Consider the following 56,209-nt stretch of genomic DNA (forward strand, 5'->3'; position numbering starts at 1 on the left):
GGGCAGGGGCGGGCGGGCAGGGGCGGGCGGGCTCCGGAGGGGGCAGTAGGCTGCCGTCATGCAGGCCACCGCATACACGTACGACGCCGAGAGCCGCAGCGGACAGGTGCTCCTGGACGACGGCACGCCGGTGCCCTTCGACGCCGGGGCGTTCGACGCGGGGGGTCTGCGGCTGCTGCGCCCGGGCCAGCGGGTGCGGATCGAGACCGAGGGTGAGGGCAGCGGCCTGCGGATCACGCTGGTGACGCTGCAGACCTTCTGACCTCGCCGGACGCGGCCGGGCCTCCGTGAGCGGGCGAACGGCCGCCGCACATGCCGCGGGCCGGGCTCCCTCGGGAGTCCGGCCCGGCGCGTGAGTACCCGGTCGCCTACTTGCTGCGGGCGGTCTTCTTGGCGGCGGTCTTGCGGGCGGTCGACTTCTTGGCCGGGGCCTTCTTCGCCGTCGCCTTCTTGGCCGGGGCCTTCTTGGCCGCGGTCTTCTTCGCGGCACCCGCCGCGGTGGTCTTCTTGGCGGCGGGCGTCGCCTTCTTCGCCGCGGCCGTCGTCTTCTTGGCGGTGGTCTTCTTCGCGGCACCCGCCGCCGTGGTCTTCTTGGCGGCGGCCTTCTTCGCGGCGCCCGTCGTCTTCTTGGCGGCGGCCTTCTTGCCCACCGCCTTGGCGATGGTGGCGGGCGGCCCGGACAGGCTGCCCTTGGGGGCCTTCTTCACCGCGATGTCGTTCTTCGGCAGCTTCTTCGAGCCGCTCACCAGGTCCTTGAAGCCCTGACCGGCCCGGAAGCGGGGAACGGAGGTCTTCTTGACCCGCACCCGCTCACCCGTCTGCGGGTTGCGGGCGTAGCGGGCGGGGCGGTCCACCTTCTCGAAGGACCCGAAGCCGGTGACCGAGACCCGGTCTCCCGCGACGACCGCGCGGACGATGGCGTCCAGTACCGCGTCGACGGCGTCGGCGGCCTGCTGCCGGCCACCCATCTTGTCGGCAATCGCTTCTACGAGCTGCGCCTTGTTCACGTCTTCCCCTTCGGAGACCTGGCCGGAACGAAAGTGTTCAAGCTTTTTCGCACGTTAGGCAGATATATACCGCAAATCAAACACGAAACGGGCTAATCACCCTTGTGCCGCAACGGACTCGGCGGTCTCGGGCTGTTCAGCCTTCCCCGCCGGGGATTCGGCCCTCGTCGAGGTCCGCGGTGAACCGCTCCAGACGCCTGGTCGCACCGGCGAGATCGTGCTTGGCCGCGGCCGTAATGACCAGCAGCTTCCGGGTCAGCGCCATCCGTACGCCCTCCGGGACTTGCAGTGCGCGCACCCTTCGGTGCGCTTCCTTGAGTTGGGCCGCGACCGCCGTATAGAGCTCGAGTTGGCCGTCGTTGTCCATGCACAGATTGTGCCATCTGGGGCGAGTTGTCGCCTGCGCAGGGGGCAACTGCCGCCGTCGGCGGGGTTTCCGGCCCGCTCGCCGACCGAGGACACGGCCCTCACGTACCCCGGCAACAACCGTCCTAACGTGGGAAGTTGGCGCGTGGCACGGCGGCGCGCCGAAAGGGGAGGGCCCGGAAACGGCTGTACCCCCGATCGTGGCGATCGGGGGTACAGCGGCGTCCGGCGTGGCCGAAACTCGACGTCCAGGTCAGACCGGGAGGGTCCGCGGCTTGAAGGAAGGACGCTTCGCCTCGTAGGCGGCGATCTCGTCCTCGTTCTGCAGGGTGATCGAGATGTCGTCCAGGCCGTTCAGCAGCCGCCAGCGGGAGTTCTCGTCCAGCTCGAAGGAGGCGGTGATCCCCTCGGCGCGCACCTCACGCGCCTGGAGGTCCACCGTGATCTCGGCAGTCGGGTCCTTCTCGGTCAGCTCCCACAGCGCGTCCACGGTCTGCTGCTCCAGGACCACCGTGAGCAGGCCGTTCTTCAGCGAGTTGCCCCGGAAGATGTCGGCGAAGCGGGAGGAGATCACGGTCTTGAAGCCGTAGTTCTGCAGCGCCCAGACGGCGTGCTCGCGGGAGGACCCGGTGCCGAAGTCGGGGCCGGCGACCAGGACGGTGGCGCCCTGCCGCTCGGGGCGGTTGAGCACGAACTCGGGGTCCTTGCGCCAGGCCTCGAACAGCCCGTCCTCGAAGCCGTCCCGGGTGACCTTCTTGAGCCAGTGGGCGGGGATGATCTGGTCGGTGTCGACGTTGCTGCGGCGCAGCGGGACGGCCCGGCCGGTGTGCGTGGTGAATGCTTCCATGACTGATCAGACTCCAGCGGGCGTGGGGACGTCGGCGTCGGACAGGTCGGCCGGGGAGGCCAGGTGACCGAGGACCGCGGTCGCGGCGGCGACCTGCGGCGACACCAGGTGCGTACGGCCGCCCTTGCCCTGCCTGCCCTCGAAGTTGCGGTTGGAGGTGGAGGCGGAGCGCTCGCCCGGGGCCAGCTGGTCCGGGTTCATGCCCAGGCACATGGAACAGCCCGCGTGCCGCCACTCGGCGCCGGCCTCCTTGAAGACCACGTCCAGACCTTCGGAGACGGCCTGGAGGCCCACCCGGGCAGAACCCGGCACGACCAGCATGCGTACGCCCTCGGCGACTTTGCGGCCCCGCACGATGCCGGCGGCGGCGCGCAGGTCCTCGATGCGGCCGTTGGTGCAAGAGCCTACGAAGACGGTGTCCACCTTGATGGAGCGCAGCGGCTGACCGGCGTCCAACCCCATGTACTCCAGGGCCTTTTCGGCGGCCAGCCGCTCCGAGGCGTCTTCGTACGAAGCCGGGTCGGGGACCCGCGCCGAAAGCGGTGCGCCCTGGCCGGGGTTGGTGCCCCAGGTGACGAACGGGGACAGCTCGGCGGCGTCGATGACCACCTCGGCGTCGAACTCGGCGTCGTCGTCCGTGCGCAGCGTCTTCCAGTACGCGACCGCCGCGTCCCAGTCCTCGCCCTCGGGGGCGTGCGGGCGGCCCTTCAGGTAGGCGAAGGTCGTCTCGTCGGGGGCGATCATGCCCGCGCGGGCGCCGGCCTCGATCGACATGTTGCAGATGGTCATCCGGGCCTCCATCGAGAGCTTCTCGATGGCGGAGCCGCGGTACTCCAGGATGTAGCCCTGGCCGCCCCCGGTGCCGATCTTCGCGATGATCGCCAGGATCAGGTCCTTGGCGGTGACGCCCTCGGGCAGTTCGCCGTCGACGGTGATCGCCATGGTCTTCGGGCGGGCCAGCGGCAGCGTCTGGGTGGCCAGCACGTGCTCGACCTGGGACGTTCCGATGCCGAACGCCAGCGCGCCGAACGCGCCGTGCGTGGAGGTGTGCGAGTCGCCGCAGACGACGGTGGTGCCGGGCTGGGTCAGGCCCAGCTGGGGGCCGACCACGTGCACGACGCCCTGCTCGACGTCGCCCAGCGGGTGCAGGCGGACACCGAAGTCGGCGCAGTTCTTGCGCAGCGTCTCCAGCTGGGCGCGGGAGACCGGGTCCGCGATGGGCTTGTCGATGTCGAGGGTGGGGGTGTTGTGGTCCTCGGTGGCGATGGTCAGGTCGAGCCGGCGCACGCCGCGCCCGCTCTTGCGGAGGCCGTCGAAGGCCTGGGGGCTGGTCACCTCGTGCAGCAGGTGCAGATCGATGAAGAGGAGGTCGGGCTCGCCCTCGGCGCGCCGGACGACGTGGTCGTCCCAGACCTTCTCCGCGAGTGTCCTACCCATCGCTTTCCCTCCGGCCGGACGCACGGGGCGCCGGCCCAACTAGATCTTGGGGTGGCGGCACCCGCGTCCCCCCTCAAGGGCAGCCGCCGCCGGGCCCGCCGGTCCACGGGCCGCTGTGTCTTCCAGGGTGGCGCGTTCCACGGAAAATTGAACTTGCGTTTCACAGAGTGAGACGCGAGTATCGTTTCATGGACAACAGTAGCGGCGTCGGCGTCCTGGACAAGGCAGCCCTTGTCCTGAGCGCCCTGGAGTCCGGTCCGGCCACCCTCGCGGGTCTGGTCGCGGCGACCGGACTGGCACGACCCACGGCCCACCGGCTGGCCGTGGCCCTGGAGCACCACCGCATGGTCGCGCGCGACATGCAGGGCCGTTTCATTCTCGGCCCCCGCCTCGCGGAACTGGCCGCCGCGGCGGGTGAGGACCGTCTCCTCGCCACGGCCGGTCCGGTGCTCACCCACCTCCGTGACGTCACGGGCGAGAGCGCGCAGCTCTACCGCCGCCAGGGCGAGATGCGCATCTGCGTGGCGGCGGCGGAGCGGCTGTCCGGCCTGCGGGACACGGTCCCGGTCGGTTCGACGCTCACCATGAAGGCGGGTTCGTCGGCCCAGGTGCTGATGGCCTGGGAGGAGCCGGAGCGGCTGCACCGCGGCCTGCAGGGGGCCCGCTTCACGGCGACGGCCCTGTCGGGCGTGCGGCGCCGGGGCTGGGCCCAGTCGATCGGTGAGCGCGAGCCGGGCGTCGCGTCCGTCTCCGCGCCGGTGCGCGGCCCGTCGAACCGCGTGGTGGCCGCCGTGTCCGTCTCCGGCCCCATCGAGCGCCTGTCGCGCCACCCCGGCCGGATGCACGCCCAGGCCGTCATCGACGCCGCCGCCCGCCTCTCCGAGGCGCTGCGCCGCTCCGGCTGACCCCGTCCGCCCCGCGTCCGCACGCAAGGGCCGGCCCCGACGCCGCGGCCGGCACTTCTGCGGACGCCGTACGTTCCTTGCCCCGTCCACCCCTCCCGGCCCGAGCCCGGTCTGCCCCCGCCGCCGCCTTCCCGCGGCAGCGGGGGCAGACGTGGCTGTGGTGGCCTGCGTGGCCAGTGTGTCCGGCGTGGTGACCGGCAGGCGGTGCTCCGGCAGAGCCGCAGCACCGCCCGAGCCGTCCCGGCGATGAGGTCCGCCGTGCCGCACCGGTGAGATCCCCGGCGGCCCCGCCGTCGGGGCCGGCCATGACTCCCCCTCACTCCGCGCAGCCGTCGGGACCGGCCACGGCTCCCCCGGCCGACCGTCACCGTTCCGCCCGGCGCCGCCCCCCCCCTCTTGCGGCCCGCCTCACGCCATCCGCAGGCGCTCCCCCGCCCGTTCTCCCTTGCGGCCCACCGGGACGACCTCCGTGGCCCGGGCCAGGCCGTACGGGGGCATGTTGACGTAGACGGCCTCGTGCGAGCCGGCCGGGACGACGTACGTCTCGTGCCAGAAGCCGACCTTGCCCCTGCCCTCGCGCAGCCTGTGGTTGAAGGCGGCCCAGGCGGGACGGTGACTGCGGTCGGGGGCGGCGGCGTAGGCGAGGAGCTTCTCCTTCGACTCCCAGTACTGCACCAGGTACGTCTCCCGCGGCCCGGCCAGCAGGGTCTTCACGCCGAGCAGTCCGCTGTTCTCGTCCTCCTTCAGTTCCCGGATCATCGGAGCCATGGCCCGGGCCACCGGCCACCAACTGCGCACTGCGGTGAAGTCGTTGATCCTCATCCCGATGAGGAAGACCACCACCCCGCTCCCGCTCGCCGCGGTCATCCGCCCCTCGATCGGCTTGTCGCTCATGAGCGATTCCCCTCTCCCCTCGGCCGACCTACTGGATAGCCGCGCTATCCATGATTGGATCGTGCCACTCTCCAACGAACGAGGCAAGCGGGAAAGGCCACGGCACGGAATGCGACTGGCGGAGCTGAGCGCACGCAGCGGGGTGTCCCGGGCGACGATCAAGTACTACCTGCGGGAAGGGCTGCTGCACCCCGGCCGCCGGGTCACGGCCACGGAGGCGGAGTACGACGAGGAGCACCTGCGACGCCTGCGGCTGGTGCGTGCCCTGATCCAGGTGGGGCGGATCCCCGTGAAATCGGCGCGCGAGGTGCTCGCCGCGCTGGCGGACGAGGACCTGGACCGCAACCAGCGCCTCGGCACCGCCGTGTGGGCCCTGCCGCACGGCCCGGCGCCCGACGAGAGCGACCCGGCCACCGGGGCGGCCCGGCGGACCGCGGGCGAACTCCTGCGGCGGATGGGCTGGTCGTCGTACGGCGAGACGGACGGCGGGGCGCCGCCCGCACCGGCGTACGCGATGCTGGTCACCGCGATCACCACGCTCTCCCGGCTCGGCTACCCCTGCGCCACCGACGACTTGGAGCCCTACGCCCGGGCGATGGAGCGGATCGCGGCCACCGACTTGGACCTGGTGGAGCGGTACGGGACGCCCGACGAGCAGGTCGAGGCGGCGGTGGCGCTGACCGTGCTGTACGAGCCGGTGCTGCTCAGCCTGCGCCGGCTGGCGGAGTCCGAGGAGTCGCGCCGCCGGTTCGACGGCAGGTGATCCGGGTCCGGACACGCCGAAGGGCCCTCCCGAGGGAGGGCCCTTCTCGCGTCTTGTACCCCCGACCGGATTCGAACCGGCGCTACCGCCTTGAGAGGGCGGCGTGCTAGGCCGCTACACAACGGGGGCGTGGACACTGCAAGCGTTCAATACTGCACCGCCGCAGGTCCGAGCTGGTCTACCTGGACTCGAACCAAGACTAACTGAACCAGAATCAGTCGTGCTGCCAATTACACCATAGACCAATGATGGTTTAGACCAGTCAGTACCCCCGACCGGATTCGAACCGGCGCTACCGCCTTGAGAGGGCGGCGTGCTAGGCCGCTACACAACGGGGGCCCTAGCGATCCTGCATCGAAGTCAGTGGGAGCTACCCTGGCTGTCCTCGCGGGAAGGATCTGTACCCCCGACCGGATTCGAACCGGCGCTACTGCCTTGAGAGGGCAGCGTGCTAGGCCGCTACACAACGGGGGCTTTGCGGATGAGATCCGCTGGTGCAGACTGAAGCGTCTGCGAGCTGGCCTACCTGGACTCGAACCAAGACTAACTGAACCAGAATCAGTCGTGCTGCCAATTACACCATAGGCCACTGGAACGCAAGCCCCTACGGGGTTTTTGTTCTAGTACTGCGCCCTCGGGTTTCCGGCCTTCCGGCCCGCTCCCCGCGGCGCAGGAAGAACATTACCTGAAGGTGGACGGGGCTCCAAAACGAGTATCGGCGCCGAGCAGCGCGGGCAGTTCGGAGAGGGACGCGATCCGGCGCGGTCCGGCGGGCGGGTCGAGCGTCACACGGGACCCGCCGCGGTCGATCCACACCGACAGCAACCCGGCGTCGGCGGCTCCGCGTCCGTCGATCTCCGGGTGGTCACCGACGTACGCCACCTCGTGCGGGGGCAGGCGCAGGACGTCGCAGGCCGCGAGGAAGGCGCCGGCCTCGGGCTTGGAGACGCCCAGCTCGGCGGCGCACAGGACGGCCTCGAAACGGTCGCGCACGCCGAGGGCGCGCAGTTTGCGGTCCTGGACGACGAGGCTGGAGTTGGACAGCACCGCGTGCCGGTGGCTCGCGGCCAGGGCGTCGAGGACGGGCAGCACGTCCGGGAAGAGCGCCCAGGCGGCCTCGTAGTGCGCCACGTACCGGTCGAACCAGGCGTCGGCCTCGGCGTCCGTGAGGTCCAGGCCCAGGAAGACGCGGGTGCGGTCGCGCCGCTGTGTGACGAAGTCGACCTCGCCGGCGGCGAAGCGGGCCCACTGCCGGTCGGTGATCTCCCGCCACCGCACCAGGGCCTCCTCCGCGGAGCCGTACCCGGCGAGCAGGCCCTCGGCCACCAGGTGGGCGCGCATGCCCGCGCGGTCCGCGCTCGTGTAGTCGAAGAGGGTGTCGTCCACGTCCCAGACCACCGCGCGAATGCTCATGATCCGACGGTAACGCCGGGGGGCCGCCCGCGTCCGCCGGAACGGGCAAGGGCGGCGCGCCCGCGTCCGCCGGGACGGCGAAGCGGCGGCGCCCGGAGGTCCGGGTGCCGCCCCTTGCTCGTGCCGGGGCCCGCCGGGCCCTGTCGTCGGATTCCCGCCTGCCCGCGACGCCTGGCACACCCTCCCGCCGCACCGGACGAGAGCCCGGGCACGCCCAGTACGAGGACTTCCGCCCGGCGCACCGGGAGCACGCACCGGACGCCGCCGCAGGGCCGCCCTGCGGGCGACGACGGGAAGGTGACGCCAGGACCTAGGCCGCGAGCCTCGCCAGTGCCGCGTCGATCCTGGCCAGCGTCTTCTCCTGGCCCAGGACCTCCAGGGACTCGAAGAGCGGCAGGCCGACCGTGCGGCCGGTGACGGCGACGCGGACCGGCGCCTGCGCCTTGCCGAGCTTGAGGCCGTGCGCCTCACCTGCGGCCAGGACGGCCTCCTTCAGGGAGTCCGGGGACGTCCAGTCGGCCGCCCGGAGCTTCTCGCGGGCCGTGCGCAGGAGCGCGTCGCTGCCCTCCTTCATCGCCTTCGCCCAGCTCGCCTCGTCGAAGACCGGCTCGGGCAGGAAGAGGAAGTCGACGTTGTCGGTGATCTCGGAGAGCACCTTCAGGCGGGTCTGCGCGTGCGGAGCGATGGCCTGCCACTTGGCCTGGTCGAAGTCCTCGGGCGCCCAGGGGGCGAAGGGGGCCGTCAGCCAGGGCGCGCAGCGCTCGGTGAAGTCCTTCACGTCGAGCAGGCGGATGTGGTCGGCGTTGATCGCCTCGCACTTCTTGAGGTCGAAGCGGGCCGGGTTGGGGTTCACGTCCTTGATGTCGAAGGCCGCGACCATCTCCTCGACCGAGAAGACGTCCTGGTCGGCGGAGAGCGACCAGCCCAGCAGGGAGAGGTAGTTGAGCAGGCCCTCGGGCAGGAAACCGCGCTCGCGGTACAGGTTGAGCGAGGACTGCGGGTCGCGCTTGGAGAGCTTCTTGTTGCCCTCGCCCATGACGTAGGGCAGGTGGCCGAAGGCGGGGATCTCCTTGGCGACGCCCAGCTCGATCAGCGCCTTGTAGAGGGCGATCTGGCGCGGGGTGGAGGAGAGCAGGTCCTCGCCGCGCAGGACGTGGGTGATCTCCATGAGGGCGTCGTCGACCGGGTTGACGAGCGTGTACAGCGGGGCGCCGTTGGCGCGGACGATGCCGTAGTCCGGGACGTTCTCGGGGAGGTAGGTGATCTCGCCGCGCACCAGGTCGTCGAAGGTGATCGTCTCGTCGGGCATGCGGAAGCGGACGATCGGGGCGCGGCCCTCGGCCTCGTACTGCCTGACCTGCTCGGCGCTCAGCTCGCGGCAGTGGCCGTCGTAGCCGGACGGCTTGCCGGCGGCGCGGGCGGCCTCGCGGCGGCTGTCCAGCTCCTCCTGGGAGCAGTAGCAGCGGTAGGCGTGGCCGGCGTCCAGGAGCTTCTGGGCGACGTCCTTGTACAGGTCCATGCGCTGCGACTGGCGGTAGGGCGCGTGCGGGCCGCCGACCTCGGGGCCCTCGTCCCAGTCGAAGCCCAGCCAGCGCATCGAATCCAGCAGCTGCTGGTACGACTCCTCGGAGTCGCGGGCCGCGTCGGTGTCCTCGATGCGGAAGACCAGGGTGCCCTGGTGGTGGCGCGCGAAGGCCCAGTTGAACAGGGCGGTGCGGACCAGGCCCACGTGGGGGTTACCGGTGGGCGAGGGGCAGAAACGGACGCGTACGGGGGAGCCGGATGCGCTAGCCACGCTTGACAACCTTGTTGGTGAGAGTGCCGATGCCTTCGATGGTGACGGCGACCTCGTCGCCGACGCTGAGGGGGCCGACCCCTGCCGGGGTGCCCGTGAGGATCACGTCGCCGGGGAGCAGCGTCATGGCCTCGGAGATGTTGACGATCAGATCCTCGATGGGGTGGATCATCTCGCTGGTGCGGCCCAGTTGCCGCTGCTCGCCGTTGACGGTGAGCTGGATGGTCAGGTCGGCCGCGGCGGCGAGGTCGAGGTCCGTCTCCACCCAGGGGCCGAGCGGGCAGGAGCTGTCGAAGCCCTTGGCCCGGGCCCACTGCTTCTCGCGCCGCTGGACGTCGCGGGCGGTGATGTCGTTGGCGCAGGTGTAGCCGAAGACCACGTCCTTGACGCGGTCGCGCGGGACCTCGCGGCACATGCGGCCGATGACGACGGCCAGCTCGGCCTCGTGGTGCAGTTCCTCGGTGAAGGAGGGGTACTGGATCGGGTCGCCGGGGCCGATCACCGAGGTGGAGGGCTTGAAGAAGGCGAACGGGGCGTCGGGCACCTCGTTGCCGAGTTCGCGGGCGTGCTCGGCGTAGTTGCGACCGAAGGCGACGACCTTGTTGGGCAGCACCGGCGGCAGCAGCCGCACCTTGCTCAGCGGCACCTTGGTGCCGGAGAGCTCGAAGTCCGCGAACGGGATGCCCTTGATGATGTCGAGGACGAGCTGGTCCGGCTGGTCGCCCTCGACCGCGCCGAAGGCGACGTTCCCGTCGATGGAGAACCTGGCGATGCGCACGGGTTGCTTGGCCCCTTGACTGAGCTGGCTGGAGTCTGACGCTCCAGGCTAACGCGGCGGGCGGCCCGCGCCTCGCGCATCGCGGTGCGGCAGGGGCGTACATGACGAAGGGGCGCCCCTTCGTGAGGGGGCGCCCCTGTCCCGCGGTGGCTCTCCGGCGGCGGCGCCGCTTCGCCCGGGGGCCGCCCGGGCGGGGGCGGTCTGCCCGGCGGCCGTGGCGGCGGACGGCTGTTCCGCGGCCGTGGGCGGTCATCCGGCGGCCGTGACCGTTTATTCGGCGGCCGTGGCCGCGACCGGGATCTCCATGAGGACGGTGCGCCGCGGGTTGGCCGTCTGGGCGGGCAGGGAGACGGGGTGTTCCGGCAGCTGAGGCGTCTGCAGCGCTTCGGCGTCCTCCAGGTGCGCCAGCGTGGTGCGCCGGGGGTTGGCTATGGTGCGGAACATCATCGTCGTCTTCACGGTGGTGGCAGACCTTGTCGTGTACAGGCGCCCGGAGGGCCTCGGGACCCCTGCGCGGGCGCGGGTGGGCAGTTGCACGCCTTATGTAAAGCGTCAGGCTAAACGTGCAATTCCCGGCCGAAGACGTGAAGAGACCGTGATCTCCATGTGAGTTTGCTCACGGCACCCTCGACAATCCGGACAATTCCTGGCCGAGGTTCGCCCCGATAAAACGGACATTAACCACCTGAAGCCGTCATTCCGCTCCCGATCATGGCGACTGGGACACCTGTGACGGCTCATCGGCTCGTAGAGATATGTCCGGTATGGGGGAGGTCACTTTCCACATCTCGTAACCCGCTCCTCACGCGCTGTCACAGAGGTCACAGGCTGGCCCACATGCCTTGTTGGAGATCCTGCACTGTGCTGGAATGCCACGGACCGCCGCGGGATCGAGCCGGCGCGCAGGGGGCGCAACGCAGCGCCGAGTGGGCGGCGAGAAGGGGGAACCAGCGCCGGTCACTCACGACCACCGGGGAGCGTTTTCAGGGCGCTTCCCACGACGCCGACACCGCCTTTCCGCTCGCGTGGAAAGGCGCCTGGTCCAGAGGTTGCGACGCTAGTGCAGGGACGTTTCAAGAGGGATGGCAGCGCTTCGGCGGAGCCGGAGCCGCACGGCGGGACTGGCCCCAAGGCCGTCAGTTCCTCGCCCCAGCACGCCCAGAACCAGGGCCCCGCCCCGTCCGGCGACGGCGCCGCGCGCTCTGGCGGCGCAGCCCCTTCGGCCTCGGCGAAGCCGGCAGCGGCCCCGGCGGCCAAGCCCGCCAAGAGCCCGGCCCCCGTCGGCCCCGGCTCCCGCGTGGCCCTGCGCAACTGGCGCATCTCCACCCGCCTGGTGTCGCTGCTCGCGCTCCCCGTGATCGCGGCCACCACCCTCGGTGCGCTGCGCATCAACCAGAACCTGGACGACATCCAGCAGCTCGACAACATGAAGCTGCTGACGGACATGACCAAGCAGGCCACCGAGCTGGCCGCCGCGCTCCAGGAGGAGCGCGACCAGTCCGCCGGCCCGCTGTCGCACCCCTCCAGCGCGAGCGCGATCACCGTCAAGGGCTTCCGGGACAAGACCGACCGGGCCACGGAGAACTTCCTCGCCGCCTCCGAGGAGATCGACAGCGCCAGCAAGGGCGGCAACCTCCAGGGTGTCCGCGAGACGCTCGTCGGCCTCGCCAGCGAGCTGAACCACCTCGGCAGCATCCGCAAGACGGCGTACGCGCACGAGAAGAACTCGACCCAGACCGTCGAGGCCTACCACCGGCTCATCACCGAGCTGCTCAGCCTCTCCCAGGACATGGCCGAGGCGACCAGCAACCCGGAGATGATCCAGCGCACCCGCGCGCTGTCCGCGTTCTCCTCCGCCAAGGAGTACGCCTCCATCCAGCGTGCCGTCATCGCCGCCGCGCTGCCCGCCAACAACACCTCCGCGGCCAACCTCTCCGAGAACGACCGGCTGTACGCGCAGTCGGCGCTCGACAGCCAGACCTCCGAGATCAACAGCTTCCGCAACATCTACGGCGACGGCGCGGAAGAGCTGATCAAGCCCATGGAGGAGGGCAACCCGACCATCCAGTCGGCGGACACCTACGCCAAGCGCGCCCTGGACAGCAGCAGCGGTCTGGACCAGCAGACCAAGCGCTCCTACCGCGACTGGGTGGACGACAGCTCGACGAAGATCGAGCAGATGAAGAAGATCGAGCACACGCTGCTCGAGGAGATGGAACAGAAGGCCCGTGAGCTGCGCAGCGCCACCGAGCGCGACGCCATCATCTCCGGTGCGCTGATCCTCCTCGTCCTCGGTGTGTCGCTGGTCGGCGCCTTCGTCGTGGCCCGCTCCATGATCCGCTCGCTGCGCCGGCTCCAGGACACCGCGACCAAGGTCGCCCAGGACCGTCTGCCCGAGCTGGTCAAGCAGCTGTCCGAGTCCGACCCGCAGGACGTCGACACGTCCGTGGAGTCGGTCGGTGTGCACTCCCGGGACGAGATCGGCCAGGTGGCCGCGGCCTTCGACGAGGTGCACCGCGAGGCGGTCCGCCTCGCCGCCGAGCAGGCCCTGCTGCGGGGCAACGTCAACGCGATGTTCACCAACCTCTCGCGCCGCTCCCAGGGCCTGATCCAGCGCCAGCTCTCGCTCATCTCCGAGCTGGAGTCCCGCGAGGCCGACCCGGACCAGCTGTCCTCGCTGTTCAAGCTCGACCACCTCGCCACCCGTATGCGCCGTAACGGCGAGAACCTCCTCGTCCTCGCGGGCGAGGAGCCGGGCCGGCGCTGGACCCGTCCGGTCCCGCTGGTCGACGTGCTGCGCGCCGCCGCCTCCGAGGTGGAGCAGTACGAGCGCATCGAGCTGGCCTCCGTGCCGACCACCGAGGTCGCCGGCCGCGTCGTCAACGACCTCGTGCACCTGCTCGCCGAGCTGCTGGAGAACGCGACCTCGTTCTCCTCGCCGCAGACCAAGGTCAAGGTCACCGGTCACGCGCTGCCCGACGGCCGCGTCCTGATCGAGATCCACGACACCGGCATCGGCCTCTCCCCCGAGGACCTCGCCGCGATCAACGAGCGGCTCGCCTCGCCGCCCACCGTGGACGTCTCCGTCTCCCGCCGCATGGGCCTCTTCGTGGTCGGCCGGCTCTCCCAGCGGCACGGCATCCGCATCCAGCTGCGTCCGTCGGACTCCGGCGGCACGACGGCGCTGGTCATGCTGCCGGTGGACGTCGCCCAGGGCGGCAAGAAGCCGGCCCCCGGCAAGCCCGGCGGCCCGTCCGCGGGCGGCCCGGCGGCAGCGGCCGCCGCGGCGGGCGCGGCGGCGGCGCGGCGCCAGAACGGCCAGCAGGGCGGTCCGGCCCTCGGCGCGGGCGCGCCGGCGGGCGGCGCGGGCCGGCTCGGTCCTGGTGCCCAGCGCGGCCAGGTCGGTGCCGGCCAGGGTCCGCGGGCCGCGCTGCCCGGCACGGGCGGCCGTCCGGGCGGTCCCGCCGGTCCGGGCGGAGCGCGCGGGCCGCAGGGTCCGGGCCTGCCGCAGCAGGGCCGTCCCCAGCAGGGCCGTCCGGAACCGGCGGGTGCCGGCTTCGGCGGCCGCGCGCCGGGCGGGCCGCAGGGTCCGCAGGCCGCGGGCCCCGGCGCCCCCCAGGGCTTCGGCGACGGACGGCAGGCCTTCGGCGAGGGCCAGCAGCCGGGCGGCGGCCGTGCGGGCTCCGGCGGTCCCCAGGGCTTCGGCGACGGCCGGCAGGGCGAGGGGCGTCCCGGTTCCGGCGACGGCCGGCGCACCGGTGAACAGCAGGGCTTCGCCGACGGCGGCCGGACGGACGTCTTCGGCGGCGGGCGCGGCGGGCTGCCCCCGCGGCGGGCCGAGGGCGGCGAGCAGGGCAGGCAGCCGCAGCTGCCGTCGCGCGGTGGTCCGCGCGCGGAGCTGCCGGGCGGCAACCCGCAGCCGCGGACGCCGAGTTGGGGCAACGAGAACGCGGCAGGTCCGGCCGCTCTCGACACCCCCCGCGGCCACGACGAGGTGGAGCAGGCGCAGACCTCCCGGATGCCGCGCATCGAGGACCACCAGGGTCCGGGTGCCACGGCCGAGATGCCGGTGCTCCCCGGGCCGGACGGCCGTCGGGCTCCCGGCGCGGCGGCCGACCCGGCGGGCTTCGCCCGGTCCGGTTTCGACGCGCGGCGCCCGCAGGCGAACGACCCGCAGTCCACCGGGCAGTTCCCGGCCCCGACGGGGGACGCCGGGCAGAACACGGGTTCGTTCGTCCGCTCGGACATCTTCGGCCAGGCTGCGCCCGCCCCGCACAACCCCGGGCAGCACAACGCGCCGGGCGCGGCACCGGGCAACCCGTCGGACACGGGCCAGTTCGCCGCCCCGCAGGGCTACGACAGCGGCTCCACCGGCCAGTTCCCCGCCGCACAGAGCTACGACAACGGCTCCACCGGGCAGTTCCCGGCCCCACAGGGCTACGACAACGGCTCCACCGGTCAGTTCGCCACCCCGCAGGGCTACGACAACGGCTCCACCGGCCAGTTCGCCGCCCCCCAGGGCTACGACAACGGCTCCACGGGCCAGTTCCCCCAGACCGGTCAGGACGGTGCGGGCCGGCCCTCGCTGCCGGGCCGTCAGGACCCGTCGGCCACGGGCCAGTTCGAGCGTCCCCAGCCGTCCGGCCCGGCCGACTTCGGCGCCCCGCGCCCGCCGGCCCCGCAGCAGCAGCGGCCCGACGAGCAGCGCGGTCAGGGCGACGAGTGGGCGCTGCCGCCGGCCTCGGGCCCGGGCGACGGCCGCACGCCGCTGTACGACACCCTGGAGACCAACTGGTTCCGCGGTGAACAGCAGCAGGCGGGCGCCCAGCCCCCGCAGCCGCAGGCCCCGCAGGCGCCCGCGGCCCCGCAGGCACCTTCCGCCCCCCAGCGTCCCGCAACCTCCGCCTGGCGCAGCTCGCCGAACGACGAACTCGTCCGGCAGGCAGAACGCGTACGGCAGCCGGCCGCGGGCGGCGTCACCACCTCCGGCCTGCCGCGCCGGGTGCCCAGGGCGAACCTCGTCCCGGGCACGGCTCAGCAGCAACAGCACCAGAACGGTCCGCAGGTCTCGCGTTCGCCCGATGAGGTACGCGGCCGGCTGACCAATCTCCGTCGGGGCATCGCACAGGGTCGTCAGGCCGGTACCGGCCAGACGGGCAGCTTCCCGAGCCCCACTCACCAGCAGGAGCGTTAGTTGAGCCCGATGAGCCAGGCGGCACAGAACCTCAACTGGTTGATCACCAACTTCGTGGACAACACCCCCGGGGTGTCCCACACCGTCGTGGTGTCCGCGGACGGACTTCTTCTGGCGATGTCCGAAGGCTTCCCGCGTGACCGCGCCGACCAGCTCGCCGCCGTCGCGTCCGGCCTCACCTCGTTGACCGCCGGGGCGTCCCGGATCTTCGAGGGCGGCAACGTGGCGCAGACGGTCGTGGAGATGGAGCGCGGCTTTCTGTTCCTGATGTCCATCTCGGACGGGTCGTCCCTCGCGGTACTGGCCCACCCTGAGTGCGACATCGGCCTCGTCGGCTACGAGATGGCGCTGCTCGTCGACCGCGCGGGGGCCGTCCTCACGCCTGACCTGCGCGCCGAACTACAGGGCAGTCTGCTCCACTGACCGGCCCCGGCACCACCCGCGTCACCAAATCACCGTCCGGCCGCCACAATCCCCCCACCGGCCCGTCCGACGGCTTGCCCGACCGACTTGCTGTCCCGCCCGGAGGATTCATGACCCCGCCCACCGCCCATCATGATCCGTACGCCGAGCCGTACGGGGACGAGGGCGACCAGCCGCTGGTTCGTCCGTACGCGATGACCGGCGGCCGGACCCGGCCGCGCTACCAGCTCGCCATCGAGGCGCTGATCAGCACCACGGCCGACCCGGCAGCGCTGATGGGACTGCTCCCGGAGCACCAGCGGATCTGCCATCTGTGCCGCGAGGTGAAATCCGTCGCCGAGGTGTCGGCGCTCCTGGCGATGCCGCTGGGTGTGGCGCGGATCCTCGTCGCGGACCTGGCCGAGGCCGGTCTGGTGGCCATCCACCAGCCGGGCGGCGACGAGAACAACGGCGGCGCACCGGATGTGACGCTGCTCGAAAGGGTGCTCAGTGGACTTCGCAAGCTCTGACGGGGGCCGGGCCACCACCTCCGCGAAGATCGTGGTGGCGGGTGGTTTCGGCGTCGGCAAGACGACCTTCGTCGGTGCCGTCTCGGAGATCAACCCGCTGCGCACAGAGGCCGTGATGACGTCCGCCTCGGCGGGCATCGACGACCTCACGCACACCGGGGACAAGACCACCACGACCGTGGCCATGGACTTCGGCCGCATCACGCTCGACCAGGACCTGATCCTGTACCTGTTCGGCACGCCCGGCCAGGACCGGTTCTGGTTCATGTGGGACGACCTGGTGCGCGGTGCGATCGGCGCGGTGGTGCTCGTGGACACCCGGCGCCTGGCCGACTGCTTCCCCGCGGTCGACTACTTCGAGAACAGCGGGCTGCCGTTCGTCATCGCCCTCAACGGCTTCGACGGCCAGCAGCCGTACACACCGGACGAGGTCCGCGAGGCGCTGCAGATCGGGCCCGACGCACCGATCATCACCACCGACGCCCGGCACCGCACGGACGCCAAGTCGGCGCTGATCACGCTCGTCGAGCACGCGCTCATGGCCCGGCTGAGGTAACACCAGGACACATTTCGCATAGCGCCCAAGTCGGCAGGGCTGTACGGCAGTTGCCGTAGACGCACCGGAGCCGGCTGTGTCCTTGGACACGGCCGGCCCCGGTGTTCATAACGTTTCGGCAGAGGAATCGGGTGGCACCGCCACGCGTCGCACACATGTGGTCTCGCTGCGCACATGAGCATCCCGCCATTTGACGCGGCTCGCTCTTTATGACCGTTTTATCTGGGACTTACATCACTTCGAATCGGTGGTTTCCACTGTTTGGAAGAGCGCATGTCGGCGTGCTGGAATGCCTGAACTGCCCCATGGTCGAAGACGTACTCATCGGTGCCCCGGTTCCCTCCGGTCCTGATGTCCGTCCGCGCCGGACGGGGCTCTGAGACACTGCGGCACAACAGTTGGGTGCCGACCGCCGAGAGGTTGTTGGTCGAGTGAGGCGAAGCAAGAGCGGCCCCGAGCCGTCGGCACGGGGCAACTTCACCCCGCCGCAGCGCGGCGCGGCGCCGGCACACGTGCCCGGTTCGGAGCCTGCCGACACTCCCCCGCCGAGCGGCGGGCGCCTCTCCCCGCGCAACTGGCGGGTGCCCACCCGGCTGAACGCGATCCTGCTCATACCCGTGCTGGTCGGCCTCGTCATGGGCGGTTTCCAGGTCAAGAGTTCCATCGACACCTGGCAGGACGCCCAGGACGCCGAGAACACCGCACGCCTGGTACGGGCCTCGCTGACCTACGCCAACGCCCTCTACAACGAGCGCGACACCAGCGCCGCTCCCCTGCTCCAGGGCAAGGGTGCGAACGACTCCGCCGTCGCCCAGGCCCGGCACCTCACCGACCAGGCCGCCGACGCCTTCGACAAGGCCGCCGAGAACATGCCGCACAAGGCCGGCGTGGAGCGCCGGCTGAAGCTGTTCCGGCAGACCGAGCCGCAGCTGCGGTCGCTGCGCGCCGCCGCGTACACCTCCAAGCTGAACGGCGTGCGGACCGAGGAGGGCTACGTCCAGGTCGCGCACCCGCTGATGGAGTTCGCCAACGAGCTGGGCCTGGGCACCGGCAACATCACCTCCTACGGCCGCACGGTCTACGCCATCTCCCTGACCAAGGCGGCCCTGTCGCTGGAACGCTCGATCGGCATGCACCTGCTGATCAAGCCGGGTCCGGACGACGGCAACCTGGCCAGCCAGCGCATCGCCCTGTCCTCCTACGCCTACCTGGAGAACATCGCCGTCGAGGAGTACCTCGGCGGCGGCACCCAGGCGGACGCGGACAAGCTGGACGCGCAGAAGAAGGACATCCAGGCCAGGGCCGCCGAGATGGCGCAGGACGCCAAGGGCAAGGAGCCCGGCTACGTGCCCCCGCCGTCCGACCCGCAGAAGATGGTCACGGCGCTCGCCACGCTGAAGGACACCGGTCCCGCCACCCGCCAGGCGCTGGCCGCCAAGGGTGTCACCGCGCAGAACTGGTGGGCCGTCAACACCCTCAAGTTCGATGCCTACCGCAAGATCGAGTCGGACATGGCCGACACCGCGGTGAACGAGGCCGCCGGCATCGCCGACGACGCCAAGCAGTCGACGTTCATCACCGGTGCCGTCGTCGTCGTCGCCCTGCTCGCCGCCTTCCTCCTGGCCGGCCTGGTGGCCCGCCAGATGAGCCGCTCCATGCGCCGGCTGCGCAACGCCGCCTTCGGCATCGCCGAGCAGCGCCTGCCGATGCTGGTCGACCAGCTCTCCCGCACCGACCCCGGCCGGGTCGACACCCGGGTCGCGCCGATCCCGATCACCTCGACCGACGAGATCGGCGAGGTCGCCCGCGCCTTCGACCAGGTGCACCGCGAGGCCGTCCGGCTCGCCGCCGAGCAGGCCCTGCTGCGGGGCAACATCAACGCCATCTTCACCAACCTCTCGCGCCGCAACCAGTCGCTGATCGAGGGCCAGCTGACCCTGATCACCGACCTGGAGAACAACGAGGCCGACCCGGACCAGCTGGAGAACCTCTTCCGTCTGGACCACCTGGCCACCCGTATGCGCCGCAACGGCGAGAACCTCCTGGTCCTCGCGGGCGAGGAGCCCGGCCGCCGCTGGGACCAGCCGGTCCCGCTGGTCGACGTGCTGCGCGCCGCCTCCTCCGAGGTGGAGCAGTACGAGCGCATCGAGCTGTCCGGTGTCCCGGAGGCGGAGATCCACGGCCGGGCCGTCACCGACCTCGTGCACCTGCTGGCCGAGCTGCTGGAGAACGCCACCACGTTCTCCTCGCCGCAGACCAAGGTCCGCGTCACCGCGACCCGGCTGCCGGACGGCCGGGTCATGGTCGAGATCCACGACAAGGGCATCGGCCTTACCGCCGAGGACTTCGCGGACATCAACCACAAGCTGGCCAACCCGCCCACCGTGGACGTCGCGATCTCCCAGCGCATGGGCCTGTTCGTGGTCGGCCGCCTCGCCGACCGGCACGGCATCCGGGTCCAGCTGCGCCCCTCCGGCGAGCAGGCCGGAACCACCTCCCTGGTCATGCTGCCCGACGCCATCACGCACGGCGGCGGCGGCGAACAGGGCACGGGCGGCGACGAGTTCACCGTGCCGCAGATCATCCCCGAGCAGCAGTTCCAGGGCGAGGACTTCGGCCGCAGCCAGGTCCCGCCGATGCGTACGGCCGCGGAACTCGGCTTCGACGACAGCCGCTACGGCGAGGTGCCCGACGACATCCGGGACCTGGACCCGGTCGGCCGCTCCCTCAAGCGCGAGGAGCGCCGGGCGACCCTGGAGGCCCAGACGCCGGACCAGCCGGCCGCCCCCGGGGCGTCCGCCCACGCCGACGACGCCACCGGCCACCGGCAGGCGTACGACACCGGACAGCAGCAGCAGCCGTACGGCGCCGGGCAGCAGCAGGCCTACGACACGGGACAGCAGCAGCCGTACGACACCGGCGGGACGGTCTTCCCGCCGCAGCAGCCCGGTTACGACCAGCGCACGGCCTACGAGGAGCAGCAGCAGACGGCGTACGAGCCGCAGGGGCAGCCGTCGTACGAGCAGACGTACTACGCGCCGGACGGCGGGGTGCCGCTGGACGGCGGGTACGCCACGGCCGCCGGTTACCCGGATCCCGCCGCCTATGCGGAGCCGGGGCAGCAGGAGCAGGCGGGCGCCGCCGCCGACGCGTACACCGGTTTCCAGGCCCAGCCCTACCAGGACGACTGGCCGCAGCCGGACGGTTATCCGAACAACTACGCGGACCAGTACGCTCCGCAAGCGGAATCCGCGCAGGCCGCTGACGCGCGGGACGCGGAAGCCGTAGGCTTCGACGGACCGGACCCGGCCTCCCCGGCCGGTCACGAGCTGACCGACGCCGGCCTGCCGCGCCGCGGCTCCTCCGCCGGCGGTGCGAACGGCACGGGGCCCGCGCCCCGTCAGACGCCGGACCCGGCCGCCGGCGGCAACGGCGACAGCGGCTGGCGCTCCGCCAACGACGAGCGGTGGCAGCAGGCCTCGCAGCTCAAGAAGCCCAAGGCGGGCGGGGTCACCTCCTCCGGCCTGCCGCGTCGGGTGCCCAAGGCCAACCTGGTCGAGGGCACCGCGGAATCGACCCCGCAGGGCGGCCCACAGGTCTCCCGCGCTCCCGAGGACGTCCGGGGCAGGTTGAGCAACCTGCGCCAGGGCGTACAGCGGGGGCGCAGCGCAGGAAGTGAAAAGAACGGCCAGGCCACAAGGAATGAACACAGTGGTCCTGACAGCACCTACAACCAGGAGCGTTAGTGTGAGCCCGATGAGCCAGGCGGCACAGAACCTGAACTGGTTGATCACCAACTTCGTGGACAACACCCCCGGGGTGTCCCACACCGTGGTGGTCTCCGCCGACGGACTCCTTCTGGCGATGTCCGAAGGCTTCCCCCGCGACCGTGCCGACCAGCTCGCGGCCGTCGCCTCCGGTCTGACCTCGCTGACCGCGGGTGCCTCGCGCATCTTCGAGGGCGGCAGCGTGAACCAGACGGTTGTGGAGATGGAGCGGGGATTCCTCTTCATCATGTCCATCTCCGACGGTTCGTCCCTCGCCGTACTTGCCCACCCGGAAGCGGACATCGGTCTCATCGGGTACGAAATGGCCCTTCTGGTGGACCGCGCGGGCACGGTCCTGACGCCGGACCTGCGCGCCGAACTCCAGGGAAGCCTTCTCAACTGAAAGACAGACGGTGCGTCGCGGCGTCCCGGGGCCGTAAGGTTTCGGGACGCGGCTTCCACTCGGTTGGGTGCCCGGCGCAGTCGGAGGAGGAGTAAGAGTGGCAACACACCCAGGAGGTTCGTCCTCGGGCAACTGGTCGTACGGCCCCGCGCAGGGCCACGGCGACGGCCAGGCGAACCCGTACGCCTACCCCTCCCCCTACCACCAGCAGCCGTACGCCCCGCAGGGCCCCGGCCCTTCGCCGTACGACCAGCCGCCGGCGCCGCGCATCCAGCCGGTGCAGCCGCAGCGACGCACCCCTGAGCCGGCGCCCGCGGCGTCGAACAACCCACTGGTCCGCCCGTACGCCATGACGGGCGGCCGCACCAGGCCCCGGTACCAGCTCGCCATCGAGGCCCTGGTGCACACCACCGCGCAACCGCACCAGATGCAGGGCCAGTTGCCCGAACATCAGCGGATCTGCCATCTGTGCCGCGAGATCAAGTCGGTGGCCGAGATCTCGGCCCTGCTGACGATTCCTCTCGGCGTGGCCAGGATCCTCGTCGCCGACTTGGCGGAGGCGGGCCTGGTCGCCATCCATCAGCCCGGCGGCGACGAGAACGCCGGCGGCCAGCCAGACGTGACACTGCTCGAAAGGGTGCTCAGTGGACTTCGCAAGCTCTAGCGGAGGGCCGGTTTCTCAGAGTCGCTCCACCACCTCCGCGAAGATCGTGGTGGCGGGCGGCTTCGGCGTGGGCAAGACCACGTTCGTCGGCGCCGTCTCGGAGATCAACCCGCTGCGCACAGAGGCCGTCATGACGTCTGCGTCGGCGGGCATCGACGACCTCACCCACACCGGGGACAAGACCACCACCACGGTGGCCATGGACTTCGGCCGCATCACCCTCGACCAGGACCTGATCCTCTACCTGTTCGGCACGCCCGGCCAGGACCGCTTCTGGTTCATGTGGGACGACCTGGTCCGCGGCGCGATCGGCGCCGTCGTGCTGGTCGACACGAGGAGGCTCGCCGACTGCTTCCCCGCCGTCGACTACTTCGAGAACAGCGGGCTGCCGTTCGTCATCGCCCTCAACGGCTTCGACGGCAACCAGCCCTACGGTCCCGACGAGGTCCGCGAGGCCCTGCAGATCGGCCCGGACACCCCGATCATCACGACCGACGCCCGCCACCGCGCGGACGCCAAGTCGACGCTGATCACGCTGGTCGAGCACGCGCTCATGGCCCGGCTGCGGTAGCCGCACCGCGCAGGACGACGACGAAGGGCCCCTCTCCCGGGAGAGGGGCCCTTCGTCGTCGTGCGGGTCAGTGCCAGCTGTGCGGGGCGCGGAAGCCGTTCTCGCGCTCCAGGCGGCGCCAGCCGGCCCGGGGGCGGCCGCGGTGGGCCGGGGCGGTCTCGGCGGGGCGGGCCGCCGCGCGGGCCAGGAGTATGGCCGTCAGGGCGGCGACTTCCTCGGGCTCGGCGTGGCCCTTCTCGACGCGGATGTCAGGCATGTCCATGGGTGTCAGTCTCCGTGGCTGAGGGGTCCGCGGGACGACCGCGGCACGTCCGCCGGGTGACCGGCGGACGTTGCGGTCACTGCGGCGGGTTGCCGTGCTTGCGGGAGGGCAGGTCGGCGTGCTTGGTGTGCAGCATCGCCAGCGAGCGGATGAGGACCTCCCGGGTCTCGGACGGGTCGATGACGTCGTCCACGAGACCGCGCTCGGCGGCGTAGTAGGGGTGCATCAGCTCGGCCTTGTACTCCTTGACCATCTTCTGCCGCATGGCCTCGGGGTCGGGAGCGTCGGCGATCTGGCGGCGGAAGATGACGTTGGCAGCGCCCTCCGCGCCCATCACCGCGATCTCGTTGGTCGGCCAGGCGTACGTGAGGTCCGCGCCGATCGACTGGGAGTCCATCACGATGTACGCACCTCCGTACGCCTTGCGCAGGATCAGCGAGATCCGCGGCACGGTGGCGTTGCAGTACGCGTACAGCAGCTTCGCGCCGTGCCGGATGATCCCGCCGTGCTCCTGGTCGACACCGGGCAGGAACCCCGGCACGTCCAGCAGAGTGACGATCGGAATGTTAAAAGCGTCACACATCTGGACAAAGCGCGCAGCTTTTTCGCTCGCCTCGATGTCGAGGACACCGGCGAGGACCTGCGGCTGGTTGGCGATGATGCCGACGACCTGGCCGTCCATCCGGGCCAGCGCGCAGACGATGTTGCGCGCCCAGCGCTCGTGGACCTCCAGGTACTCGCCGTCGTCGACGATCTCCTCGATCACCTTGGCCATGTCGTACGGCCGGTTGCCGTCGGCCGGGACCAGGTCGAGGAGCACGTCGGAGCGGCGGTCGGCGGGGTCGGAGCACTCCACGCGGGGCGGGTTCTCGCGGTTGTTCTGCGGGAGCAGGGAGAGGAGGTAGCGGACCTCGGCGATGCAGGTCTCCTCGTCGTCGTAGGCGAAGTGGCACACGCCCGACGTCTCGGCGTGCACGTCCGCGCCGCCCAGCCCGTTCTGCGTGATCTCCTCGCCCGTGACGGCCTTGACCACGTCCGGACCGGTGATGAACATCTGCGAGGTCTCACGGACCATGAACACGAAGTCCGTCAGCGCCGGGCTGTAGGCCGCACCGCCCGCGCACGGGCCGAGCATCACGCTGATCTGCGGGATGACGCCCGACGCCTTCGTGTTGCGCTGGAAGATGCCGCCGTACCCGGCCAGTGCCGAGACGCCTTCCTGGATCCGGGCGCCCGCACCGTCGTTCAGCGACACCAGCGGCGCGCCCGCCGCGATCGCCATGTCCATGATCTTGTGGATCTTCGTCGCGTGCGCCTCGCCCAGCGCGCCGCCGAAGATCCGGAAGTCGTGGGCGTACACGAAGACCGTCCGGCCCTCCACCGTGCCCCAGCCGGTGACCACACCGTCGGTGTACGGCTTCTTGGACTCCAGGCCGAAGCCGGACGCCCGGTGCCGGCGCAGCTGCTCGACCTCCTGGAAGGACCCCGCGTCCAGGAGCAGCTCGATCCGCTCCCGCGCCGTCAGCTTGCCCTTCGCGTGCTGCGCCGCGGTCGCCTTCTCGCTCGGCCCCGCCACCGCCTGCGCACGGATCCCGTGCAGCTCGGCGACCCGGCCGCGCGCGTCAGCCGGCTCGCCGGTGGGCTCACCCGTCGTCTCTTCCAAAACGGTCATGTAGCGACCTTACGAAGGACACCAAGGAAAGCGAGCCGTCGACTCCGTACAGTCTCCGGCCCGTTTTCCTGGTACCACTGAACAGAACCTGGGCGCCGTGCAGCCTTTCCGACTGCTCAGAGGGGATCGGCGTTGTAGAGGTCACACAAAGTCAGGGTGCGAGAGCCACCTCACATTCATGGGTGGCACATGCCTTCCCCGGAGTGACACGCAGACCCAGATGGGTGCCTCGCCGGACCACCTCGACGGTGTCGTCGGCCCGCAGCACGCGGTGCACCGGACGGCCCCCGGTGTCCCAGACGATCTCCAGCGGCTCACCGGTGCGCGGCGGCTCGCTCACGCAGAGCGTAGCGGTACCGCCCTGACGGCGGACCAGCACACTGGCGCCGCCCGACGCGGTGAGGGCTCCCACGGTACCGGCCTGCCAGAAGGTGGCGGCGAGCAGGCCGAGCGAGGGCACGGAGACCGCCTGGCGGCCGGCGTCGTTGGCGAGGACCGTCGTCCAGTGCCGGTCGGCGGCGCGCGCGGCGACGGCCCGCCGGGAGGCGCCGGGCATGAGGACGTACGCGCAGGAGGCGCCGTCCGGGTCGGTGCCGTGGTCGATCCAGAGGGTCTGCCAGCGCCTCGTGCGGCGCTCGGGCGAGCTGGTGGTGTTGATGTCGGACCAGGCGCCCGTGCGGTCCTCGCGCAGCGCCTTCAGCTCCGGGCGGCCGGGCCGGGGGCCGTGGCCGGTGGCGGGGAGGACCCAGCCGCCGTGCCCCTCCAGATGGGCCCAGCCGTCCCCGCGGACGAACGCCTGGGTGCCGTCCTCCCCCAGGTTGCGGTTGTCGACGACGGTCTCGACCGGCACGCCGTCGGCGCAGGTGATCCCGGCGGTCAGGCAGATGACGGCGTCGTCGGCGAAGAACCAGGACTTGCGCGCTTCGAGCGTGGAGCCGAGCCCCTTGACGTGCTGTCCGATCGCCGCGTACGTGCCGTCCGTGGTGCCGCCGACCCAGCGGACGCCGGGGCGGGAGGCGCCCCACTCGCCGCCCGCGCGGTCGGCGAGGCGTCTGGTGGAGACGGTGGTGCCGGGCAGCCGGTACCAGTCGACGGTCGGCCAGAACCAGTCCGTGTACTGGTCGGTGGGCTCGCCCGCCGCCCACCACAGGAGCATGCCGGCGCCGGTGTGCCAGCCGCGCGGGTTCTCGCCGTTGCCGCACTCGTAGTAGGTGATGCGGTCGCTGGCCATGGAGAGGCCGGCGGTGAAGCGGGGACGGCGGTGGACGGCGCGGTCCATGGCCGGGAACAGGCGGTGGCCCGGCGGTTCGGGCGCGGCGGCCACGGGCGAGCCGGCGACCGCGTGCAGCCGGGCGAGGTCGGCTACGTCGAACTGGGGGGCGGTGAGGAGGGGGGTGACGGTGTCCCGTTCGATCCAGCCCTTCACGCGGGCGTGCCAGCGCTCGCGTTCGGCCGGGCTCGCGCCCTCGGCGAGCAGGGCGATGGCGGCGATCAGTCCCTGCCCGTGGAAGTGGTCGCTGCGCAGGACGTGCCGGTCGTCGCCGGTGAGGTAACCCCGGCTGATCGCACGGCCGTTGACGCTGTCCATCACGAGTCCGTCGTGGATGAGCGGGGCGTAGGCGCGCTCGACGCTGTCGAGGATGTTCTGCCGGTTCGGGTCGGTGACCTCCCAGGGCGACCCGGCCAGCAGCGCGAAGAGCCGGCCCAGCCCGTCCAGCATGACCTGGCCGTACGTTCCCGAGTAGGCGACGTCGGTGTGCTGGACGAACGACCCGTCGGCGTAGAGCCCGTCGCCGGCGGTGACGTACGGGAAGACGGGCGAGAGGGCGTCGCGGGCCAGGGCGGTCTTCTGCGGGGCCCGGCCGAGGATGCCGCGCAGGGCGACGCTGCGGCACAGGTCGACGCGGTTGGCGCCGGTGGAGGTGCCGGAGTAGTCGCGCAGCACCGCGTCCGGGACGAAGTGGTCCACGGCGGCGCAGGCGGCGGCGAGCTGTGCGGCGGTGAGGTGGTCGTGGAGGGCGGCCGTGATGTCCATGAGCAGGCGCGGGCTGCCGATCTGCCACTCCCACCAGTTGCCGTAGGGCGTGGTGCCGGGGTGGTAGACGGTGGCGGAGAGGTGGTCGAGGCCGCGCAGCACGTCCGCGAGGAGGGCGGGGTCGCCGGTGGACCCGGTGCCGGGCTGGACGAAGGCCCGGGCCATCGTCCACAGCCTGCCGTAGGCGGCCGTGATGCCGGAGGGCGGGTCGAAGGGGAGGCCGGGCCACAGGGAGGCCGGGGCGGGGGCCATGGTGGCCCGGAAGCCGCGGGCCAGCCGGCCGGTCTCGGCGAGCCGGGAGGCGTAGGGCTCGGCGGCGGGGTCGTAGCCGGTGCCGAGGGCGATGGCGAGCCAGCGGGCGCGCAGGGCGTCGAAGGGGTCGTCGGAGGCGCCGGACGCGCCCGGCGTGCCGAGCGCCGCCGCGGGGGCGGTGCCGCCGGCCGCGAGGAGGGCGGCGGTGAGCAGGACCGTGCGGCGGGTGGGTCGTACGAAGGCTCCGGGGGCGGGGGTCCCTTGCTGATGCTTCGTCATGGGGACTGGTTAGCCGCGGGCCGGGCGTCCGTCAACGGTGCCGGACCCCGCGGGCGGTGGCGGCGCGGTGCCGCCGCCACCGCCCGCGGGACGGGCGCGGCCTTCCGGGTCAGCAGCCGCCGCAGTTGTAGTAGAGGACGTCCCAGTGGTTGCCCTCGTCGGCGTAGATGTTGCCGGAGCCGGACTTGTACTGCGGGGCTCCGTCGCCGCGCAGGCCGATGTAGGTGAAGGCGTTCTTGACGTAGCTGGTCACGCAGGTGTTCTTGCCGTAGTCGAGCTTGTACCCGTTCCAGTGGGAGTAGGTGCCCGAGGCGTGGCCGGTCTCGGTGCCGCCCGTGATGTTCAGGGCGCAGCCGCTGGCGCTCTTGAGGGTCTGGGCGCCCTGGGCGGTGGGGAGGTTGAGCTGGTCGAAGGATGTACAGGTCGGGTTGTTGCGGTCCGAGCAGTTGCCGGAGGAGGACCAGGTGATGCCCGACTGGCGGAACATCCCGGTCGCAGTGGCGTGGCTGATCTTGGTGACGGCGAAGGCGTCGGTCGCGGTGCCGACGACGGCGACGCCGGGGGCGACGACGAGGGCGAGGGCGGTGACGACGGCACGGGCCTTGGTGGTCTGCATGTGGGTCCCCTTCCTGCGGTGGGCCGGGCTTGCTGTGCGACGGCTGTGCAGGTGGTGCACGCAGATGGTGCCCGAGGTCTACGCGCGTTCGCCAGAGGGCGGCCGGAGTGACCGTGCGTGAGCCGGAGAACACGCCGCGGATGATGTTGAAAGTTGAACGGAATGGGGCTACTGTCGTCCCTGTTGGTTCTAGTTGAACATTCAACGTCCTCGGCGTTCCCCTTGACGCCGAGCGCACCCCGTCCCCAAGGAGCACGCCATGGGCATCTTCGGCCGCAAGAACGACACCGAGACCACCGCCACCGCGTCCGTCCCGGCCCCCGCCACGGCGCCCGAGACGGCCGCGCTGACCGGCGAGTACACCATCGACCCCGCGCACACCACGCTCGGGTTCGTCGCGCGGCACGCCATGGTCACCAACGTCAAGGGCACCTTCACGGACTTCACGGGCACCCTGCACCTGGACGGCACCGACCCGTCCAGGTCCACGGCCACGCTCGACATCACGATGGACAGCATCGACACCGGCAACGCGGACCGCGACGGGCACCTCAAGAGCGCGGACTTCTTCCGGACCGACGAGTTCCCGACGATGACCTTCCGCTCCACCGCGGCCGAGTCCCTGGGCGGCGACGACTACCGCATCACCGGCGACCTGTCCATCCTCGGCGTCACCAAGCCGATCAGCATCGACCTGGAGTTCAACGGCGCCGCCAAGGACCCCTTCGGCAACGAGCGCGTCGGCTTCGAGGGCAAGGCCGAGATCCTGCGCTCCGAGTGGGGCCTGACCTGGAACGCGGCGCTGGAGACGGGCGGCGTCCTGGTCTCCGACAAGATCAAGCTCAACTTCGACATCTCGGCCATCAAGCAGGGCTGAGCGCTCCCCGGGCACCTTCTCGCGGGGAACCGCGGAGGATCCCGGGCAGGTGACGGAAACTGACGGGAACTTTCCGGCGGGGAACTGTTATCCGGTTCCCCTCCCCCGGTCTCCCAGGCATCGGACATCATCGACCGACGCCGAGGGACAGGGAATTTCTCGTATGAGCACACCGCACCCGGTGGACCCGGCCGCCCTGGTGGCCCTGGTGACCGCCGCCCGCGAGGGCGACCCGGCGGCCCAGGACACCCTGGTCGGCGCGTATCTGCCGCTGGCCTACAACGTCGTGGGCCGGGCGCTGAACGGCTCCGTGGACGTCGACGACGTCGTGCAGGACACCATGCTGCGGGCCCTGGACGGGCTGGACTCCCTGCGGGACCCGGCGAGTTTCCGCTCCTGGCTGGTGGCGATCGCGATGAACCGGGTCCGGGCGCACTGGCAGGACCGGCAGGCCGCCCCGCACGCCGTGGAGGACGCCGGCGAGGTCGCCGACCCGGGCGGCGATTTCGTCGACCTGACCATGGTCCGGCTGCAACTGTCCGGCCAGCGGCAGGAGACGGCGCGGGCCACCCGCTGGCTGGAGCCCGACGACCGGGCGCTGCTGTCGCTGTGGTGGCTGGAGTGCGCCGGGGAGCTGACCCGCGCGGAGGTCGCCGCGGCGCTGCGGCTGTCCCCGCAGCACACGGCGGTGCGCGTCCAGCGGATGAAGGCGCAGCTGGAGGCCGCCCGGGTGGTCGTGCGGGCGCTCGACTCCCGGCCGCGCTGCGCGGAGCTGAACGGTGTCCTGGCGGCGGGCTGGGACGGCCGTCCGTCCGCCCTGTGGCGCAAGCGCATAGCCCGGCACGCGCGTGCGTGCGTGCACTGCGCGGGCCTGTGGAGCGGCCTGATGCCCGCCGAAGGACTGCTGGCCGGACTGGCGCTGGTCCCGGTGCCGGTGGCGCTGCTGTCGCACCTGCGCCCCGGCTTCGACGGCGCGCCGGCCGGCTCCGCTTCCGCGCCCGGCCCGGAGGCGGCCGCCGGCTCCGCCCGGTCCGGCGGCCGGGCCGCCGCCCGGGACGCGGCCCGCCGCCGCCGTCGCGCCCGGCGCCGCACGGCGGGTGCCGTGGCCGTGGCCGTCTGCGCGGCGGGCACGGGCCTGTGGTACTTCGGCGGCGGGCCGTGCACCGGTCCGCACGAGGCGGAGACGGCGGCACGGACCCCGGTCACGCCCGTCACGGACCTCGCCGCCCCCGCCACCAGCCGCGTCCCCGCCGCGTCCCCCTCGGCCACGTCGTCCGCCTCCCCCTCCGCCTCCGCCCCGCCGTCGAAGAGCCCGAGCGCGTCGAAGAGCCCCCGCACGCACCGGAGCACTCCGCCTGCGGCGCCCACGCGGCAGCCCCGGCCGACGCACACCGCCCCCGCCGGCCACCCGGCGCCGCCCGCCCCGGCGGGCACCGTGGCCCAGGTCGTCGCCCTGGTCAACAAGGAGCGCGCGAACGCCGGTTGCGGTCCCCTCACCGAGGACCCGCGGCTCGACGCCGCCGCCCAGGGCCTCTCCGACGACATGGCCGCCCGCGACTTCTTCGACCACACCGACCCCGACGGCAAGGACCCGGGCCGGCGCATCACCGCCGCCGGATACCGCTGGTCCACCTACGGCGAGAACATAGCCAGGGGTCAGCAGACCCCCGCCTCCGTGATGGACTCCTGGATGCACAGCCCCGGCCACCGCGCCAACATCCTCAACTGCTCCTTCAAGAACATCGGCGTCGGCGTCCGCAAGGGCTCCGGCGGACCGTGGTGGACGCAGGACTTCGGCGCGAAGATGTAGGCGGTCAGGCGGGGCTCCGGCCCCCGAACTCGCACCACACGATCTTGCCGGGCGCCCGTCCCTCCACGCCCCACTTGTCGGCGAGCGCGGCCACCAGCAGCAGTCCCCTGCCGTGCTCCGACTCGGCCGACGCCTCCGGATCCCGCACCTGGCCGCCCCCGCTGTCATGCACCTCGACCCGCAGGACGCCGCCCGCGTGCAGCGTGAGGAGCACCGCGAAACCGCGCCCTGGCGGTACACCGTGCAGCAGCGCGTTGGTGGCCAGCTCGCTCACGCAGAGCAGTACGTCCTCGCCGCGTCCGGCCTGCGCCCAGTCGGCCAGTGCGGCGCGCACGAACTCGCGTGCGATCCGCACCGACCTGCGGTCCCTCCGGAAGAACGCCGCGCGTGTGAGGGGGTGTTGGACTTCCACGTTCATGAGGCGAGTGTCACTGTGCGTCACTACAGTGGACCAACGAGTGAGGTCGTACTCCTCATCGCTACGACTCCACTCCGCTCACTTCGCACGCGCACGGGGGAAAGGACCGGCCATGTACTCGGGGAAGAAGAACAGGAAGATCGGGACCTGGCAGGCCGTCGGTTCGCTGGTCGCCCACTACCGCAGGCGGGCACGGATGACCCAGGAGCAGTTCGCCGAGGCGGCCAGCGTCCATGTCGACACGGTGGGGTCGATCGAGCAGGGCCGGCTGGCCCTCCAGCCGGACCGCGCCGAACAGTTCGACGAACTGCTGGACACGGGCGGGGCGTTGGCGGTGCTGGTGGCGCGCCTGCCGGTACGGGACCGGGTGGTGCAGTTCGCGCAGGGTCTGGTGGAGCATGAGCAGGAGGCGGTGAGCATCTTGACGTACGAGACGCAGATGGTGCCCGGACTTCTTCAGACCAGGGAATACTGTCTCGCCGCCTTCGACTCCCGCTACCCGTCGCTGGGAAGCGAAACGGCTGAGCAATGGGTGACCGCCCGCATGGATCGGCAGCTGCTCTGGCGGCGCGAACGACCCCCGGTGGGACACTTCATCATCGAAGAGAGCGTGCTGAAGCGTCAGGTAGGTGGGTCGGATGTCATGCGGGAGCAGTTTCGCCAAATCTTGGAGTACACCAAGCCCGTGCACATGAGCTTCCAGATCATGCCCATGGATCAAATGCCACACGCCGGGCTTGCGGGTCCTATGACGCTACTGGAGACACCGGAACATGAGCGTCTCGCCTACCTGGAAGTGCAGCGCGCCAGTTTCCTTGTCGATGACCCGGACGAGGTCTGCGACTACCACCACAAGTATGGAATGCTGCGGTCACAGGCCCTCTCACCTGACAAAAGTGTGCGTCTCTTGCACGAACTGCTAGGAGAGTCATGAAGACCGCATGGTTCAAGTCCAGCTACAGCAGCAATGAAGGCGGTGCCTGCCTCGAAGCCCACTACGACTGGCACAAGTCAAGCCACAGCAGTAATGAGGGCGGTAACTGCGTAGAGGTCGCCACCCACCCCGCAGCCGTCCACATCCGTGACTCCAAGGCCGCCCCCGTCGGCCCCGTCCTCACCGTCTCCCCCGCAGCCTGGAGTGAGTTCCTTGGCCGAGTCGCCGGCTGACTGGGTCCGCCTCGCCTCGTACCCGAACCTGCCGGGGCGGCCCGGCGCGGGGCCCTTCCTGCTCGGTTGACTGCGCGAGCGCGGCATCGACTGGATGCCGTTCGAGGAGCACGAGGTCAGGATCGACCTCATGTGCCGCAGGGACGAGGACGGGCACTGGCACGGCACGGTCGCGGTGAACGTGCAGGCCCGCGCCCTGTGGCGGCTCGGTCTCCATCCCGATCAGCCGTCCTCGGTGGTGGACGGACCGTCCCCGCCCCGCTGGTGGCACGCCGCCGGTGCGCGGTACGCGGCACGGGGGTCCGTACGGCGCCGTCACGACGAGCGGTGAGAGCGGGGAGAGCGGGCTCAGAACCCGCCCCCGAAGTCCCCGCCCCCTCCCCCGCCGCCTCCGCCGAAGTCCCCTCCGCCGCCGTCGCCGAAGCCGCCGCCGAAATCGCCGGGGTCGAAGTCGGCGCCCGAGACGTCGCCGCCGCCGAAGCCGTTGTCACCGTAGCCGCCGAAGTCGCCGTAGCCGGTGCCGTAGTCCGCCGCGTAGGCCGGTCCGGCCATCATGGTGCCCAGCAGGGTGCCGACGAGGAGGCCGGGGAGGATGCCGCCGCCGAAGTAGCCGCCGGCCCAGGGGCCGTAGGCGGGGCCCGCGTCCCAGTAGGGGCGGCGGCCCTGCGCGGTGTCGACCTCGCGGACCGCCGGGTCGCGGCCGTCGGCCAGCCGGGCGGCGTCGGCGGCGCAGACCGGGACGCGGCGGGTCGCGCCGCCCGGCGGGGTCCAGTCGGCGTCGGTGACCGAGGGGCCGTGGCGGGGGTCGAAGAAGCAGGGCGGGCGGCGCTCGGGCAGCGGGCGGCCCTCACGGCGGGCGGCGAGAAGGGCGAGGGAGAAGCGGCCGTCCTCCAGGGCCTGCGTGACCGCGCGGACGTCCTCGGGCCGCCGGGCGGCGGCCATGGACTGCTTGGCCTGCTCGTAGGCGTCCAGCGCGCGTTCGTAGTCCGCGCGCATGGCGTCGTCCGCACCGGGCTCGGCCGGGTGGAAGTCCAGGCGGTCCAGTTCCTCGCCGAAGGCGGTGATGTCCTCGTCGACGACGACCCGCAGCTTGTCCAGCGCGGCCCGCTGCTCCGCCTCCCGCCGGCGGGAGGAGCGCCGGACCAGGGCGTACGCGCCGATCCCGGCCGCCACCAGGACCGCGGCCCCGGTGATCAGGGCGGTGCCGGACATGCCGGTGGAGCGGCCCTGGGTGCCCCAGGTGGAGGGGGCCGAGCCGTGCATGTTCGCCAGGGCCCGGTCGGTGAAGTCCTTGAGCTGGGTGGCGGCGTTCTCGCCCTGGACACTGGTGACCAGGTTCCGCACGGCGGTGCGCGGCAGGACCCGTGCGTCGGCGCGGGCGTCGAAGCGGTCGCCGAGGCGGACGGCGTAGGCGCCGGTGATGCCGGTGGCCGTGCGCAGGTCGGTGAAGAGGTTCTGGGTGGGGTAGCCGGCCGGGAGGACGGCGATGAACAGGGGCTTGTCGGCGTCCTTGATCGTGCGCGCCAGCGCGTCGGCGTCGGCGGGCGGCAACTGGGCGGACGCGGCCGGGTCGACGTAGACGGGACTCTTGCGCAGGGCCTGGGCGATCGTCGAGACGCCGGTCGCCGCCTCGGCGCGCGGGACGCCGGCCAGCAGGAGGGACAGGGCGGCCAGGACGGCCACGGTCAGTGCTGCCAGCAGTCTGACGGGGGCCCGGGGCGGGGCGACGGCCTTCATATCTCGAAGCTACCTGAAATGAGACAAGCGGGGTGTCCCCGCCGGTGGGGGGCGCCCGTCGCAGCGGGTGCCCCCCACCGTGTTCTCATGCCGCCCGGTAGGCCGCCGTCAGCCGTTCCACCGCCGCGCCGTAGCGGCCGGTGAGCAGCAGGTGGTCGGCGTCGGCGAAGGGCTTGGCCACCGCCGCGCTCATGCCCCGCTCGGCCGCCCTGTGCTGGACGATCAGCCGCGCCCGGGTGACGAGGGCGCGGCCCGCCTGCGCGGCGTGGGCGCGTTCGGCCGCCGCCGCGGCCAGGCCGAGCGCCCGCAGGGCCGCCGTGCCGCCCTCGGGCACGTGTGTCAGCGTGGTCAGGCCCCAGCCGTAGGGGAACTGCGGGTCGTAGGAGGCGTCACCGACGTTGATCGGCACCTGGCCCTCGGACTTCGGCCAGGTCACCGGGAGCTGCCCGGTGAAGGCACGCCTGCCGTAGAGCACGTCCGCGACGCCGTCGCCCTCGGTGCCGGGCAGCCAGGAGGCGACGAGCGCGTCGATCGCGCCGAGCCGGTCACCGATCAGTTCGGGCCGGCCCGAGACGATCAGCACCGCGCATCTCATCGCGGCGCACACCTTGTCCACCGCCGCCTTGTCGGCGGCGGAGAGCTGGAGGTCGTGGCCGTTGCCGACGTCTCCGACGCCCTCGGCGTACGGGGTCTCGCCGACGACGACCACACCGACGTCGTAGCCGCTCGTCGGCGCGGAGGCGTCCTTGGAGTAGGTGACGTTCCCGCCGGCGTTCCGCATGCCCTGGAGAATGGTCGTGCCCTGGGTGTGGGTGCCGGAGGCGCCCTGCCAGGTGATGGTCCAGCCGCCGGTCTGGTTGCCGAGGTCGTCGGCGTCGGACCCGGCGACGTAGACCTTCTGGTCCTTCCTGAGCGGCAGGACGCCGCCGCTGTTCTTCAGCAGGACCTGGGACTCGGCCGCCGCCTGCCGGGCCACCGCCCGGTGCGCCGCGGAGCCGATCCGGGCGGCGCCCGAGGTGTCGGCGTAGGGGTGCTCGAACAGGCCCAGCCGGAACTTCTGCGTGAGGATGCGGGAGACGGCGTCGTCGACGCGCCGCTCGCTGATCCGGCCCGCCTTCACCTCGTCGGCCAGGGTGGTGCTGAACTCCTTGTAGGTGTACGGGACCATCATCATGTCGACACCGGCACCGACCGAGGTGCGCACGTGCGAGGCGTAGTCGCCGGGGAGCTGGTCGATGGCGTTCCAGTCGCTGATGACGAAGCCGCCGAAGCCCATCCGGCCCTTGAGCACGCCGTTGATCATGTCGGCGCGGGCGTGCATCTTCACCGGGCCCTGTCCGTCGCCGGCGATGTCGAGCGAGGAGTAGGAGGGCATGACGGTGCCGATGCCCCGGTCCACGGCGGTCGCGTAGGGCGCGAGGTGGACGGCCTCCAGCTCCTGGCGGGTGACCTTGGTGACGCCCTGGTCGACGGTGTACGTCCCGGTGGTCGAGGAGCCGTACTCCGTGCCGCCGTCGCCGAGGAAGTGCTTGGCGGTGGCCAGCACCTTGTCGGCGCGGTCCAGGTCGCGGCCGTCGGCCCGGCCCTGGAGGCCCTGGACGACCGTCTCCATGGACTCCACCAGGGCCGGGTCCTCGCCGAAGGACTCGTAGGAGCGGCCCCAGCGCTCGTCGCGCGTGACGCACACGCAGGGCGCGAAGTCCCACTGCACGCCGGTGGCGCGCACCTCGGCCGCCGTGACCGCGCCGGTCTTCTCGGCGAGTGCCGGATCGCGGGTGGCGCCGATGCCGATGTTGTGCGGCATGATCGTGGCCCCGGCCAGGTTGTTGTGGCCGTGCACCGCGTCCACGCCGTAGATCAGCGGGATCTGGTAGCGGGTGGCCCGCGCGCGCAGCTGGAAGCCGTCGATCATCTTCGCCCAGGCCTCGGGCGTGTTGGGTTCGGGGACCGAGCCGCCGCCGGAGAGCAGCGAGCCGAGGGCGTAGGAGGCGATGTCGCCGGGCGCGGACATCGCACCGCGCTCGGCCTGGGTCATCTGTCCGGCCTTCTCCGCCAGGGACATCCTGGAGACCAGGTCGGCGACCCGCTTCTGCACCGGCAGGCGGCTGTCCAGGTACGGCAGTCCGTGGGCGTCGACGACGACCTGCGGGGTCTCGGCGGGGGCCTTGGCGCCGGTGACGGTGAGCTTCAGCCCGATCGTCTCGGCCGGTTCGGCCGACCGGTCCTTCAGGGTGGGGACGCGGACCGTGCGGGAGGTGCCGGAGGCGGTGCCCGCGGGGAAGGTGAGGGTGCCGGAGACGGGGGTGTAGTCCTCGCCCGGCCCCGCGGTTCCGCCCGCGGTCGTGTAGGCGACGGTGACCGGCTCTTCGAGGGGGGCGGAGCCGGTGGTGGCGACGGTGACGCGGACGGCCGCGGCGGCGCCCTCCGTCACCGGGTACACGGCCGCGTCCGTGGAGACGGAGGCGCGCAGGGACTGGTCGGCCCGGCCGTACAGCTCCACGCCGTCCAGGGCGAAGCCGCCCTTGACACCGGTGGGCAGTGTCAGGGCGTAGCCCCACATCCGGGTGAGGCCCAGGACGTGGTCGATGCCGCCGACGGGCTGGTAGTCCGTACGGTAGGTGAAGCCGGTGAAGGGCAGTTCGATCTGTTTCCAGCCGGTGAAGTCGTCGGTGAAGGACGTCGTCCACAGCTCGGACGCCTCGCCGCCGGCGCCGCCGTCCTTGATCTCGAAGGGGATCTTCCTGCCCGTGGCGCGGCCCTCCCACCACAGGCGGATGCCCCGGTGGGCGGACCAGTCGTGGGCGGGCAGGTCTGCGGCGAAGTCGTGGGTGAAGCCGCCGTAGCCGCTGATGTCGTAGGTGCCGGCCAGGACCTTGGCGCCCTCGGGGGCGTCGGGGCGCTCCTCCAGCCGGAGCGCGGGCGCGTCGTCGCTGTCACCGCCCCAGGTGAAGATGCCGTCGGCGGGCTGGTTCGCGAAGGGCACCTCGCCCTCGAAGCGGTCGACGGGCACGGGGGCGGGGTCGTCCGCACCGGCGGCGGCACCGGCCGCGCCGAGCGGCAGCAGTGCGGTGAGCAGGGCGGCGGAGGCGAGCAGGGCGGTTCTTCGCATGGACCTTCCCTCGGTATCCGGGCTGTTCCGACACGTCGCTGAACGCTCAACTCAGGGCTTAGATCACAGCGTGAGTTAAAGGGGGTCACCTCATTACGTCAAGGCTTCACGCCACAACCGGTACACAGGCAACGCCCGTACGGAGAACAACCGTTGTCCCTTCGGGTTCTGAACGCGCGGCCCCTTGACGCGGGCCGCGCGCCGTCATTTACTCACCGCTCGCACGGCCCGATCCCCCACTCACGCCCCCACCCCCACCTGACGAAGGGCGGCGCACCCATGGGACGACTTGCGCGCACGACCCGGCTGCTGCTGGCCGGCCTGCTCACCACCGCCGGGCTGACCGCCGGCCTGACCACGCTGGGCGCCCCGCCGGCCCGGGCCGCCGGCGAGCAGGTCTCCGTGTGGCTGACCACCACCGACGACTCCGGCGGCCGGCACGTGGTGCGCGGTCTGGAGCCGCAGGCCCCGTTCGCCTTCCAGTCCGGCACCGGTGGCGGCGGCGAGCACATCGCCGTCGACGAGAACACCCGCTACCAGACCTTCACCGGCGCCGGAGCCTCCTTCACGGACACCGCGGCCTGGCTGATGAACAGCAGCGGGACCCTGTCCCAGACCACCCGGGACACCGTCCTGCGCAAGCTGTTCTCCCCCACGGACGGCATCGGCCTGTCCTTCCTGCGCAACCCGATGGGCGCCTCGGACCTGGCCCGCTTCGGATACACCTACGACGACGTCCCGGCCGGGCAGAGCGATCCGTCGCTGGCCGGGTTCTCGCTGGCGCACGACCTGGCGGACGTGGTGCCGCTGACCCGGCAGGCGCTCGGGCTCAACCCCTCGCTGACGGTGATGGCCTCGCCGTGGACCGCGCCCGCCTGGATGAAGGACAGCGGGCAGCTCAACGGCGGCTGGCTGAAGGCCGAGGACTACGGGGCGTACGCCGCGTACTTCGTGAAGTACCTCCAGGGCTACCGCGACCAGGGCGTCCCCGTCTCCTACGTGACCGCGCAGAACGAACCGACCTGCTGCTCGGGCTACCCGTCGATGAGCTGGAACGCCTCCGGGCTCGCCTACTTCACCAAGAACGAGCTGCTGCCCAGGCTCCAGGCGGCCGGGCTGTCCACCAAGGTCCTGGCGCACGACTGGAACTGGGACAGCTACGGCGCCTACGCCGCGCAGACGGTGGACGACGCGGCGATCCGCTCGCACCCGAACTTCGGCGGCATCGCCTGGCACGGCTACGGCGGCGACGTCAGCGAGCAGACCACCGTGCACGACCGGTACCCGCAGCTCGACGCCTTCGCCACCGAGCACTCCGGCGGCACCTGGATCGCCGACCAGCAGCACGAGGACATGCTGAACATCGTGGACTACACCCGCAACTGGGCGAAGTCGGTGACCAAGTGGTCCCTCGCCGTGGACCAGAACGGGGGCCCGCACAACGGCGGGTGCGGCACGTGCACCGGACTGATCACCGTGCACCGCGGGGACGCACGGTCCGGGCAGGTCGACTACACCGTCGAGTACTACGACATGGGGCACCTGACGAAGTTCGTCCGGCCCGGCGCGCGGCGCATCGCCTCCACCGCGTCCTCGTCGGTGCCCAACGTGGCCTGGCGCAACCCGGACGGCGGCAAGGCGCTGATCGCCTACAACGGCTCCACGAGCGCGCGGACGGTGACCCTCGACTGGGGCGGGCAGCACGCCGCGTACACCCTGCCGGGCCGGACCTCGGCGACCTTCACCTGGTCCGGGACGCAGGCGGGCGGCGGCGACCGGACCGGAGCGTTCACCGGGCTCGCGGGCAAGTGCCTGGACGCGGCGGGCGGTTCGGCGGCGAACGGGACGGCCGTGCAGCTCTACTCGTGCAACGGCTCGGCCGCCCAGCAGTGGACGGCGGGGGCGGACGGCTCGGTGCGGGCGCTCGGCAAGTGCCTGGACGTGACCTCCGGTTCGACGGCGAACGGCGCGAAGGTCCAGCTGTACGACTGCAACGGCACCGGCGCGCAGCAGTGGTCGTACGACGCCTCGTCCGGTGAGGTGGTGAACACCGCCGCCGGCAAGTGCCTGGACGTCACCGACAACTCGGCCGCCGACGGCGCACGCGCGCAGATCTGGTCGTGCACGGGGGCGGCGAACCAGGAGTGGCACCTGGGGTGACGTATCGTCGGGCCACCGTCGTGTCCGACCTGTCACCGGGAGCCCGCATGAGCACAGCCCGCGATCTGCTCTTCGTCACCCTGGACGTGCCCGGTGAGCATCCGGTCGAACAGGGAGACCTCTCGCTCGCCCTGGCCGGCGCCGAGCTGGTCGACCTGCTGGCCGCCGGGGCGGTCCTGCTGACCGAGGGCCGGCTGCGGCCGGGCCCGCCCACCCTGGCGGACGACCCGCTCCTGGACGAGGCGGCGGCCGGTGTGGTGGACCGGGAGCCGTACGAGAGCGTCGAGGACTGGCTGTGGCGGCGCGGGCGCGGGCTGGCGGCGCACTACACCGCCGCGCTGGAGGCGGAGGGGCAGCTCGGCACCGTCCGGCGCCACCGCTGGCTGCCCAGCCGCCCGGTGGACCGGGTGGTGCCGGCCACCGGGGCACCGGACCGGCGGTCGTCCGCCGACCGCTGGGCCGCCCGCGAACCGGTCCTCGCCGCCCTGGCCGCCGCGCTGGGCGTGGCCCCGGACCCGGCCGGCGCCGAGCGGGCCGCCGAGCCCGAGGACGAGAGCGCGGTGACCGTGCTGGCCGCCGTCGGCGACGCCGTCACCGAACTGGAGGGCGTACGCCAGCGGCGGCGCGTGGAGAACGCCGCCTTCGACAACATCTGGCGGGGGCCCTGACCGGCCGGGACGGGGCTTTCGCCCCCGGCCCGGCCCGGACGGAGCGGCCCTACGCCGCCGGTTCCACCCCGGCGCGCAGCAGGCCGTAGGTGTACGCGTCCTCCAGGGCCTGCCAGGAGGCGGCGATGACGTTCTCGGCGACGCCGACCGTGGCCCACTCGCCCTTGCCGTCCGAGGTGGAGATGAGGACCCGGGTGGTGGAGGACGTGCCGTGCCTGCCCTCCAGGATGCGGACCTTGTAGTCGACCAGCTCCAGGGAGCCCAGCTGGGGGTAGATCTTCTCCAGGGCGACGCGCAGGGCGCGGTCGAGGGCGTTGACCGGTCCGTTGCCCTCGGCGGTGGCGACGATGCGCTCCTTCTTGGCCCACAGCTTGACGGTGGCCTCGTTGGCGTGGGTGCCGTCGGGGCGGTCCTCGACGATGGCCCGCCAGGACTCCACGTCGAAGTACTTCAGCGGCCGGCCCTCGGCCTCCGCGCGCAGCAGGAGTTCGAAGCTGGCGTCGGCGGCCTCGTAGGTGTAGCCCTTGAGTTCGCGTTCCTTGACGCGCTCGACGACCCGGCCGACCAGCTCGCGGTCGCCGCCGAGGTCGATGCCGAGTTCCCTGCCCTTCAGCTCGATGGAGGCGCGGCCCGCCATGTCGGAGACCAGCATCCGCATGGTGTTGCCGACCTGCTCGGGGTCGATGTGCTGGTACAGGTCGGGGTCGACCTTGATGGCGGAGGCGTGCAGACCCGCCTTGTGGGCGAAGGCGGACAGGCCGACGTAGGGCTGGTGGGTGGAGGGCGTGAGGTTGACGACCTCGGCGATGGCGTGCGAGATCCGGGTCATCTCGCGCAGCCGGCCCTCGGGGAGCACCTGCTTGCCGTACTTGAGTTCCAGCGCGGCGACGACCGGGAAGAGGTTGGCGTTGCCGACGCGTTCGCCGTACCCGTTGGCCGTGCACTGCACGTGGGTGGCGCCGGCGTCGACGGCGGCCAGGGTGTTGGCGACCGCGCAGCCGGTGTCGTCCTGGGCGTGGATGCCGAGCCGGGCGCCGGTGTCGGCCAGCACGGTGGCGACGACCGCGTGGACCTGGGCGGGGAGCATGCCGCCGTTGGTGTCGCAGAGGATGACGACGTCCGCGCCGGCCTCGGAGGCGGCCCGGACCACGGACTTGGCGTACTCGGGATCGGCGCGGTAGCCGTCGAAGAAGTGCTCGCAGTCGACGAAGACGCGGCGGCCCTTGGAGCGCAGGTGGGAGACGGTGTCGCGGACCATCTCCAGGTTCTCCTCCAGGGTGGTGCGCAGCGCCAGCTCCACGTGCCGGTCGTGGGACTTGGCGACCAGCGTGATCACCTCGGCGCCGGAGTCCAGGAGCGCCTTGACCTGGGGGTCGTCCGCGGCCTTGGTGCCGGCCCGGCGGGTGGCGCCGAAGGCGACCAGCTGGGCGTGGCGGAAGGTGATCTCGTCCTTGGCGCGGGCGAAGAACTCGGTGTCCCGCGGGTTGGCGCCGGGCCAGCCGCCCTCGATGAACCCCACGCCGAAGTCGTCCAGGTGGCGGGCGATGGCCAGCTTGTCGGCGACGGTGAGGTTGATGCCCTCCCGCTGGGCGCCGTCGCGCAGGGTGGTGTCGAAGACGTGGAACGAATCGTCCAGCCGGCTGGTTTCGGACATGTCTCAAGGCTCCTGATGTGGGATCTCGGTCGTACCGGAATAACCGGCTCCACCGTCCCCCCAATCCTCCCGCGCGCCCCGTCCCCGGCTGAAGGTGGGCCGGGAAAACGAAAGACCCCTCGCGGGTGCGAGAGGTCTGCGCGCGGGTCGAGGACGACGGTGGCCGCCCGTACCTGGTCGTACGTGACGGTCACTGCGGACCGGCGCGCCTGCTGCCAATAATCATGGCGAACGAGAGCACGGGAGCAGTCTGGCACAGTCCTGCCCCCGTCCTCACCGATGTCTCAGGATGCGGGCGTCAGCGTGGACGCCCCGGTGTTCTTCACCCGGGTCAGGTCCAGGTCGCGGGTCTCCCGCATGGTGAGGTACACCACCAGGGAGACGGCCGCGCACGCCGCCACGTACCAGAAGAACCCGGACTCGGCCCCGGCCTTCTTGAACCACAGGGCGACGTACTCGGCGGTGCCCCCGAACAGCGCGTTGGCCAGGGCGTACGGCAGGGCCACGCCGAGCGCGCGCACGCCGGTCGGGAACAGCTCGGCCTTCACGCAGGCGTTGATCGAGGTGTAGCCGGTGACCACGACCAGCGCGAGCAGGGACAGGCCGAGCGCCGGCCAGAAGCTGCCCGCGTGCCGCAGCAGCGTCATGATCGGCACGGTCAGGAAGGTCGAGCCGACCGCGAAGGTGATCAGCAGCGGGCGGCGGCCGATCCGGTCGGACAGGCGTCCGGCGAGGGGCTGGAGGCAGGCGAAGACGATCAGCGCGGTGAAGGAGACCAGGGTCGCGGTCCGCTTGGGCAGGCCCGCGGAGTTGGACAGGTACTTGGTGAGGTAGGTGGTGTACGTGTAGTACGCCACCGTGCCGCCCATGGTCAGCGCCATCACCAGCAGCGCCTCCCGCCTGTGCGCCCACAGCGCGCGCAGCGTGCCGCGCTCCTCGCCGCTGTCGTCGGCCTCGTACACCTCGGTCTCCAGCATGCTGCGCCGCAGGTAGAAGATGACGGCGGCGCCGAGCGCGCCCACCACGAACGGGATGCGCCAGCCGTAGCTGTGCAGCGCGTGGTCGGACATGGTCCGCTGGAGCAGGATCTGCAGGCCGAGGCCCACGATCTGGCCCGCGGTCATCGACACGTACTGGAAGCTGGAGGCGAAGCCGCGCCGGCGCGGGTCCGAGGCCTCGGTGAGGTAGGTGGCGCTCGCCGCGTACTCGCCGCCGACCGACAGCCCCTGGAGCAGCCGGGCCAGGAGCAGCACCAGCGCGCCCCCGTAGCCGGCGGCCCCGTAGGTCGGTGCGACGGCGATGAGGACGGCGGAGGCGGACATCAGGGTGACGGTGAGGGTCAGCGCCGCCTTGCGGCCCCGGCGGTCACCGACCCGGCCGAGCAGCCAGCCGCCCACCGGCCGCATGAAGAACCCGACCGCGAAGATGCCCGCGGTGTTCATCATCTGGGCGGTCGGGTTCCCGTGCGGGAAGAACGCCCCGGCGAAGTAGGTGGCGAAACTGGCGTAGACGAACCAGTCGTACCACTCCACCATGTTGCCGGCCGAACCGACCCAGATCTTCTTCCACTGCTCTCGTCCCATGAGCCCTCATTGCCCCGCCGGGACACGGCCGACGCATCGGGCGGAGGCGACCGGCCCGGGAAGACGGGAAGCGGCAGGGGCTTCGGCGGCAGCCGGAGGCGGTGGCGGGAGCGGGTTTGGCGGTCCGGCGAGGCGGTGCGCGCGGGTCTAGCGGTTGAGCGACGCGTCCAGGAATTCGCGCACGTGGCCGAGCACCCGTTCCCGGTCGGTGCCGCGTAGACCGATCGCCACGTGGATGGCGAAGCCGTCGAGGAGGGCGCGCAGCCGGGTGGCGAAGCGGTCGGCGTCGACGGGGCGGAACTCGCCGCGCGAGACGCCCTCGGCCACGAGCGCGGCCAGGTCGCGGTGCCAGGCGCCCTCGATGGCGGCCTGCCGGTCGCGGGCGTCGTCGCCGGCGGTCAGCGAGCGGTTCCAGACCTCCAGCCACAGCGTCCAGTGCGGGTCGCGGTGGCCGTCGGGGACGTACAGGGCGACATAGGCGTCGAGGCGTTCGCGGGCGGGGGCGGCGCGGGCCAGCAGGCGCCCGCGTTCGGCGCCCAGCCGGCTCTCGCTCCACTCCAGGGTGCGCAGCAGCAGTTCGTCCTTGGAGCCGAAGTAGTAGAGCAGATGGCCGCTGCTCATGCCGACCTCGCGGCCGAGCGCCGCCATGGTGAGTTTCTCCAGACCGCGCTCGGCGATCATCTCCATGGCGGCGGCGAGGACCTCCTCGCGGGGCGGCGCGTTCCTGCGGGCCCGTGCCGCACCGGCCATCTGCTGCTCCTGTACCTGTCAGACCTTCGGCTGCTGCTGGGTGACGCAGTGGATGCCACCGCCACCGGAGAAGATCGTACGGGCGTCGACGAGGGTCACCGTCCGCTCGGGGAAGAGGCGGCCGAAGATGTCCGCGGCCGTCTCGTCGCGCGGGTCGTCGAAGCCGCACAGCACGAGACCGTCGTTGCAGAGGTAGTGGTTGATGTAGGAGTAGTCGGCCCAGCGGCCGTCGGCCTCCAGGACGGTGGGCGCGGGCACCTCGACGACCTCCAGGGGACGGCCGTGCGCGTCGGTGGCCGACCGGAGAAGGCCGATGACCTCCTTGGTGACCTCGTGGTCGGGGTGGGCCGGGTCGGGCTGGTGGTGGGCGACGACGACGCCCGGGCGGGCGAAGGCGGCGACGATGTCGACGTGGCCGAGGGTGCCGTAGCCGTGCGGAGGGTAGTCGCCGGTGAGGCCGCGCGGCAGCCAGATCGCCTTCTCGGTGCCGAGGTGAGCGTGGATCTCCGCCTCGACCTGCTCCCTGGTCCAGTGCGGGTTGCGCTCCGGGCCGAGCTGGACGGTCTCGGTCAGCAGGACGGTGCCCTCGCCGTCGACGTGGATCGCACCGCCCTCGTTCACCAGCTTCGAGGCGTACGTCTTCGCGCCCGCGAGGTCCGCGACGTACGCGCCGATCTTCGCGTCGTGCTCCCAGCGGGCCCAGTCCTGGGCGCCCCAGCCGTTGAACGTCCAGTCCACGGCGGCGAGTGAGCCCTTGCCGTCGGTCAGGAAGGTGGGGCCGATGTCGCGCATCCAGGCGTCGTCGAGGTCACGCTCGACGGTGTCGATCCCGTCGCCGAGCAGGGCGCGGGCGTCGGCCGACTGGCCGGGGCCGCACACCACGGTGACCGGTTCGAAGCGCCGGATCGCCCGGGCGACCGACGCCCAGGCGGCGCGGGAGGCGGCCAGCTCCTCGGGGGTGTCGAAGGTCGGGTTGGCGCCCGGCCAGGCCATCCAGGTGCGCTCGTGCGGCGCCCACTCGGCGGGCATGCGGAAGCCGTCGGCGGCGGGGGTGGTCATCTCGCGGATCCTTAGAGGAAGTACAGGCGGTTGAGGGAGACGGAGTCGGCGGGCCCGGAGCGCAGCGGGTCGCCGTCGAGGGTGACCAGGCCGGTGCGCTGGTCGACGTCGACCGCTCCGGTACGGGAGTTGAGCCGCAGGTCGGCGGGGCCGATGCCGCGGGTGCCGCGGACGGCGACCCGGCGCCTGCGGGTGGGCATCGTGTCGTCGCCCCGGTCGAGCGCGGCCTGCGCGACGAACGCCACCGAGATGTCGGCCGGGGTGGCGCCGTGCGCGCCGAACTGCGGTCCCAGGACGAGGGGTTCGCAGGTGTCGGTGGCGGCGTTCGGGTCGCCGGTCACGCCGTACGCCGGGAAGCCGGACTTGAGCACGAGCTGCGGTTTGGCGCCGAAGTACTCCGGGCGCCACAGCACGATGTCGGCCAGCTTGCCCGCCTCGATCGAGCCGACCTCGTGCGAAAGCCCGTGCGCGATGGCGGGGTTGACGGTCAGCTTGGCGATGTAGCGCAGCACGCGGGCGTTGTCGTCGCCGGGGCCGTCCCCCTCGGCCGGGCCCAGCTCGGCCTTCATCTTCCCGGCCATCGCGAACGTACGGCGTACGGTCTCGCCCGCGCGGCCCATGCCCTGCGCGTCGGAGGAGGTGATGCCGATCGCGCCCAGGTCGTGCAGCACGTCCTCGGCGCCCATGGTGCCGGCGCGGATGCGGTCGCGGGCCATGGCGGCGTCGCCGGGCAGGTCGGTCTTCAGGTCGTGGACGGAGACGATCATGCCGTAGTGCTCGGCGACCGCGTCCCGGCCGAAGGGCAGGGTGGGGTTGGTGGAGGAGCCGATGACGTTGGGGACGCCGGCCATCTTCAGCACGTTGGGGACGTGTCCGCCGCCGCAGCCCTCGATGTGGAAGGCGTGGATGGTGCGGCCCTCCAGGACGCGGAGGGTGTCCTCCACCGACAGGCACTCGTTGAGGCCGTCGCTGTGCAGGGCGACCTGGACGTCGTGCTCCTCGGCGACGCGCAGGGCGGTGTCCAGGGCGCGGGTGTGGGCGCCCATGTCCTCGTGCACCTTGAACCCGCAGGCGCCGCCCTCGGCCAGCGCCTCGACCAGGGGGGCCTGGTGCGAGGACGAACCCCGGCCCAGGAAGCCGATGTTGACCGGCCAGGCGTCGAAGGCGTTGAAGGCGTGCCGGAGCGCCCACGGCGAATTGACGCCGACGCCCCACACCGGCCCGAACTCCTGGCCGATGATCGTGGTCACGCCGGAGGCGAGCGAGGCCTCCATGATGCGCGGCGACAGCAGGTGGACATGGGTGTCGACGGCTCCGGCGGTGGCGATCAGGCCCTCGCCGGACACGATGGTGGTCCCGGTGCCGACGACGACGTCGACGCCGTCGAGGGTGTCGGGGTTCCCGGCCCGCCCGACCGCGCTGATCCGGCCCTCGCGGATGCCGATGGACACCTTGCGGATGCCCTGCACCGCGTCGATCACGACGACGTTGCTGATCACGACGTCGCAGGTCTCGCGGACGGCGGCGGCCTTGAGGTGCAGGCCGTCGCGGGCGGTCTTGCCGAACCCGGCGAGGAACTCGTCGCCGTACTTCTGCGCGTCGGACTCCACGCGGACGACGAGACCGGAGTCGCCGAGGCGGATGCGGTCGCCGGCGCGCGGGCCGTGGGTGGCGGCGTAGGCGTGCGGGTCGACGTGGATCGCCCGGCTGACCTCGCGTCCCTTCGAGCGGCTCATCGGGCCTCTCCTTCCGGTGTGTCCCCGGCGGCGGCCCCCAGGTAGCCGCAGGCGGCGGCCCTGCGCAGCGCCTCCTGCTTCGCGCCAGGCGCGTCCAGCGGCCCGTCGACGAGTCCGGCGAAGCCGATCGCGATGCGTTCGCCGCCGATCGGCACGAGACCGACCTCGGCGCTCTCCCCCGGTCCGAACCGCACCGACGAGCCGGCGGGCACCGCCAGGTGCGTGCCGTAGGCGGCGGCCCGGTCGAAGTCGAGACGCGGGTTGGCCTCGAAGAAGTGGAAGTGGGAGGTGACGGAGACGGGGACGGCCGCCGTGTTGGTGACCGTGAGCCGCAGGGCGGGCCCGGGGTCGGCGTGCCGCGGGCCGGGCAGCAGCGCGCCCGGGCCCTCCTCGCCCAGGGAGCCGCCGGCGAGGGGTTCGGTGACGATCGCGAGCCGTGACCCGTCGTCGAAGACGGCCTCCACGTGGACCTCCGTGACCACGTCGGCGACGCCCGGCAGGACGTCGTCCGGGCCGAGCACCGTACGGGCGCGCTCGATCGCCTCGGCGAGCCGGGCGCCGTCGCGGGCGGCCTCGCACACCGTGTCGGCGATCAGCGCGGTGGCCTCCGGCACGTTGAGCCGCAGGCCGCGGGACCTGCGGGCGCGGGCCAGCTCGGCGGCGCTGAAGAGCAGCAGCCGGTCACGCTCGGTGGGGGTCAGTCTCACGCGGCGGCACCTCCTTGGCTTCCTGAGTTTAGAACGACACTCTAAACAGCAGTGACAAGGAAGGGGAAGGCATGGGGGGTGTGCGACCGCGTCACATTTGGAGCAACACTCAAACCAGGACGCGGGGGACGCGCGAGGAGTACGGGGAGGAACGCGGGAGGAAGCCGTCAGGAACGCACGAAGGCCGCCGCGGACGCGGTGTCCGCGGCGGCCTTCCGTGGGAGGCGGGTGCGATCAGGACCTGTCCGGTGGAACAGGCCCCCGACGCCGGTCAGGCGCCGTGAGTTCCCGGGGCCTCGACCGGCCTGACGAGGGCTGGCTAGCCGAGCCGGTGCATCCAGCCGTGCTTGTCCTCGGTGACGCCCCGCTGGATGTCGAGCAGGGCCTGGCGCAGCCGCATGGTGACCTCGCCGGGCTCGCCGCCCGACTGCTGCCACTGGGCGTTCGCACGCTTGACCGTGCCCACGGGGGTGATCACGGCGGCCGTGCCGCAGGCGAAGACCTCGGTCAGCGTGCCGTTCTCGGAGTCGCGCTGCCACTGGTCGACGGAGACCCGGGCCTCCTCGGCCTGGTAGCCGAGGTCACGGGCGACGGTGAGGAGCGAGTCGCGGGTGACGCCCTCCAGGATCGAGCCGCTGAGCGTGGGCGTGACGATCTTGTCGCCGTACACGAAGTACAGGTTCATGCCGCCCAGTTCCTCGACCCACTTGTGCTCCACGGCGTCGAGGTAGCAGACCTGGTCGCAGCCCTCGGCGGCGGCCTCGGCCTGGGCGAGCAGGGAGGCCGCGTAGTTGCCGCCGGTCTTGGCGTCGCCCATGCCGCCGGGGACGGCGCGGACGCGGTCCTCGGAGGCCCAGATGGAGACGGGCTTGACCCCGCCGGGGAAGTACGCCCCCGCCGGGGAGGCGATCACGAGGAACAGGTACTCGTTGGCCGGCTTGACGCCGAGACCGACCTCGGTGGCGATCATGAACGGGCGCAGGTACAGGGACTCCTCGCCGCCGTGCGCCGGCACCCAGTCCTTGTCCTGCCGGACCAGCACGTCACAGGCCTCGATGAAGGTCTCGACGGGCAGCTCGGGCATGGCGAGCCGGCGCGCGGAGGCCTGGAAACGCCGGGCGTTCTTCTCCGGGCGGAAGGTGGCGACCGAGCCGTCGGGCTGGCGGTAGGCCTTCAGGCCCTCGAAGATCTCCTGGGCGTAGTGCAGGACGGTCGTGGCCGGGTCCATGGGGATCGGCGCGTACGGAACGAGCTGACCGTCGTGCCAGCCCCGGCCCTCGGTCCACCTGATCGTCACCATGTGGTCGGTGAAGTGGCGGCCGAACCCCGGGTTGGCCAGGAGCGCGTCGCGCTCGGCGGCGGAGAGCGGGTTGGCCGAGGGCTTGAGCTCGATCGTGGGCGTCGTCATGAGTGAGTGTCCTTCACCGAGTTGTCGTGACGGGCCGCGCTCACGCCCGCACGGCCCGTGGCCGGTGCTGGGACGTCCGAGCATTCCCTCATGTCGCGGCTCCGCGTTCGATTATCGCGCGGGCGCCGCGGCGGGCGGAAACGGGGTGAATGCGGCCCGGGTCCTTCCGGTGGCGCTCCTTCTCCCGCGGAGATCCACCGGAAGGGCCCCAGGGTTCGATGGTGGCACCCGGCGGCGGACAGGGGGAAGCCGCCGGGCGCGGTGTGCGACCCGACGGCTTCGAAGAGATCCGAGCGGCCTGGGGGTCAGCCGGCTACTCGTACGGCGAGCGCGTCGCCGATCTCGGCGGTGGTGCGCTCGGGCAGCGCGCCGCGCTCCGCGAGGTCGGCGGAGACGGCGTCCTCGATCCGGGTCGCCTCGGCGTCGTAGCCGAGGTGGCGCAGGAGCAGGGCGACGGAGAGCACGGTGGCCGTGGGGTCGGCCTTGCCCTGGCCCGCGATGTCCGGGGCCGAGCCGTGCACCGGCTCGAACATGGACGGGAACTCGCGGCTCGGGTTGATGTTCCCCGAGGCCGCGACGCCGATGCCGCCGGAGACGGCCGCGGCGAGGTCGGTGATGATGTCGCCGAAGAGGTTGTCGGTGACGATGACGTCGAACCGCTCGGGCTGGGTGACCAGGTAGATGGTCGCCGCGTCGACGTGGATGTACTCGGTGGTGACCTCGGGGTACTCCTCGGCCACCTGGTTGAAGATGTTCGTCCACAGGTGACCGGCGAAGGTCAGCACGTTGTTCTTGTGGACGAGCGTGAGCTTCTTGCGGGGGCGGGCCTGGGCGCGGGCGAAGGCGTCACGGACGACGCGCTCGACACCGTAGGCCGTGTTGACGGAGACCTCGGTGGCGACCTCGTGCGCGGTGCCCTTGCGGATCGTGCCGCCGTTGCCGGTGTACGGGCCTTCGGTGCCCTCGCGGACGACGACGAAGTCGATCCGCGGCTCGCCCGCGAGCGGGGTGGCGACACCCGGGAGCAGCTTGCTCGGGCGCAGGTTGACGTGGTGGTCGAAGGCGAAGCGGAGCTTGAGCAGGAAGCCGCGCTCCAGGACACCGGAGGGCACCGACGGGTCACCGATCGCGCCCAGCAGGATCGCGTCGTGACCCTTGAGGGCGTCGAGGTCGGCGTCGGTGAGGGTCTCACCGGTGGCGTGGTAGCGCCGGGCGCCGAAGTCGTACTCCTCGGTCTCCAGCTTCACATCCTGCGGGAGGGCGGCGGCCAGGACCTTCAGCCCCTCGGCCACCACTTCCTGGCCGATGCCGTCACCGGGGATCACTGCGAGATCGATGCTGCGAGACATGTCGGCACCCTACCCCTCGTCCCGAGAGATGACATGGAGTGTCCGGTATCTGGACACAGGCGGGTGGCTCAGTGGCCGGTCTCGCCGCCGTTGTCGCGGCGGTCCAGAGCGCGCTGGAGAGCCGCGGCGGCGTTCTTGCGGTCGGACTCGGCCGTACGGGAGGCGTGGCGGACTCGGAGGCGGACGGTCGTCTCGGCCATGGGGATCGACTCCTTCGTGACACACGGCAGCGGCGCACGGATGCGGCGCACCGGCAGAGGGATACGAGAGGCCGGAGTGGGCGGGGAGCGGGGCCGCAGGGGTGTCCTGCCAGGGGCCCGGCTCACGGCCGCCATTCGCTGGATCAGCGAGACGTTCGGCTCCTACAAAACTAGGCCAGGACCGCGCCCCTGTCTGCACAATTACTCGGACTTCCTACTATCTGAGACGGTGAACCCGGCCGTACGGCTGACGCGGGCCTGCCACACGCCCGTGACCTGGGGAGATTCCCGCAAGGCCGCGCACGGCGCCTTCAGGTGACGTCGCCGTCCCGCCAGTCGAAGACCAGTTCGGCACCGGGGTCGGCCGCGGCGGCGCGGGGCCAGACGTAGGTGGACCCCTCCTCCCCGGGCAGCCGGACCACGCCGTCCGGGCCGAGCGCGCACACCGGTCCGGGCCAGGGCCGCCAGCCCCGGGCCGCGTAGAGCCGGGCGCCGGCCTCGCTCGCCGAGAGGGCGCCGAGATCGTAGGCGCGGGCCAGGACCTGCTCCAGGGCGTCCATGACGAGCGTCCCGAGACCGGTGCGCCGGACGTCCTCGCGGACGGCGACGGCCTCCACGTACCCGGTGCGCAGCCAGCGTCCGCGCAGCCGGACCCGCCGCATGACGACCGAGCCGTGCGCGGCGAGGCCGTGCTCGTCGTGCACCAGGGCGTGCATGCCGCCCAGGGAGTGGTCCCAGTCGTGGTCGCTGAAGTCGCCGTCGAAGGCGTCGTCCAGGAGCGTGCGGACGGCGCGGAGTTCGGCGGGGGTGAGCCCGGCGGTGTGGACGGTGCGTATCGCGGCTGTCATCGGGCCAGTATCCCGGCCCCCGGCGGGCGGCGGTCCGGCATTCCGGTCCCCGGCGGGCGGCGGGCCGGGCCCGGATCGCCCACACGGCTGATCGTCCGCGCGGCAGGCGGCATCGGGGCGCGGCGGGGGAACGGTGAGGTCATGAACGACACGGCCAAGGCACTGCTGGAGGGCGGCCCGCAGGACCTGCCCGAGAGGATCGTCCCGGTCACCGCGCCCGGGGAGGACGTGAAGATCGAGCTGCGCAACGGCTACGAGCACTTCCGGCCGACCTCGCGCCACGCGGACACCCCGGAGGGCAGGCTCCCGGTGTACGAGTGGTGGGAGCGGACGGAACTGCCCGGCTAGCGGCGCACGGCCGGCCGGAGCGGGCCGGCCGGCGCGGCGGCGGGCATGCGAACGGGCCGGGTCCTCGGCGGACCCGGCCCGTTGCGCGCGGGCGTCAGCCCATGTGCGGGTAGGTGTAGTCGGTCGGCGCGACCAGGGCCTCCTTGATGGCGCGGGTCAGCGTCCAGCGCATCAGGTTCTGCGGGGCACCGGCCTTGTCGTTGGTGCCGGAGGCGCGGCCGCCGCCGAAGGGCTGCTGGCCGACCACGGCGCCGGTCGACTTGTCGTTGATGTAGAAGTTGCCGGCCGCGTAGCGCAGCTTCTCCATCGTGTACGCCGCCGCCGCACGGTCGCCCGCGATGACCGAGCCGGTCAGGGCGTAGTCGGAGACCGACTCCATCTGGGTCAGCATCTCGTCGTACTTGTCGTCCTCGTAGACGTGCACGGCGAGGATCGGGCCGAAGTACTCGGTGGTGAACACCTCGTTCTCCGGGTCGGTGCACTCGATGACGGTGGGACGCACGAAGTAGCCGACCGAGTCGTCGTAGGAGCCGCCCGCCACGATCGTGCAGCTCGGGTCCGCCTCGGCCCGGTCGATGGCGGCCTTGTTCTTGGCGAAGGACCGCGCGTCGATGACCGCGCCGATGAAGTTCGACAGGTCGGTGACGTCACCCATGGTGATGCCGTCGACCTCCGCCGCGAACTCCTCCTTGAAGCCGTCGTTCCAGATCGACGCCGGGATGTACGCGCGGGAGGTGGCCGAGCACTTCTGGCCCTGGTACTCGAAGGCACCGCGGGTCAGGGCGGTCTTCAGCACCGCGCGGTCGGCGCTCGGGTGGGCGACGACGAAGTCCTTGCCGCCGGTCTCGCCGACCAGGCGCGGGTAGGAGCGGTACTTCTCGATGTTGTTGCCGACCGTCTTCCACAGGTGCTGGAAGGTCTTGGTCGAGCCGGTGAAGTGGATGCCGGCCAGGTCGCGGTGGTTCAGGGCCACCTCGGAGACCTCCAGGCCGTCACCGGTGAGGAGGTTGATGACGCCCTTGGGCAGGCCCGCCTCCTCCAGCAGCTTCATGAGCAGGACGGCGGCGTGCGTCTGGGTGGGGGACGGCTTCCAGATCACCACGTTGCCCATGAGGGCCGGCGCGGTGGGCAGGTTGGCCGCGATCGCCGAGAAGTTGAACGGCGTGATCGCGTAGACGAAGCCCTCCAGCGGGCGGTGGTCCAGGCGGTTCCACACGCCCGGCGCGTTGGCCGGGGGCTGCTCGGCCAGGATCTGGCGGGCGTAGTGGACGTTGAAGCGCCAGAAGTCGACCAGCTCGCAGGGGCTGTCGATCTCGGCCTGCTGCGCGGTCTTGGACTGGCCGAGCATGGTGGAGGCGGCGATGGTCTCGCGCCGGGGGCCGGCCAGCAGCTCGGCGGCGCGCAGGATGATCGCCGCGCGGTCGTCGAAGGACATCGCGCGCCAGGCGGGGGCGGCGGCCAGGGCGGCGTCGATCGCGTCCTGGGCGTCCTGCCGGGTGGCGTTGCGGTACGTACCGAGGACGGCCTTGTGGTTGTGCGGCTGCACGACCTCGAAGGCGTCGCCGCCGCCCATCCGCTTCTCGCCGCCGATGGTGCACGGCAGGTCGACCGGGTTCTCGGCCAGCTCCTTGAGCCTGGCCTCCAGACGGGCCCGCTCGGGCGAACCGGGGGCGTAGCCGCGCACCGGCTCGTTGACGGGGGTGGGGACCTGGGTCACAGCGTCCATGGGTTCCGTAACTCCTTGACTTGAGCGGTGTTTCGAGCTGTGGAGCGGGCTCGCTCAGCCCTTGCTGACCATCGAGCGGACGAAGAAGCGCAGGTTGGCCGGCTTCTCGGCGAGACGGCGCATGAAGTAGCCGTACCAGTCGGTGCCGTAGGCGGTGTAGACGCGCATGCGGTGGCCCTCGGCGGCCAGCCGCAGGTGCTCGTCGCCGCGGATGCCGTACAGCATCTGGAACTCGTACTCGTCGAGCTTGCGGCCGGCCGTGCGGGCCAGCTCCTGCGCGATGGAGATGAGGCGCGGGTCGTGGGACCCGATCATCGGGTAGCCCTCGCCCTCCATCAGGGTGCGCAGGATCCGCACGTACGCCTTGTCGATCTCGTGCTTGTCCTGGTAGGCGACTTCGGCGGGCTCCTTGTAGGCGCCCTTCACCAACCGTACGCGAGAGCCGCTCGCGGCGAGGCGGCGCGCGTCGGCCTCGGTGCGGAAGAGGTACGCCTGGATGACGCAGCCGGTCTGCGGGAAGTCCTTCCGCAGCTCCTCGTGGATGGCGAACATCGAGTCGAGGGTGGTGTGGTCCTCGGCGTCCAGGGTGACCGTGGTGCCGATGGCGGCGGCGGCCTCGACGACCGGGCGGACGTTGGCGAGGGCCAGCTCGTGGCCGCCCGGCAGCGCCTGGCCGAACATCGACAGCTTCACGGACATCTCGACCCGCGGGCCGAGGTCCAGGTCCTTGATGTGGTCGATCAGCGCCAGGTAGGCGTCGCGGGCGGCGGTGGCCTGCCCGGGGGTGGTGATGTCCTCGCCGACCACGTCCATGGTCAGCTCCAGGCCCTTGCCGGTCAGGTCCGCGATGATGGGGACGATGTCGTCCACGGTCTCGCCCGGGATGAAGCGGTCCACGACCTGCTTGGTCACCGGGGCCGCCGAGATCAGGCGTCGCATCCGGTCGCTGCGCGACGCGGCAAGAATCACGGGACCCAGCACGGGGCACCTCCACAACAGTGAGCACAAGGCCGCCACCCGACCGATCGGGAACGGCACGGAGAACCACCGTGAAAGTTAGGGATCCGTGCGATCGTCTGCCATCGACAGCTGTCACGCATCCGTGGACCCGATCTCAGACAGATGTATGAAGGTGCCGCGGGAATGCGGGAGAATGCCCGGGTGACGGCGGATTACAAGGGCGACTACCAGGAGCTGGTCGACGAGATCTCGGAGCTGCTGGGCGCTCCGGCCACCCTGGAGAACCGGAACTTCGAGCTGATCGCCTTCGGCGCCTACGACAGCGAGGGCGACCTGGACCCCTCGGCGCTGGACCCGGTGCGCACCCGCTCGATCCTCACCCGCCGCTCGACGGCGGCGGTCCGCCGCTGGTTCGAGGGGTTCGGCATCACCCGGGCCACCGGACCGGTCCGGATCCCGCCCACCCCCGAGGCCGGCGTCTACCGGGGACGGATCTGCCTGCCGGTACGCCACCGGGGAGTGGTCCTCGGTTACGTCTGGCTGCTGGTCGACGAACCGGGTCCCGACGAACCCCGGCTGGCGGCGGCCATGCGGGTGACCGCGCGGATCGGCGCGCTCCTCGCGGACGAGGCGCAGCACGGCGCCGACCTCACCCGTGAGCTGCGCGCGGTGCTGACCGCCGAGCGGGGCTGGCCGCAGGACATGGCGGTGGCCGAGCTGCGCACGGCGCTGGGGGCGCGCGCGGAGGGGCCGCACACGATGGTGTGCGTGGCCCCCTGGCCCTCGGCCGACCCGGACGACGCGCCGTCGGTGCGGACCCTGCCGGGCGCGACGGCGTTGTGCACCGTGCCGTGGGGAACGGCGGACCAGTGCCTGGCGCTGCTGGTGCGGCTGCGCTCGGCGGACACGCTGACCCCGGCGGTGTCCGCGGCGACCCGGCTGCTGGAGCGCGCGGCGGCAGGGCACACCACGGCGGGCGCGGCGCCGGGGGGCGCGGTGCGCCGCGGGGGGGCCGGGGTGGCCGCGGGGGTGGCCGCCGGGCGGTCGGGCCCGGCCGAACTGGGGACGGCCTGGACCCAGGCCGTCGCGGCGGCCCGCGCCGCACTCGCCGAGCCCCGGCTCGGCCCGGTCGCGCAGTGGGCCCGCCTCGGCCCGTACCGCCTGCTGACCTCGCTGTCCCCCGAGGCGCGGCACGACGCGGCGGTGGGGCCGCTCCTCGCCCCCGCGCACCAGGAGCTGGCGCGCACCGCCGAGGTCTACCTGGACTGCGCGGGCCAGGCCGGCCGCACCGCCGCCGAGCTGGGCGTGCACCGCCAGACCCTGTACTACCGGCTGTCCCGGGTGGAGCAGCTGACGGGCCTGGACCTGGACGACGGCGAGGACCGGCTGCTGCTGCACATGGCGCTGAAGGCGGCGCGGCTGTAGCCCGCCGCCTCCCCGGTCAGGCGCTCGGCGCGGCGCCCGCGACGACCCGGCGCAGGCCCTCGGTGAGCTGGTCGGCGCGGGTCGCGGTGTCGGGGTCGAAGAGCCACTGCACCATGAGGCCCTGGAGCAGGGTCTGGTAGAGGCGGCCCTCGGTGTCGACGGCCTCCTCGTCGAGGTCGGCCTCCGGAATGTCGTTGAAGAGCGGGAGGATTCCGGAGCGGCCCTCCTCCTGGGCCTGCGCGAGCAGCTTGCGCACCTCGGGCAGGCGGTCTCCCTGGAGGACCAGCTCCAGACTCAGCAGCCAGATCGGGCGGGACTCGGGCACCGAGCGGATGATGCTCTCCCACACCTCCCGGAAGCGCTCCAGCGACCCGGCGGGCGTCCGGGCCGCCCCGCCCTCGGGCCGCGCGGGCCCGAAGCTGTCCCCCATCTCCTCGATCAGGGAGACGTACGCCTTCACCAGCAGCGCGTCCTTGGAGCCGTAGTGGTAGCCGATGGAGGCCAGGTTGGTCCCGGACTCCTTGACGATGTCGCGCGCGGTCGTGCGCACGAACCCCTTCTCCAGCAGGCAGCGCTTCGCGCCGTCGAGCAGATCTTCGCGGTGTCCCATGTCCTCCAGCCTACCCACGGATCCATACGACCGTCCCATACGGGCGTCTTACACAGACGATCTATACGGTCGTACTAGACATGCGTTTAAGACACTTGTACATTCATGGCCATGACGAACTCGACGAGCACCACCACGACCGCGGCCGGTCTCGCCGGCCGCCGCGAATGGACCGCCCTCGGCGTGCTGATGCTGCCGCTGCTGCTGGTCTCGATGGACGTCTCGGTCCTCTACTTCGCCATCCCGGCGATCAGCGCGGACCTGGAGCCGACCGGCACCCAGCAGCTGTGGATCTTCGACATCTACGCGTTCGTCCTGGCCGGTCTGCTCATGACGATGGGCTCCCTGGGCGACCGCATCGGCCGCCGCCGGCTGCTCCTGACCGGGGCCACCGCCTTCGGCGCCGCCTCCCTGGTGGCCGCGTACGCGAACAGCGCCGAGACGCTGATCGCCGCCCGCGCGGTGCTCGGCATCGGCGGCGCGACCCTGATG

Annotated in this window: 50 protein-coding genes and 5 tRNA genes (1 of these 55 cut by a window edge); 21 read left to right on the forward strand and 34 right to left on the reverse strand. The window is 71.9% G+C overall.

All coding sequences use genetic code 11. The annotated features are described in order from the left end of the window. Nucleotides 1-58: 58 nt before the first annotated feature. The gene (locus IG64_RS19515; protein WP_037857982.1) at nucleotides 59-262 is read left to right on the forward strand and encodes a hypothetical protein; all 204 of its coding nucleotides are present in this window, start codon (nucleotides 59-61) and stop codon (nucleotides 260-262) included. Nucleotides 263-368: 106 nt separating this feature from the next. Here IG64_RS19515 and IG64_RS19520 read toward each other — a convergent pair whose 3' ends face one another. From IG64_RS19520 to leuC, 4 genes are all read right to left on the reverse strand, one after another. After that, nucleotides 369-1,007 (reverse strand): HU family DNA-binding protein, encoded by a 639-nt coding sequence (locus IG64_RS19520; RefSeq protein ID WP_037857983.1) that lies wholly within the window; start codon nucleotides 1,005-1,007, stop codon nucleotides 369-371. A 136-nt stretch (nucleotides 1,008-1,143) separates the two neighbouring features. Next, a complete protein-coding gene (locus IG64_RS19525) occupies nucleotides 1,144-1,374 on the reverse strand; it encodes a hypothetical protein (RefSeq protein ID WP_037857985.1) in 231 nt (76 codons plus the stop codon). Between the two features lie 252 nt (nucleotides 1,375-1,626). After that, nucleotides 1,627-2,220, reverse strand: coding sequence for a 3-isopropylmalate dehydratase small subunit (gene leuD, locus IG64_RS19530; protein ID WP_037857987.1), 594 nt, complete (start codon nucleotides 2,218-2,220; stop codon nucleotides 1,627-1,629). A gap of 6 nt (nucleotides 2,221-2,226) precedes the next feature. Then, entirely contained in the window at nucleotides 2,227-3,657 is a 1,431-nt protein-coding gene (gene leuC / locus IG64_RS19535) for a 3-isopropylmalate dehydratase large subunit (RefSeq protein WP_037857990.1), read from the reverse strand. 188 nt (nucleotides 3,658-3,845) lie between these two features. Here leuC and ndgR point away from each other — a divergent pair, with 188 nt between their 5' ends. After that, entirely contained in the window at nucleotides 3,846-4,562 is a 717-nt protein-coding gene (gene ndgR, locus IG64_RS19540; protein WP_037857994.1) for an IclR family transcriptional regulator NdgR, read from the forward strand. Between the two features lie 408 nt (nucleotides 4,563-4,970). Here the strand turns inward: ndgR and IG64_RS19545 are convergent, their stop codons facing one another. Then, nucleotides 4,971-5,456, reverse strand: coding sequence for a DUF4188 domain-containing protein (locus tag IG64_RS19545; protein WP_199811626.1), 486 nt, complete (start codon nucleotides 5,454-5,456; stop codon nucleotides 4,971-4,973). A 109-nt stretch (nucleotides 5,457-5,565) separates the two neighbouring features. Between IG64_RS19545 and IG64_RS19550 the strand changes: the two genes are divergently transcribed. After that, a complete protein-coding gene (locus tag IG64_RS19550; RefSeq protein WP_037857995.1) occupies nucleotides 5,566-6,219 on the forward strand; it encodes a MerR family transcriptional regulator in 654 nt (217 codons plus the stop codon). A gap of 56 nt (nucleotides 6,220-6,275) precedes the next feature. On the opposite strand, the gene IG64_RS19555 is transcribed toward IG64_RS19550, so the two are convergent. The 9 genes from IG64_RS19555 to IG64_RS19595 all read right to left on the reverse strand — a co-directional run bounded on the left by IG64_RS19555 (nucleotide 6,276) and on the right by IG64_RS19595 (nucleotide 10,664). Then, nucleotides 6,276-6,348 (reverse strand) — tRNA-Glu (locus IG64_RS19555). Nucleotides 6,349-6,392: 44 nt separating this feature from the next. Continuing rightward, a tRNA-Gln gene (locus tag IG64_RS19560) sits at nucleotides 6,393-6,464 on the reverse strand. A 21-nt stretch (nucleotides 6,465-6,485) separates the two neighbouring features. Then, nucleotides 6,486-6,558, reverse strand: a tRNA-Glu gene (locus IG64_RS19565). Nucleotides 6,559-6,620: 62 nt separating this feature from the next. Further along, nucleotides 6,621-6,693 (reverse strand) — tRNA-Glu (locus IG64_RS19570). A gap of 43 nt (nucleotides 6,694-6,736) precedes the next feature. Further along, a tRNA-Gln gene (locus IG64_RS19575) sits at nucleotides 6,737-6,808 on the reverse strand. A 92-nt stretch (nucleotides 6,809-6,900) separates the two neighbouring features. After that, nucleotides 6,901-7,632: an HAD family hydrolase gene (locus tag IG64_RS19580; RefSeq protein WP_037857997.1), complete on the reverse strand. Its 732-nt coding sequence runs from the start codon at nucleotides 7,630-7,632 to the stop codon at nucleotides 6,901-6,903. A gap of 310 nt (nucleotides 7,633-7,942) precedes the next feature. Beyond that, on the reverse strand, nucleotides 7,943-9,427 hold the full coding sequence (gene gltX, locus IG64_RS19585; RefSeq protein ID WP_078884102.1) for a glutamate--tRNA ligase: 1,485 nt from the start codon (nucleotides 9,425-9,427) through the stop codon (nucleotides 7,943-7,945). Beyond that, nucleotides 9,420-10,205, reverse strand: coding sequence for a fumarylacetoacetate hydrolase family protein (locus IG64_RS19590; protein ID WP_037858000.1), 786 nt, complete (start codon nucleotides 10,203-10,205; stop codon nucleotides 9,420-9,422). The genes gltX and IG64_RS19590 overlap by 8 nt, the downstream gene beginning before the upstream one ends. 270 nt (nucleotides 10,206-10,475) lie before the next feature. After that, entirely contained in the window at nucleotides 10,476-10,664 is a 189-nt protein-coding gene (locus IG64_RS19595; protein ID WP_037858003.1) for a hypothetical protein, read from the reverse strand. Nucleotides 10,665-11,265: 601 nt separating this feature from the next. Here IG64_RS19595 and IG64_RS19600 point away from each other — a divergent pair. The 8 genes from IG64_RS19600 (at nucleotide 11,266) to IG64_RS19635 (ending at nucleotide 22,292) form a co-directional block, all read left to right on the forward strand. Further along, nucleotides 11,266-15,399 carry a nitrate- and nitrite sensing domain-containing protein gene (locus tag IG64_RS19600; RefSeq protein WP_037858005.1) on the forward strand — a complete coding sequence of 1,378 codons (4,134 nt, stop codon included), beginning with the start codon at nucleotides 11,266-11,268 and terminating at the stop codon, nucleotides 15,397-15,399. Nucleotides 15,400-15,408: 9 nt separating this feature from the next. Further along, nucleotides 15,409-15,822 (forward strand): roadblock/LC7 domain-containing protein, encoded by a 414-nt coding sequence (locus IG64_RS19605; RefSeq protein WP_030382516.1) that lies wholly within the window; start codon nucleotides 15,409-15,411, stop codon nucleotides 15,820-15,822. Between the two features lie 110 nt (nucleotides 15,823-15,932). Then, entirely contained in the window at nucleotides 15,933-16,331 is a 399-nt protein-coding gene (locus IG64_RS19610; protein WP_009190816.1) for a DUF742 domain-containing protein, read from the forward strand. Next, on the forward strand, nucleotides 16,312-16,887 hold the full coding sequence (locus IG64_RS19615) for a GTP-binding protein (RefSeq protein ID WP_037858010.1): 576 nt from the start codon (nucleotides 16,312-16,314) through the stop codon (nucleotides 16,885-16,887). Before IG64_RS19610 ends, IG64_RS19615 begins: the two co-directional genes overlap by 20 nt. A gap of 431 nt (nucleotides 16,888-17,318) precedes the next feature. Further along, nucleotides 17,319-20,633, forward strand: coding sequence for a nitrate- and nitrite sensing domain-containing protein (locus tag IG64_RS19620; protein WP_037858012.1), 3,315 nt, complete (start codon nucleotides 17,319-17,321; stop codon nucleotides 20,631-20,633). Nucleotides 20,634-20,643: 10 nt separating this feature from the next. Beyond that, complete coding sequence (locus tag IG64_RS19625) at nucleotides 20,644-21,057, forward strand: roadblock/LC7 domain-containing protein (RefSeq protein WP_004983065.1); 414 nt, start codon at nucleotides 20,644-20,646, stop codon at nucleotides 21,055-21,057. A gap of 97 nt (nucleotides 21,058-21,154) precedes the next feature. Further along, the gene (locus IG64_RS19630) at nucleotides 21,155-21,721 is read left to right on the forward strand and encodes a DUF742 domain-containing protein (protein WP_037858013.1); all 567 of its coding nucleotides are present in this window, start codon (nucleotides 21,155-21,157) and stop codon (nucleotides 21,719-21,721) included. Continuing rightward, a complete protein-coding gene (locus IG64_RS19635) occupies nucleotides 21,702-22,292 on the forward strand; it encodes a GTP-binding protein (RefSeq protein WP_037858015.1) in 591 nt (196 codons plus the stop codon). Before IG64_RS19630 ends, IG64_RS19635 begins: the two co-directional genes overlap by 20 nt. 67 nt (nucleotides 22,293-22,359) lie before the next feature. On the opposite strand, the gene IG64_RS19640 is transcribed toward IG64_RS19635, so the two are convergent. The 4 genes from IG64_RS19640 to IG64_RS19655 all read right to left on the reverse strand — a co-directional run bounded on the left by IG64_RS19640 (nucleotide 22,360) and on the right by IG64_RS19655 (nucleotide 27,408). After that, entirely contained in the window at nucleotides 22,360-22,554 is a 195-nt protein-coding gene (locus tag IG64_RS19640; RefSeq protein WP_037858017.1) for an acyl-CoA carboxylase epsilon subunit, read from the reverse strand. A gap of 76 nt (nucleotides 22,555-22,630) precedes the next feature. Beyond that, nucleotides 22,631-24,226 (reverse strand): acyl-CoA carboxylase subunit beta, encoded by a 1,596-nt coding sequence (locus IG64_RS19645; protein WP_037858019.1) that lies wholly within the window; start codon nucleotides 24,224-24,226, stop codon nucleotides 22,631-22,633. Between the two features lie 151 nt (nucleotides 24,227-24,377). Beyond that, nucleotides 24,378-26,792 carry a polysaccharide lyase 8 family protein gene (locus IG64_RS19650; RefSeq protein ID WP_051813121.1) on the reverse strand — a complete coding sequence of 805 codons (2,415 nt, stop codon included), beginning with the start codon at nucleotides 26,790-26,792 and terminating at the stop codon, nucleotides 24,378-24,380. Between the two features lie 109 nt (nucleotides 26,793-26,901). Beyond that, entirely contained in the window at nucleotides 26,902-27,408 is a 507-nt protein-coding gene (locus tag IG64_RS19655; protein ID WP_037858021.1) for a hypothetical protein, read from the reverse strand. A gap of 259 nt (nucleotides 27,409-27,667) precedes the next feature. On the opposite strand from IG64_RS19655, the gene IG64_RS19660 reads away from it, so the two are divergent. Both IG64_RS19660 and IG64_RS19665 read left to right on the forward strand, forming a co-directional pair. Continuing rightward, on the forward strand, nucleotides 27,668-28,285 hold the full coding sequence (locus tag IG64_RS19660) for a YceI family protein (RefSeq protein WP_037858023.1): 618 nt from the start codon (nucleotides 27,668-27,670) through the stop codon (nucleotides 28,283-28,285). Nucleotides 28,286-28,448: 163 nt separating this feature from the next. Then, nucleotides 28,449-30,095, forward strand: a complete 1,647-nt coding sequence (locus IG64_RS19665; RefSeq protein WP_037858026.1) for a sigma-70 family RNA polymerase sigma factor — start codon at nucleotides 28,449-28,451, stop codon at nucleotides 30,093-30,095. 4 nt (nucleotides 30,096-30,099) lie between these two features. Here the strand turns inward: IG64_RS19665 and IG64_RS19670 are convergent, their stop codons facing one another. Further along, nucleotides 30,100-30,513 carry an ATP-binding protein gene (locus IG64_RS19670; RefSeq protein WP_037858031.1) on the reverse strand — a complete coding sequence of 138 codons (414 nt, stop codon included), beginning with the start codon at nucleotides 30,511-30,513 and terminating at the stop codon, nucleotides 30,100-30,102. 112 nt (nucleotides 30,514-30,625) lie between these two features. Here IG64_RS19670 and IG64_RS19675 point away from each other — a divergent pair, with 112 nt between their 5' ends. From IG64_RS19675 to IG64_RS19680, 3 genes are all read left to right on the forward strand, one after another. Continuing rightward, nucleotides 30,626-31,447, forward strand: coding sequence for a helix-turn-helix domain-containing protein (locus IG64_RS19675; RefSeq protein ID WP_037858033.1), 822 nt, complete (start codon nucleotides 30,626-30,628; stop codon nucleotides 31,445-31,447). Beyond that, nucleotides 31,444-31,680: a DUF397 domain-containing protein gene (locus tag IG64_RS39025; RefSeq protein ID WP_078884103.1), complete on the forward strand. Its 237-nt coding sequence runs from the start codon at nucleotides 31,444-31,446 to the stop codon at nucleotides 31,678-31,680. Before IG64_RS19675 ends, IG64_RS39025 begins: the two co-directional genes overlap by 4 nt. Nucleotides 31,681-31,774: 94 nt before the next feature. Continuing rightward, entirely contained in the window at nucleotides 31,775-32,011 is a 237-nt protein-coding gene (locus IG64_RS19680; protein ID WP_037858035.1) for a hypothetical protein, read from the forward strand. Between the two features lie 17 nt (nucleotides 32,012-32,028). Here IG64_RS19680 and IG64_RS19685 read toward each other — a convergent pair whose 3' ends face one another. Beyond that, nucleotides 32,029-33,417: a hypothetical protein gene (locus tag IG64_RS19685; protein WP_037858036.1), complete on the reverse strand. Its 1,389-nt coding sequence runs from the start codon at nucleotides 33,415-33,417 to the stop codon at nucleotides 32,029-32,031. 85 nt (nucleotides 33,418-33,502) lie between these two features. Further along, complete coding sequence (locus IG64_RS19690; RefSeq protein WP_037858038.1) at nucleotides 33,503-36,526, reverse strand: glycoside hydrolase family 3 protein; 3,024 nt, start codon at nucleotides 36,524-36,526, stop codon at nucleotides 33,503-33,505. A 279-nt stretch (nucleotides 36,527-36,805) separates the two neighbouring features. Here IG64_RS19690 and IG64_RS19695 point away from each other — a divergent pair, with 279 nt between their 5' ends. Then, a complete protein-coding gene (locus IG64_RS19695) occupies nucleotides 36,806-38,686 on the forward strand; it encodes a ricin-type beta-trefoil lectin domain protein (RefSeq protein WP_037858039.1) in 1,881 nt (626 codons plus the stop codon). A 47-nt stretch (nucleotides 38,687-38,733) separates the two neighbouring features. Beyond that, nucleotides 38,734-39,354 (forward strand): GOLPH3/VPS74 family protein, encoded by a 621-nt coding sequence (locus IG64_RS19700; RefSeq protein WP_037858040.1) that lies wholly within the window; start codon nucleotides 38,734-38,736, stop codon nucleotides 39,352-39,354. Between the two features lie 49 nt (nucleotides 39,355-39,403). On the opposite strand, the gene cimA is transcribed toward IG64_RS19700, so the two are convergent. The 10 genes from cimA to IG64_RS19745 form a co-directional block, all read right to left on the reverse strand. Further along, entirely contained in the window at nucleotides 39,404-41,008 is a 1,605-nt protein-coding gene (gene cimA / locus IG64_RS19705) for a citramalate synthase (protein ID WP_037858042.1), read from the reverse strand. A gap of 284 nt (nucleotides 41,009-41,292) precedes the next feature. After that, nucleotides 41,293-42,591, reverse strand: a complete 1,299-nt coding sequence (locus IG64_RS19710) for an MFS transporter (protein ID WP_037858043.1) — start codon at nucleotides 42,589-42,591, stop codon at nucleotides 41,293-41,295. A gap of 147 nt (nucleotides 42,592-42,738) precedes the next feature. Continuing rightward, nucleotides 42,739-43,341: a TetR/AcrR family transcriptional regulator gene (locus tag IG64_RS19715; protein WP_037858044.1), complete on the reverse strand. Its 603-nt coding sequence runs from the start codon at nucleotides 43,339-43,341 to the stop codon at nucleotides 42,739-42,741. Nucleotides 43,342-43,359: 18 nt separating this feature from the next. Beyond that, a complete protein-coding gene (locus tag IG64_RS19720) occupies nucleotides 43,360-44,400 on the reverse strand; it encodes an agmatine deiminase family protein (protein ID WP_037858046.1) in 1,041 nt (346 codons plus the stop codon). A gap of 11 nt (nucleotides 44,401-44,411) precedes the next feature. Further along, nucleotides 44,412-46,136, reverse strand: coding sequence for an urease subunit alpha (locus tag IG64_RS19725; RefSeq protein WP_037858048.1), 1,725 nt, complete (start codon nucleotides 46,134-46,136; stop codon nucleotides 44,412-44,414). Further along, the gene (gene ureA / locus IG64_RS19730) at nucleotides 46,133-46,843 is read right to left on the reverse strand and encodes an urease subunit gamma (protein ID WP_037858049.1); all 711 of its coding nucleotides are present in this window, start codon (nucleotides 46,841-46,843) and stop codon (nucleotides 46,133-46,135) included. Before ureA ends, IG64_RS19725 begins: the two co-directional genes overlap by 4 nt. Nucleotides 46,844-47,162: 319 nt before the next feature. After that, nucleotides 47,163-48,251, reverse strand: coding sequence for a branched-chain amino acid aminotransferase (locus IG64_RS19735; RefSeq protein ID WP_037858051.1), 1,089 nt, complete (start codon nucleotides 48,249-48,251; stop codon nucleotides 47,163-47,165). Nucleotides 48,252-48,556: 305 nt separating this feature from the next. Next, the gene (locus IG64_RS19740; protein ID WP_037858054.1) at nucleotides 48,557-49,600 is read right to left on the reverse strand and encodes a 3-isopropylmalate dehydrogenase; all 1,044 of its coding nucleotides are present in this window, start codon (nucleotides 49,598-49,600) and stop codon (nucleotides 48,557-48,559) included. 68 nt (nucleotides 49,601-49,668) lie between these two features. Then, entirely contained in the window at nucleotides 49,669-49,800 is a 132-nt protein-coding gene (locus IG64_RS42855) for a hypothetical protein (RefSeq protein WP_107474303.1), read from the reverse strand. A 311-nt stretch (nucleotides 49,801-50,111) separates the two neighbouring features. Continuing rightward, on the reverse strand, nucleotides 50,112-50,648 hold the full coding sequence (locus IG64_RS19745) for a GNAT family N-acetyltransferase (RefSeq protein WP_037858057.1): 537 nt from the start codon (nucleotides 50,646-50,648) through the stop codon (nucleotides 50,112-50,114). Between the two features lie 141 nt (nucleotides 50,649-50,789). Between IG64_RS19745 and IG64_RS19750 the strand changes: the two genes are divergently transcribed. After that, entirely contained in the window at nucleotides 50,790-50,996 is a 207-nt protein-coding gene (locus IG64_RS19750; RefSeq protein ID WP_037858059.1) for a DUF5988 family protein, read from the forward strand. A gap of 94 nt (nucleotides 50,997-51,090) precedes the next feature. Here the strand turns inward: IG64_RS19750 and pruA are convergent, their stop codons facing one another. Further along, nucleotides 51,091-52,722: an L-glutamate gamma-semialdehyde dehydrogenase gene (pruA, locus tag IG64_RS19755; protein ID WP_037858060.1), complete on the reverse strand. Its 1,632-nt coding sequence runs from the start codon at nucleotides 52,720-52,722 to the stop codon at nucleotides 51,091-51,093. A 54-nt stretch (nucleotides 52,723-52,776) separates the two neighbouring features. Further along, complete coding sequence (locus tag IG64_RS19760; protein ID WP_037858062.1) at nucleotides 52,777-53,703, reverse strand: proline dehydrogenase family protein; 927 nt, start codon at nucleotides 53,701-53,703, stop codon at nucleotides 52,777-52,779. Between the two features lie 162 nt (nucleotides 53,704-53,865). Between IG64_RS19760 and IG64_RS19765 the strand changes: the two genes are divergently transcribed. Then, entirely contained in the window at nucleotides 53,866-55,107 is a 1,242-nt protein-coding gene (locus tag IG64_RS19765) for a PucR family transcriptional regulator (protein ID WP_234438562.1), read from the forward strand. Between the two features lie 16 nt (nucleotides 55,108-55,123). Here IG64_RS19765 and IG64_RS19770 read toward each other — a convergent pair whose 3' ends face one another. Beyond that, nucleotides 55,124-55,717 carry a TetR/AcrR family transcriptional regulator gene (locus IG64_RS19770; RefSeq protein WP_037858063.1) on the reverse strand — a complete coding sequence of 198 codons (594 nt, stop codon included), beginning with the start codon at nucleotides 55,715-55,717 and terminating at the stop codon, nucleotides 55,124-55,126. A 111-nt stretch (nucleotides 55,718-55,828) separates the two neighbouring features. Here IG64_RS19770 and IG64_RS19775 point away from each other — a divergent pair, with 111 nt between their 5' ends. After that, nucleotides 55,829-56,209, forward strand: the start of a protein-coding gene (locus tag IG64_RS19775) for an MFS transporter (RefSeq protein ID WP_037858160.1). 1,206 nt of this gene lie beyond the right edge of the window; 381 of the gene's 1,587 nt are visible here — the first part of the coding sequence; it begins with the start codon at nucleotides 55,829-55,831; its stop codon lies beyond the right edge, outside the window.

Source organism: Streptomyces sp. NRRL S-340, assembly GCF_000720185.1.
Classification (GTDB): Bacteria; Actinomycetota; Actinomycetes; order Streptomycetales; family Streptomycetaceae; genus Streptomyces.

Coding starts and splice junctions, on each gene's coding strand:
- IG64_RS19515 (WP_037857982.1), top strand. CDS start 59: ATGCAGGCCACCGCATACACGTACGACGCCGAGAGCCGCAGCGGACAG.
- IG64_RS19525 (WP_037857985.1), bottom strand. CDS start 1,374: ATGGACAACGACGGCCAACTCGAGCTCTATACGGCGGTCGCGGCCCAA.
- leuD (WP_037857987.1), bottom strand. CDS start 2,220: ATGGAAGCATTCACCACGCACACCGGCCGGGCCGTCCCGCTGCGCCGC.
- leuC (WP_037857990.1), bottom strand. CDS start 3,657: ATGGGTAGGACACTCGCGGAGAAGGTCTGGGACGACCACGTCGTCCGG.
- ndgR (WP_037857994.1), top strand. CDS start 3,846: ATGGACAACAGTAGCGGCGTCGGCGTCCTGGACAAGGCAGCCCTTGTC.
- IG64_RS19545 (WP_199811626.1), bottom strand. CDS start 5,456: ATGAGCGACAAGCCGATCGAGGGGCGGATGACCGCGGCGAGCGGGAGC.
- IG64_RS19550 (WP_037857995.1), top strand. CDS start 5,566: ATGCGACTGGCGGAGCTGAGCGCACGCAGCGGGGTGTCCCGGGCGACG.
- IG64_RS19580 (WP_037857997.1), bottom strand. CDS start 7,632: ATGAGCATTCGCGCGGTGGTCTGGGACGTGGACGACACCCTCTTCGAC.
- IG64_RS19605 (WP_030382516.1), top strand. CDS start 15,409: ATGAGCCAGGCGGCACAGAACCTCAACTGGTTGATCACCAACTTCGTG.
- IG64_RS19610 (WP_009190816.1), top strand. CDS start 15,933: ATGACCCCGCCCACCGCCCATCATGATCCGTACGCCGAGCCGTACGGG.
- IG64_RS19625 (WP_004983065.1), top strand. CDS start 20,644: ATGAGCCAGGCGGCACAGAACCTGAACTGGTTGATCACCAACTTCGTG.
- IG64_RS19640 (WP_037858017.1), bottom strand. CDS start 22,554: ATGGACATGCCTGACATCCGCGTCGAGAAGGGCCACGCCGAGCCCGAG.
- IG64_RS19645 (WP_037858019.1), bottom strand. CDS start 24,226: ATGACCGTTTTGGAAGAGACGACGGGTGAGCCCACCGGCGAGCCGGCT.
- IG64_RS19650 (WP_051813121.1), bottom strand. CDS start 26,792: ATGACGAAGCATCAGCAAGGGACCCCCGCCCCCGGAGCCTTCGTACGA.
- IG64_RS19655 (WP_037858021.1), bottom strand. CDS start 27,408: ATGCAGACCACCAAGGCCCGTGCCGTCGTCACCGCCCTCGCCCTCGTC.
- IG64_RS19660 (WP_037858023.1), top strand. CDS start 27,668: ATGGGCATCTTCGGCCGCAAGAACGACACCGAGACCACCGCCACCGCG.
- IG64_RS19665 (WP_037858026.1), top strand. CDS start 28,449: ATGAGCACACCGCACCCGGTGGACCCGGCCGCCCTGGTGGCCCTGGTG.
- IG64_RS19670 (WP_037858031.1), bottom strand. CDS start 30,513: ATGAACGTGGAAGTCCAACACCCCCTCACACGCGCGGCGTTCTTCCGG.
- IG64_RS19675 (WP_037858033.1), top strand. CDS start 30,626: ATGTACTCGGGGAAGAAGAACAGGAAGATCGGGACCTGGCAGGCCGTC.
- IG64_RS39025 (WP_078884103.1), top strand. CDS start 31,444: ATGAAGACCGCATGGTTCAAGTCCAGCTACAGCAGCAATGAAGGCGGT.
- IG64_RS19680 (WP_037858035.1), top strand. CDS start 31,775: ATGCCGTTCGAGGAGCACGAGGTCAGGATCGACCTCATGTGCCGCAGG.
- IG64_RS19685 (WP_037858036.1), bottom strand. CDS start 33,417: ATGAAGGCCGTCGCCCCGCCCCGGGCCCCCGTCAGACTGCTGGCAGCA.
- IG64_RS19690 (WP_037858038.1), bottom strand. CDS start 36,526: ATGCGAAGAACCGCCCTGCTCGCCTCCGCCGCCCTGCTCACCGCACTG.
- IG64_RS19695 (WP_037858039.1), top strand. CDS start 36,806: ATGGGACGACTTGCGCGCACGACCCGGCTGCTGCTGGCCGGCCTGCTC.
- IG64_RS19700 (WP_037858040.1), top strand. CDS start 38,734: ATGAGCACAGCCCGCGATCTGCTCTTCGTCACCCTGGACGTGCCCGGT.
- cimA (WP_037858042.1), bottom strand. CDS start 41,008: ATGTCCGAAACCAGCCGGCTGGACGATTCGTTCCACGTCTTCGACACC.
- IG64_RS19710 (WP_037858043.1), bottom strand. CDS start 42,591: ATGGGACGAGAGCAGTGGAAGAAGATCTGGGTCGGTTCGGCCGGCAAC.
- IG64_RS19715 (WP_037858044.1), bottom strand. CDS start 43,341: ATGGCCGGTGCGGCACGGGCCCGCAGGAACGCGCCGCCCCGCGAGGAG.
- IG64_RS19720 (WP_037858046.1), bottom strand. CDS start 44,400: ATGACCACCCCCGCCGCCGACGGCTTCCGCATGCCCGCCGAGTGGGCG.
- IG64_RS19725 (WP_037858048.1), bottom strand. CDS start 46,136: ATGAGCCGCTCGAAGGGACGCGAGGTCAGCCGGGCGATCCACGTCGAC.
- IG64_RS19735 (WP_037858051.1), bottom strand. CDS start 48,251: ATGACGACGCCCACGATCGAGCTCAAGCCCTCGGCCAACCCGCTCTCC.
- IG64_RS19740 (WP_037858054.1), bottom strand. CDS start 49,600: ATGTCTCGCAGCATCGATCTCGCAGTGATCCCCGGTGACGGCATCGGC.
- IG64_RS42855 (WP_107474303.1), bottom strand. CDS start 49,800: ATGGCCGAGACGACCGTCCGCCTCCGAGTCCGCCACGCCTCCCGTACG.
- IG64_RS19745 (WP_037858057.1), bottom strand. CDS start 50,648: ATGACAGCCGCGATACGCACCGTCCACACCGCCGGGCTCACCCCCGCC.
- IG64_RS19750 (WP_037858059.1), top strand. CDS start 50,790: ATGAACGACACGGCCAAGGCACTGCTGGAGGGCGGCCCGCAGGACCTG.
- pruA (WP_037858060.1), bottom strand. CDS start 52,722: ATGGACGCTGTGACCCAGGTCCCCACCCCCGTCAACGAGCCGGTGCGC.
- IG64_RS19765 (WP_234438562.1), top strand. CDS start 53,866: ATGCGGGAGAATGCCCGGGTGACGGCGGATTACAAGGGCGACTACCAG.
- IG64_RS19770 (WP_037858063.1), bottom strand. CDS start 55,717: ATGGGACACCGCGAAGATCTGCTCGACGGCGCGAAGCGCTGCCTGCTG.